The sequence below is a fragment of the Desertimonas flava genome, assembly GCF_003426815.1.
Classification (GTDB): domain Bacteria; phylum Actinomycetota; class Acidimicrobiia; order Acidimicrobiales; family Ilumatobacteraceae; genus Desertimonas; species Desertimonas flava.
The window spans coordinates 56,420-114,090 of the sequence record NZ_QKYK01000017.1; the positions used below are offsets into that span (position 1 = coordinate 56,420).

54 protein-coding genes (1 of these 54 cut by a window edge) are annotated in these 57,671 nt (G+C 70.8%); 37 read left to right on the forward strand and 17 right to left on the reverse strand.

The annotated features are described in order from the left end of the window. Together DN771_RS18295 and DN771_RS18300 are read left to right on the forward strand one after the other, a co-directional pair. Positions 1-376, forward strand: the final stretch of a protein-coding gene (locus DN771_RS18295) for a branched-chain amino acid ABC transporter ATP-binding protein/permease (RefSeq protein ID WP_116998998.1). 1,304 nt of this gene lie to the left of the window's left edge; 376 of the gene's 1,680 nt are visible here — the last part of the coding sequence; its start codon lies off the left edge, out of view; its stop codon occupies positions 374-376. After that, positions 373-1,083 carry an ABC transporter ATP-binding protein gene (locus DN771_RS18300; RefSeq protein ID WP_162942102.1) on the forward strand — a complete coding sequence of 237 codons (711 nt, stop codon included), beginning with the start codon at positions 373-375 and terminating at the stop codon, positions 1,081-1,083. Before DN771_RS18295 ends, DN771_RS18300 begins: the two co-directional genes overlap by 4 nt. A 28-nt stretch (positions 1,084-1,111) precedes the next feature. On the opposite strand, the gene DN771_RS18305 is transcribed toward DN771_RS18300, so the two are convergent. After that, entirely contained in the window at positions 1,112-1,753 is a 642-nt protein-coding gene (locus tag DN771_RS18305) for a TetR/AcrR family transcriptional regulator (protein WP_116998999.1), read from the reverse strand. 89 nt (positions 1,754-1,842) lie between these two features. After that, positions 1,843-2,637, reverse strand: a complete 795-nt coding sequence (locus DN771_RS18310; RefSeq protein ID WP_162942103.1) for an enoyl-CoA hydratase — start codon at positions 2,635-2,637, stop codon at positions 1,843-1,845. A gap of 200 nt (positions 2,638-2,837) precedes the next feature. Between DN771_RS18310 and DN771_RS18315 the strand changes: the two genes are divergently transcribed. From DN771_RS18315 to DN771_RS18345, 7 genes are read left to right on the forward strand one after another with little or no spacing between them, the layout of a single operon-like run. Then, the gene (locus DN771_RS18315; protein WP_162942104.1) at positions 2,838-4,397 is read left to right on the forward strand and encodes an AMP-binding protein; all 1,560 of its coding nucleotides are present in this window, start codon (positions 2,838-2,840) and stop codon (positions 4,395-4,397) included. Between the two features lie 3 nt (positions 4,398-4,400). Continuing rightward, positions 4,401-5,678 carry an acyl-CoA dehydrogenase family protein gene (locus tag DN771_RS18320; protein ID WP_116999002.1) on the forward strand — a complete coding sequence of 426 codons (1,278 nt, stop codon included), beginning with the start codon at positions 4,401-4,403 and terminating at the stop codon, positions 5,676-5,678. Between the two features lies 1 nt (position 5,679). Next, entirely contained in the window at positions 5,680-6,555 is an 876-nt protein-coding gene (locus DN771_RS18325; protein WP_162942105.1) for an SDR family NAD(P)-dependent oxidoreductase, read from the forward strand. Continuing rightward, the gene (locus DN771_RS18330) at positions 6,552-8,138 is read left to right on the forward strand and encodes an AMP-binding protein (protein ID WP_116999004.1); all 1,587 of its coding nucleotides are present in this window, start codon (positions 6,552-6,554) and stop codon (positions 8,136-8,138) included. The genes DN771_RS18325 and DN771_RS18330 overlap by 4 nt, the downstream gene beginning before the upstream one ends. Before the next feature lie 10 nt (positions 8,139-8,148). After that, entirely contained in the window at positions 8,149-9,060 is a 912-nt protein-coding gene (locus tag DN771_RS18335; RefSeq protein WP_162942106.1) for a VOC family protein, read from the forward strand. Position 9,061: 1 nt separating this feature from the next. Further along, positions 9,062-10,612 carry an acyl-CoA carboxylase subunit beta gene (locus DN771_RS18340; protein WP_116999006.1) on the forward strand — a complete coding sequence of 517 codons (1,551 nt, stop codon included), beginning with the start codon at positions 9,062-9,064 and terminating at the stop codon, positions 10,610-10,612. A gap of 13 nt (positions 10,613-10,625) precedes the next feature. Next, the gene (locus DN771_RS18345; RefSeq protein ID WP_162942107.1) at positions 10,626-12,149 is read left to right on the forward strand and encodes a class I adenylate-forming enzyme family protein; all 1,524 of its coding nucleotides are present in this window, start codon (positions 10,626-10,628) and stop codon (positions 12,147-12,149) included. Between the two features lies 1 nt (position 12,150). On the opposite strand, the gene DN771_RS18350 is transcribed toward DN771_RS18345, so the two are convergent. From DN771_RS18350 to DN771_RS18380, 7 genes are all read right to left on the reverse strand, one after another. Beyond that, the gene (locus DN771_RS18350; RefSeq protein ID WP_116999008.1) at positions 12,151-12,945 is read right to left on the reverse strand and encodes an enoyl-CoA hydratase; all 795 of its coding nucleotides are present in this window, start codon (positions 12,943-12,945) and stop codon (positions 12,151-12,153) included. A gap of 10 nt (positions 12,946-12,955) precedes the next feature. After that, entirely contained in the window at positions 12,956-14,233 is a 1,278-nt protein-coding gene (locus tag DN771_RS18355; RefSeq protein ID WP_116999009.1) for an ABC transporter substrate-binding protein, read from the reverse strand. An 84-nt stretch (positions 14,234-14,317) separates the two neighbouring features. Continuing rightward, positions 14,318-15,385 (reverse strand): branched-chain amino acid ABC transporter permease, encoded by a 1,068-nt coding sequence (locus DN771_RS18360; protein ID WP_116999010.1) that lies wholly within the window; start codon positions 15,383-15,385, stop codon positions 14,318-14,320. After that, on the reverse strand, positions 15,385-16,266 hold the full coding sequence (locus DN771_RS18365) for a branched-chain amino acid ABC transporter permease (RefSeq protein ID WP_116999011.1): 882 nt from the start codon (positions 16,264-16,266) through the stop codon (positions 15,385-15,387). The genes DN771_RS18360 and DN771_RS18365 overlap by 1 nt, the downstream gene beginning before the upstream one ends. Before the next feature lies 1 nt (position 16,267). Next, positions 16,268-16,969: an ABC transporter ATP-binding protein gene (locus tag DN771_RS18370; protein ID WP_116999012.1), complete on the reverse strand. Its 702-nt coding sequence runs from the start codon at positions 16,967-16,969 to the stop codon at positions 16,268-16,270. After that, a complete protein-coding gene (locus DN771_RS18375; protein ID WP_116999013.1) occupies positions 16,966-17,724 on the reverse strand; it encodes an ABC transporter ATP-binding protein in 759 nt (252 codons plus the stop codon). The genes DN771_RS18370 and DN771_RS18375 overlap by 4 nt, the downstream gene beginning before the upstream one ends. A gap of 112 nt (positions 17,725-17,836) precedes the next feature. Beyond that, positions 17,837-18,349, reverse strand: a complete 513-nt coding sequence (locus DN771_RS18380) for a VOC family protein (RefSeq protein WP_162942108.1) — start codon at positions 18,347-18,349, stop codon at positions 17,837-17,839. Between the two features lie 107 nt (positions 18,350-18,456). On the opposite strand from DN771_RS18380, the gene DN771_RS18385 reads away from it, so the two are divergent. Continuing rightward, a complete protein-coding gene (locus DN771_RS18385; RefSeq protein WP_116999015.1) occupies positions 18,457-19,266 on the forward strand; it encodes an enoyl-CoA hydratase/isomerase family protein in 810 nt (269 codons plus the stop codon). 17 nt (positions 19,267-19,283) lie between these two features. Next, positions 19,284-20,129, forward strand: a complete 846-nt coding sequence (locus tag DN771_RS18390; protein WP_162942109.1) for an SDR family NAD(P)-dependent oxidoreductase — start codon at positions 19,284-19,286, stop codon at positions 20,127-20,129. A gap of 15 nt (positions 20,130-20,144) precedes the next feature. Here the strand turns inward: DN771_RS18390 and DN771_RS18395 are convergent, their stop codons facing one another. Both DN771_RS18395 and DN771_RS18400 read right to left on the reverse strand, forming a co-directional pair. Then, entirely contained in the window at positions 20,145-21,020 is an 876-nt protein-coding gene (locus tag DN771_RS18395) for a transglutaminase domain-containing protein (protein WP_116999017.1), read from the reverse strand. A gap of 3 nt (positions 21,021-21,023) precedes the next feature. After that, positions 21,024-21,644: an HAD family hydrolase gene (locus DN771_RS18400; protein ID WP_116999018.1), complete on the reverse strand. Its 621-nt coding sequence runs from the start codon at positions 21,642-21,644 to the stop codon at positions 21,024-21,026. A gap of 93 nt (positions 21,645-21,737) precedes the next feature. Between DN771_RS18400 and DN771_RS18405 the strand changes: the two genes are divergently transcribed. Genes DN771_RS18405 through DN771_RS18425 form a run of 5 tightly spaced genes read left to right on the forward strand, consistent with a single transcriptional unit; the run spans position 21,738 to position 28,643 of the window. Beyond that, positions 21,738-23,162 carry a hypothetical protein gene (locus DN771_RS18405; protein ID WP_116999019.1) on the forward strand — a complete coding sequence of 475 codons (1,425 nt, stop codon included), beginning with the start codon at positions 21,738-21,740 and terminating at the stop codon, positions 23,160-23,162. Further along, complete coding sequence (locus DN771_RS18410) at positions 23,159-24,121, forward strand: DUF5691 domain-containing protein (protein WP_116999020.1); 963 nt, start codon at positions 23,159-23,161, stop codon at positions 24,119-24,121. Before DN771_RS18405 ends, DN771_RS18410 begins: the two co-directional genes overlap by 4 nt. Continuing rightward, positions 24,114-25,214 carry an ATP-binding protein gene (locus DN771_RS18415; protein ID WP_116999021.1) on the forward strand — a complete coding sequence of 367 codons (1,101 nt, stop codon included), beginning with the start codon at positions 24,114-24,116 and terminating at the stop codon, positions 25,212-25,214. Before DN771_RS18410 ends, DN771_RS18415 begins: the two co-directional genes overlap by 8 nt. Before the next feature lie 13 nt (positions 25,215-25,227). After that, positions 25,228-27,510, forward strand: coding sequence for a DUF5682 family protein (locus DN771_RS18420; RefSeq protein ID WP_116999022.1), 2,283 nt, complete (start codon positions 25,228-25,230; stop codon positions 27,508-27,510). Continuing rightward, a complete protein-coding gene (locus DN771_RS18425) occupies positions 27,507-28,643 on the forward strand; it encodes a VWA domain-containing protein (RefSeq protein ID WP_116999023.1) in 1,137 nt (378 codons plus the stop codon). Before DN771_RS18420 ends, DN771_RS18425 begins: the two co-directional genes overlap by 4 nt. Positions 28,644-28,649: 6 nt before the next feature. Here the strand turns inward: DN771_RS18425 and DN771_RS18430 are convergent, their stop codons facing one another. Further along, entirely contained in the window at positions 28,650-29,360 is a 711-nt protein-coding gene (locus DN771_RS18430) for a PQQ-binding-like beta-propeller repeat protein (protein ID WP_162942110.1), read from the reverse strand. A gap of 193 nt (positions 29,361-29,553) precedes the next feature. On the opposite strand from DN771_RS18430, the gene DN771_RS18435 reads away from it, so the two are divergent. From DN771_RS18435 to ppc, 3 genes are read left to right on the forward strand one after another with little or no spacing between them, the layout of a single operon-like run. Next, positions 29,554-30,129 carry a hypothetical protein gene (locus DN771_RS18435; protein ID WP_116999025.1) on the forward strand — a complete coding sequence of 192 codons (576 nt, stop codon included), beginning with the start codon at positions 29,554-29,556 and terminating at the stop codon, positions 30,127-30,129. Beyond that, a complete protein-coding gene (locus DN771_RS30480) occupies positions 30,126-30,545 on the forward strand; it encodes a hypothetical protein (protein WP_227462405.1) in 420 nt (139 codons plus the stop codon). Before DN771_RS18435 ends, DN771_RS30480 begins: the two co-directional genes overlap by 4 nt. Then, positions 30,542-33,295 carry a phosphoenolpyruvate carboxylase gene (gene ppc, locus DN771_RS18440; RefSeq protein ID WP_227462406.1) on the forward strand — a complete coding sequence of 918 codons (2,754 nt, stop codon included), beginning with the start codon at positions 30,542-30,544 and terminating at the stop codon, positions 33,293-33,295. Before DN771_RS30480 ends, ppc begins: the two co-directional genes overlap by 4 nt. A 47-nt stretch (positions 33,296-33,342) precedes the next feature. Here ppc and DN771_RS18445 read toward each other — a convergent pair whose 3' ends face one another. After that, positions 33,343-35,067, reverse strand: a complete 1,725-nt coding sequence (locus DN771_RS18445) for an ATP-binding cassette domain-containing protein (RefSeq protein WP_116999027.1) — start codon at positions 35,065-35,067, stop codon at positions 33,343-33,345. 81 nt (positions 35,068-35,148) lie between these two features. Here DN771_RS18445 and DN771_RS18450 point away from each other — a divergent pair, with 81 nt between their 5' ends. From DN771_RS18450 to DN771_RS18465, 4 genes are all read left to right on the forward strand, one after another. Beyond that, positions 35,149-35,781 (forward strand): TetR/AcrR family transcriptional regulator, encoded by a 633-nt coding sequence (locus DN771_RS18450; protein ID WP_116999028.1) that lies wholly within the window; start codon positions 35,149-35,151, stop codon positions 35,779-35,781. 61 nt (positions 35,782-35,842) lie between these two features. Further along, entirely contained in the window at positions 35,843-36,637 is a 795-nt protein-coding gene (locus tag DN771_RS18455) for a thymidylate synthase (RefSeq protein WP_116999053.1), read from the forward strand. Next, positions 36,634-37,506: a dihydrofolate reductase gene (locus DN771_RS18460; RefSeq protein WP_116999029.1), complete on the forward strand. Its 873-nt coding sequence runs from the start codon at positions 36,634-36,636 to the stop codon at positions 37,504-37,506. The genes DN771_RS18455 and DN771_RS18460 overlap by 4 nt, the downstream gene beginning before the upstream one ends. Before the next feature lie 49 nt (positions 37,507-37,555). Next, the gene (locus DN771_RS18465; RefSeq protein ID WP_162942111.1) at positions 37,556-38,026 is read left to right on the forward strand and encodes a NifU N-terminal domain-containing protein; all 471 of its coding nucleotides are present in this window, start codon (positions 37,556-37,558) and stop codon (positions 38,024-38,026) included. 29 nt (positions 38,027-38,055) lie between these two features. On the opposite strand, the gene DN771_RS18470 is transcribed toward DN771_RS18465, so the two are convergent. After that, complete coding sequence (locus DN771_RS18470) at positions 38,056-39,048, reverse strand: isopenicillin N synthase family dioxygenase (RefSeq protein WP_116999031.1); 993 nt, start codon at positions 39,046-39,048, stop codon at positions 38,056-38,058. A gap of 33 nt (positions 39,049-39,081) precedes the next feature. Between DN771_RS18470 and DN771_RS18475 the strand changes: the two genes are divergently transcribed. After that, a complete protein-coding gene (locus DN771_RS18475) occupies positions 39,082-39,630 on the forward strand; it encodes an NUDIX hydrolase (RefSeq protein ID WP_116999032.1) in 549 nt (182 codons plus the stop codon). On the opposite strand, the gene DN771_RS18480 is transcribed toward DN771_RS18475, so the two are convergent. Both DN771_RS18480 and DN771_RS18485 read right to left on the reverse strand, forming a co-directional pair. After that, positions 39,616-40,224: an FMN-binding negative transcriptional regulator gene (locus DN771_RS18480; protein WP_116999033.1), complete on the reverse strand. Its 609-nt coding sequence runs from the start codon at positions 40,222-40,224 to the stop codon at positions 39,616-39,618. The genes DN771_RS18475 and DN771_RS18480 overlap by 15 nt on opposite strands. A 19-nt stretch (positions 40,225-40,243) precedes the next feature. Then, positions 40,244-41,398 (reverse strand): citrate/2-methylcitrate synthase, encoded by a 1,155-nt coding sequence (locus DN771_RS18485; protein ID WP_162942112.1) that lies wholly within the window; start codon positions 41,396-41,398, stop codon positions 40,244-40,246. Between the two features lie 87 nt (positions 41,399-41,485). Here DN771_RS18485 and DN771_RS18490 point away from each other — a divergent pair, with 87 nt between their 5' ends. From DN771_RS18490 to DN771_RS18510, 5 genes are read left to right on the forward strand one after another with little or no spacing between them, the layout of a single operon-like run. After that, entirely contained in the window at positions 41,486-42,616 is a 1,131-nt protein-coding gene (locus DN771_RS18490) for a citrate/2-methylcitrate synthase (protein WP_116999035.1), read from the forward strand. A 43-nt stretch (positions 42,617-42,659) separates the two neighbouring features. After that, on the forward strand, positions 42,660-44,039 hold the full coding sequence (locus DN771_RS18495) for a dihydrolipoyl dehydrogenase family protein (RefSeq protein ID WP_116999036.1): 1,380 nt from the start codon (positions 42,660-42,662) through the stop codon (positions 44,037-44,039). Next, a complete protein-coding gene (gene menC / locus DN771_RS18500) occupies positions 44,039-45,160 on the forward strand; it encodes an o-succinylbenzoate synthase (RefSeq protein WP_116999054.1) in 1,122 nt (373 codons plus the stop codon). The genes DN771_RS18495 and menC overlap by 1 nt, the downstream gene beginning before the upstream one ends. Before the next feature lie 5 nt (positions 45,161-45,165). Then, entirely contained in the window at positions 45,166-45,969 is an 804-nt protein-coding gene (locus tag DN771_RS18505) for a class I SAM-dependent methyltransferase (protein ID WP_162942113.1), read from the forward strand. Beyond that, on the forward strand, positions 45,966-47,045 hold the full coding sequence (locus tag DN771_RS18510) for a hypothetical protein (RefSeq protein WP_116999038.1): 1,080 nt from the start codon (positions 45,966-45,968) through the stop codon (positions 47,043-47,045). The genes DN771_RS18505 and DN771_RS18510 overlap by 4 nt, the downstream gene beginning before the upstream one ends. Positions 47,046-47,085: 40 nt before the next feature. Here DN771_RS18510 and DN771_RS18515 read toward each other — a convergent pair whose 3' ends face one another. Continuing rightward, a complete protein-coding gene (locus DN771_RS18515) occupies positions 47,086-48,876 on the reverse strand; it encodes an acetyl-CoA carboxylase biotin carboxylase subunit (protein ID WP_116999055.1) in 1,791 nt (596 codons plus the stop codon). 112 nt (positions 48,877-48,988) lie between these two features. Between DN771_RS18515 and DN771_RS18520 the strand changes: the two genes are divergently transcribed. The 8 genes from DN771_RS18520 to DN771_RS18555 all read left to right on the forward strand — a co-directional run bounded on the left by DN771_RS18520 (position 48,989) and on the right by DN771_RS18555 (position 57,620). After that, entirely contained in the window at positions 48,989-49,717 is a 729-nt protein-coding gene (locus DN771_RS18520; protein ID WP_162942114.1) for a biotin--[acetyl-CoA-carboxylase] ligase, read from the forward strand. Positions 49,718-49,781: 64 nt separating this feature from the next. After that, positions 49,782-50,819, forward strand: a complete 1,038-nt coding sequence (locus DN771_RS18525; RefSeq protein WP_116999040.1) for an LCP family protein — start codon at positions 49,782-49,784, stop codon at positions 50,817-50,819. A gap of 43 nt (positions 50,820-50,862) precedes the next feature. Beyond that, positions 50,863-51,942 carry a glucose-1-phosphate thymidylyltransferase gene (locus DN771_RS18530; protein WP_116999041.1) on the forward strand — a complete coding sequence of 360 codons (1,080 nt, stop codon included), beginning with the start codon at positions 50,863-50,865 and terminating at the stop codon, positions 51,940-51,942. A 117-nt stretch (positions 51,943-52,059) separates the two neighbouring features. Next, complete coding sequence (locus DN771_RS18535) at positions 52,060-52,614, forward strand: dTDP-4-dehydrorhamnose 3,5-epimerase family protein (protein WP_116999042.1); 555 nt, start codon at positions 52,060-52,062, stop codon at positions 52,612-52,614. Continuing rightward, on the forward strand, positions 52,607-53,605 hold the full coding sequence (rfbB, locus tag DN771_RS18540) for a dTDP-glucose 4,6-dehydratase (protein WP_116999043.1): 999 nt from the start codon (positions 52,607-52,609) through the stop codon (positions 53,603-53,605). Before DN771_RS18535 ends, rfbB begins: the two co-directional genes overlap by 8 nt. Next, complete coding sequence (gene rfbD / locus DN771_RS18545; RefSeq protein WP_162942115.1) at positions 53,602-54,465, forward strand: dTDP-4-dehydrorhamnose reductase; 864 nt, start codon at positions 53,602-53,604, stop codon at positions 54,463-54,465. Before rfbB ends, rfbD begins: the two co-directional genes overlap by 4 nt. Before the next feature lie 40 nt (positions 54,466-54,505). Then, on the forward strand, positions 54,506-57,064 hold the full coding sequence (locus tag DN771_RS18550) for a hypothetical protein (RefSeq protein WP_116999045.1): 2,559 nt from the start codon (positions 54,506-54,508) through the stop codon (positions 57,062-57,064). After that, positions 57,048-57,620, forward strand: coding sequence for a mismatch-specific DNA-glycosylase (locus tag DN771_RS18555; protein WP_116999046.1), 573 nt, complete (start codon positions 57,048-57,050; stop codon positions 57,618-57,620). Before DN771_RS18550 ends, DN771_RS18555 begins: the two co-directional genes overlap by 17 nt. The last annotated feature ends 51 nt before the right edge of the window (positions 57,621-57,671 follow it).

Consider the following 57,671-nt stretch of genomic DNA (forward strand, 5'->3'; position numbering starts at 1 on the left):
GCTGGCAGAGGCCGGCGCGATCCTCGACCGCGTCGGGTTCGTCGCCGATCGATCGTGTCCGGTGGCCGACCTCGGCTACGGCGAGCAGAAGCTCGTCGCGCTGGCGCGGGTGCTCGCTGTGCGCCCGACGATCGTGCTGCTCGACGAGCCGTCGTCAGGAACCGACAGCTCGTGGGTCGCCCTGGTCGTCGAGACGATCAGGGATCTCGCCGCCGCCGGAACGGCGGTGTGCATCGTGGAGCACAACCTCGATCTCATCCGCGAGCTCGACGGCACTGCCTACCTCCTCGACGAAGCCCGGATCGTCGCGCGAGGCTCCGTGGCCGAGTTGATGGGCGACCGCCGGCTGCTCGAGACGTACCTGGGGATCAAGTGACCGGTCTCGGCGCTCGTGGCCTGGTTGCCGGGTACGGGGCGGCCACCGTGCTGCGCGGCGTCGACCTGGCGGTGTCGCCGGGTGAGATCGTCGCCGTGCTGGGCCACAACGGTGCCGGCAAGTCGACACTGCTCAAGGCGATCTTCGGTCTCCTCCCGCTCGACGACGGACGGATCGCCATCGGCGGAGTCGACGTGACGAGCGCGGGGAGCCACGATCGGGTCCGTCACGGCCTCGCCTACAGCCCGCAGCAACAGTTCGTCTTCGCCACGCTCAGCGTCCGCGAGAACTTCGGCCTCGCCCGCTTCGCCGTCGGAGCGTCGGCACCGCCGACCGCCGATCGGTTGGTCGAGGTGTTCGAGCTCTTCCCGATCCTCGCCGAGCGCTTGAACCAGCGGGCCGGGACGCTCAGTGGAGGACAGCAGCGCATGTTGAGCATTGCCATGGCGATGCTCACCGAACCGACGGTGATGCTGCTCGACGAGCCGTCGCTCGGTGTGGCCCCGACCGTGATCCGCGACCTGATGGCCGCGCTTCGAACGCTGGCCGCCGACCGTGGTCTCGCCGTGGTCGTGGTCGAGCAGAACGTTCGGCAGGCGGTGGAGGTCGCCGATCGGGTCTGCGTGCTCAAGCGTGGCGAGGTCGTCCATGAAGGCCCTGCCGACGAGGCCCTCGTCGCCCGCGATGATCTGTGGACGCTGCTGTAGGCCCGGTCGCGCTCGTCCGCCGGGCCGGTCAGCCCGAGTAGAGGCTGCGGTAGACGAGTGCGGAGAGCGTGTGCTGCGCGCTCTTCATGTCGAAGTCCACGTCGTCGAGGTCGCCCTCTCGGGCCAACCACACGTAGCAGAAGCCGTCGAGCATCGCGGCGAGCGCCGAGGCCGCGAGGTTGGCGTCGAGGTCTCGCCCCGAGCCCTTGCGCTGCGCGTTCGTCACCCACGAACGGATCGACGTGACGGCCGCTTGCCGGATCGCCTTCCAGTGCCCGTAGAAGGTCTCGTCGACCATGGACTGCTGGAAGACCGCCGTGAGCACGGGCAGCCACTCCTGATAGATCGTGACGAAGTTGCCGACGAGTTGGTCGATCTGCGCTTCTGGTTCCGCCTTCGGGTCGAACATCTGGTTCGCCCGTTCCATGACCGCGTCGCTGAAGTCGCGGAACAGGGCGATGAGGACGTCTTCCTTGCTCTCGTAGTGGTAGTAGAAGGCGGCGGGCGAACGCTTCGCAGCGGCGGCGATATCGGCGACGGTGGCGTTGAGGAAGCCCTTGTCGGCGAACACGTCGGCGGCGGCACGACGAAAGGCCTCGCTCGATCGGCGACCCTTCGTGGTCGCAGGAGGCGAGGCCACCTTCGGGCGGGGGAGAGGTGTCTGGTCCATACGTGTTCAGGCGGCGCGATGCAGGGCTGGACCATACTGTGTCATCGGCCGTGGGGAATCGCGTGAATCCCCACGGACTCGTGCCCCCGTCACCGACCGCTCCGCTGTTCGAGCGATCGCGCCAACACCGCCTGACGACGTCGCTCTACGTCGTCAGGGGTGAAGTCATCGTTCCACGTGCGCATCTCCTCGGCGACGAGCTCCATCCCGGCCGCCCGGTCGAGCCGGGCGAGCTGTTCGAAGTGGGCGAGCATGCGTCGCGCGAAGCGCCGGTCGTTGTCGGCGATGTCAGCTGCGATGCCGGTCGCTCGCTCGAGAAGTTCCTCGTGGGAGAACACATCCACGACGAGGCCCCACCGGGCCGCGGTGGCGGCGTCGATGAAGTTGCCGGTGAGGCACAGCATGCGGGCGCGTTGGAGGCCCACGGCCTCGACGAGGCGAACCGTGAGTCCCGCCCCGGGGAATTGGCCGACACGTCCGTGCGTGTCGGCGAACAGGGCGCGATCGGAGGCGAGCAGCACGTCGCAGTGCAAGGCCAGCTCGAACCCGCCGGCGACCGCGGGGCCGTTGATGGCCCCGATCACGGGGACCTCGACTCGCCATGGCCAGGGGTACTCGGGCCGGTCGGGCAGGCCCAGGTTGTCGCCGGTCGAGCCGAGCTCGTTGAGGTCGAGGCCGGCACAGAACGCCGGGTCGGCCCCGGTGAGGACGATGGCGTCAACCGACCCGTCGGCCCCGAGCTCGGTGACGAGGCGAGGGAGCTCCTCGATCAGGGTGGAGGAGAGGGCGTTGCGGCGGGCGGGGCGGTTCAGCGTGACGATCCCGACTCGTCCCCGTCGCTCGACCCGCACGGTCGTCGCCTCGCTTGCGTTGGCTTGGATCACGGTCTTATAGTCCAGTTCTTCGAAACTGATGTCAATAACGAAACTTTGCAAGGGGGCGCGGAGTTCCGGACAAGGGGCCCACATATGGGGGAGCGTCCACCGGAACGACGTCACCGAGAGCGCCTCCACTCGTAGGGAGAACCACGTTGCCGACCGAGCAGATCCAGACACGTGACAGCGCGACCGACGAACCACGTCCGGTGACTCGATACCTCGGCGACTGTGCCCGGCTGTGGCCCGACGCCGTCGCCTGCGTGATCGACGACGGGTCGTCCGAGATCACCTACCGTGAGCTCGACGAGCGGTCCAACGCCCTGGCTCACGGTATCGCCGCGCTCGGCTGCGGCCCTGGCGACACGGTGGCGATCATGCTCGAGAACTCGATCGAGTTCGCCGTCGCCTGGTGGGCCGCCACCCGCAGCGGAATGTACGTCACGCCGATCAACTGGCACCTGACGTCCGGCGAGACGCAGTACGTGCTGGAGAACTCTCGGGCCAAGGTCGTGATCACCAGTCCGAGCACGTCGGCCGACGCCGCGGCGGCACTGGCGGCCACGAACGTGATCGAGATCCAGGTCGGCGCGGCGGCCGTCGGCAACGACGACCTGATCGACTTCGCCACGTTCCTCGGCGAGCACCCCGTCCACCCCATCGAACGGGAGCTCGCCGGCGGGCCGATGTTCTATTCGTCGGGTACGACCGGCCGGCCGAAGGGCGTCAAGCCGAAGCTGAGTGGCCAACACCCGTCGGAGTTCACCTCGGTGTCGAACCTGATCATGGCGACGTTCGGCATCGGGCCCGGAGACCGGTACCTGAGCCCCGCGCCGCTCTACCACTCGGCCCCGTCGAGTTGGAGTTTCGGGGCCCACACGGTCGGCGCCACCTCGGTGATCATGACGAAGTTCGACGCGGCGACGGCGCTCGGCCTCCTCGACTCCCAGGGCATCACCGTCTCACAGTGGGTGCCGACCATGTTCCAGCGGATGTTGCGCCTGCCCGACGACGTGCGCTCCGCCTATCGCGGCGTCACCCATCAGAAGGCGTTCCACGCGGCCGCCCCGTGTCCGGCCTCGGTGAAGCGGGCGATGATCGAGTGGTGGGGGCCGATCATCTGTGAGTTCTACGCGGCGACCGAAGGTGGCGCGACGTTCATCGATTCGGCCAGCTGGCTGGAGCATCCCGGATCGGTCGGCCGGCACTGGTCGGGGGGCACGATCCACATCCTCGATCTGATCGACCGCTCGCCGGTGCCCCCCGGCGGCGAGGGCCTGATCTACTTCGAGGCGTTCGCGGCGAACCGCTTCGAGTACCACGACGACCCGCAGAAGACGGCATCGGTCTATCACGGCGACAACCTCGTGACCGCCGGCGACATCGGCCGCATCGACGAGGAGGGCTACCTCTACCTCACCGACCGCCTGAGCAACATGATCATCTCAGGCGGCGTCAACATCTATCCCGCCGAGATCGAGCAGCACCTGGCGGGTCACCCGGACGTGATCGACGTGGCCGTCTTCGGGGTGCCCAACGACGAGTTCGGCGAGGAGGTCAAGGCCGTCGTCCAAGTCGCCCCCGCCGACCTCGACCGGCCCGATCTGATCGACCATCTGAACCGCTTCTGCCGAGAGGGTCTGGCCGGGTTCAAGTGCCCCCGCTCGTTCGACCTGGTCGCCGAGCTGCCCCGTGACGAGAACGGCAAGCTCTATAAGCGACGGCTACGCGACGAGTACTGGCGCAACCGCGAGTCGAAGTTGGTCTGAACGGTGACGCACCTCGACACCGCCCCCACGACGACGGCCTCCGAGAGCGAGCTCGTCGACGAACGCATCGATCAGCTCCTCGCCGAGTGCCCGCCGGCCTCCACCGACCGCCGGACGTTTCTCGGGGCCCAGTTCGACCTCGGGCTCGCCTGGGTGGACCACCCCGTCGGCCTCGGTGGGCTGGGCGTCTCGGCCCGCTTGCAGAACGTGGTGTTGCAGCGCTTGTACGAGGCGGGCGCGCCCAGCGCCCGACTCCGCAATGCGATCGGGATCGGCCACGCCGCCCCGACGATCGTCCATCACGGCACCCCGGCTCAGCAACAGCTGTTGCGCCCGATGTTCACCGGTGAGGAGCTGTGGTGTCAGCTGTTCAGCGAACCCGGTGCCGGCTCCGATCTCGCCAACGTGTCGACGCGGGCCGTGCGTGACGGGTCGCAGTGGATCGTCAACGGTCAGAAGGTGTGGACCAGCCTGGCCCACGTGTCGGACCGGGCGATGTTGCTCACGCGCACCGATCCCGACCAGCCGAAGCATCGCGGCCTGACCTACTTCCTCATCGACATGCACCAGCCGGGCATCGAGGTGCGGCCCCTGCGGCAGCTCACCGGCGACGCCGAGTTCAACGAGGTGTTCCTCAACGACCTCGTCCTGTCCGACGACGATCGCATCGGCGATGTCAACGACGGCTGGCGGGTCGCGACCACCACGCTGACCCACGAGCGCGATGCCAACGCCGCCACGATCGCGCCCCGCGGCTCCGGCGCCATCGGCGAGGCGATGCGGCTGTACGGGCGGCGGGGACGGCCTGGCGGCGAGACCAGGGCTCGGCTCGTCACCTGTTGGATCGACGCGGAGGTCAACCGACTGACGTCGATGCGGGTCGCCGCCAACCGCCAGCGAGGGTCGGTCGGGCCGGAGGGCTCGATCGGCAAGCTGGCCTCGAGCCTCGTCAACCAGCGGATCATGAACCTGTGTGCCGACCTGCTCGGCACCGAGGCCCTGCTGTACGCGTCGTACGAGATGCCGCGCGTCGGGGCCCACGACGCGGGTGCGGTGGCCGCCGCTGGGTGGCTGGCCGACTCGTTCGAGGCGAGCGACGACCCGTCGGTGCTCACCGACGACCAGCTGCGTCACGCGTACCTGCGATCGGTCGCCAACCAGATCGAGGCTGGTTCGTCGCAGATCATGCGCAACATCATCGGTGAGCGCGTGCTCGGTCTCCCGGGTGAACCGAGGGTCGACAAGCACGTCGCCTGGGGCCAGCAACCCGGCAGCTCATGACGTGCTGAGGTTCGACGGACTCACCGCCGTGATCACGGGAGCGGGTCGTGGCCTGGGCGAGGCCCACGCACGCTTGCTCGCCGAGCGGGGCGCGGCCGTCGTCGTCAACGACCTCGATGACACCGACGTCGCGGCGTCGATCGTGGCTGCAGGTGGTCGCGCTGTAGGGGTCGTCGGTTCGGTGACCGACCCCGCGGTGCGGGAGCGACTGGTGTCGACCGCGATCGCCGAGTACGGCGGGCTCGACATCCTCGTCAACAACGCCGGGATGGGGCGTCCCCACCTCGCCGCTGAGCTCGTCGAGGCTCACCTACGGCTCGAGTTCGACGTGCACGTGGTGGCGGCGCTGATGCTCGCGTCGCTCGCCTGGCCACACCTGCGATCGGGCGGTGACGGCGCCGTCGTGTTCACCACCTCGACCGTGGGGCTCGTCGGCCAGGCCGGATCGGTGGGATACGGCGCGGCGAAGGCGGCCCTGCTGGGCGCGACCACGGTGCTGGCAGCCGAGGGCCGCACCGACGGGGTGCGCGTCAACGCCATCGCGCCGATGGCCCGGACACGGATGGCCGGGGAGGTGTTCGGAGCGCTCACACCGCACCTCGCGCCCCGCCACGTGGCCGAGGTCGTCGCCTGGCTCGTCCACCCGTCGTGCCCGGTGAGCGGCCGGGTGCTGTCGGCCGGAGGGGGCCGCGTCGCAGGAATCTCCCTGACCGTCGGGCGAGGGGCTCGCGTCGAAGGCCTCGACGACGTGCCCGCCACGTGGGCCTCCCTCGAGGACGACGAACAGCTGACCCTGGCGACCGCACTCGACGAGATGGCCCTGATCGAGCAGGCACTCGGGCTGTCGGCCGCCACCCCGATCACGGAGGAACCATGACCGACGACTGCGTGTACCTCGGCGACTGGGCCAAGGTCGAGCCCGACCGACAGGCGCTCGTGGTCGGTGACGGCGACGAAGTCCGCACGTACCGGGACCTCGACGAACGATCCGTGCGCGTCGCCAGCGCCTTGCGGGGGCTGGGACTCACCGTCGGCGACGGCGTGGCGATGATGCTCGACAACTCGGCGGCGTTCCTCGAGGTGTGGTGGGCAGGCATGCGCTCGGGTCTCTATCTGACGCCCATCAACTGGCACCTGACGGCACGAGAGGTCCGCTACCTGCTCACCGACAGCGGGGCCAAGGCGGTGGTCGTCCACGCCCGACTCGTGCCGGTCGTGCTCGACGCCCTCGGCGACGAACCCTCGGCCATCACGATCATCGTCGTCGGGCCCGGTGATCGTCCCGCCGCGGCGATCGACTACGAGGAGCTCGTCGCAGGCGCCGACGCGACGACAGCGGCCCCGGAGGTCGCCGGCGGGATCATGTTCTACTCGTCGGGGACCACCGGCCTGCCCAAGGGGATCCGCCCACCGCTGTCGGGCGGACCGCCCACCGACAAGACGTCGCTGATGCACTACGTGGGCCAGCGCTACGGCGTGCCGCACGGGGCTCGCTACCTGTCGACCGGTCCGCTCTACCACTCGGCACCGATCTCGTGGTCGTCGAGCATGCACACGCTCGGCTCGACGGCGGTCGTGATGCACCGCTTCGACGCCGAGGAGTCCCTGCGCCTGATCGAACGTCAACGGGTCACCCACGTGCAGTTCGTCCCGACGATGTTCCAACGCATTCTGAACCTGCCTGACGACGTGCGAACCCGCTACGACCTGTCGAGCCTCCAGGCGGTGTGGCATGCCGCTGCGCCGTGCTCGGTCCGTCTCAAGCGGGCGATGATCGGTCTCTTCGGCCCGATCCTCTGGGAGTACTACGCCGGCAGCGAAGGCGGGGGCACGATCATCAGCTCACCCGAGTGGCTGGAACGACCCGGGTCGGTCGGGAGGCATTGGACGGGCGGGCCGATCATCGTGCTCGATCCGGCGACCCGCGAGCCGGTGCCGGCCGGCGAGCCCGGGCTCGTGTTCTTCGAGGCCCTGGCGTTCCACCGCTTCCAATACCACAACGATCCGGTCAAGACGGCGTCGGCGTACCACGGGGACCTGTTCACGCTCGGCGACATCGGCTACGTCGACGACGCCGGCTACCTGTTCCTCACCGATCGCATGAGCAACACCATCATCTCCGGCGGGGTCAACATCTATCCCCAGGAGATCGAAGACGTCCTCGCCGAGCACCCTGCCGTGCGCGACGTCGCGGTGTTCGGCGTGCCGGACGACGAGTTCGGCGAGCAGGTGATGGCGGTGGTCGAGCTGCACGACTCCGACTCCGAGCGGGCCGACGACGGTGACCGCGGGTCGCTCGTCGCCGAGCTGCAACGCCACGCCCGCGAGCGACTTGCCGGGTTCAAGGTGCCCCGGCGGTTCGGCTTCACCGACGCACTGCCGCGTGACAACAACGGCAAGCTCTACAAACGTCGCCTGCGCGACCAGTACTGGGAGGGTCATGACTCCAAACTCGTCTGACGATCGGAAGGTGACCGGGGTCGGCGATCCAGCCGCACCGCCGTTCCGGCGGCTCGTCGGCCAGGTGGTCGCGGTCGGCGATCTGGACGCCGCCGTTGCCGACTTCCAACGATGCGGCTTCACGCTCTCCGATCGCTCGGCCCGCCCCGAATGGGAGATCGACACCGCGACGTTCGGCTTCCGCGACGGCTGCTACCTCGAACTGGTCACCTCGACGGGTCGGAGCCACGAGATCGGACGTACCGTCGGGTCGTTCCTCGATCGGCGAGGCGAGGGCCTCTACATGACCACCATCGAGGTGCCTGACGTCGCCGACGTGTTCGACGCGCTCGGTGGACTGGACGGCGGCATCGTCGCCGCCGAGCCGGCAGCGGCTCCGCCGGACCGCGGCATCCCGTGCGATCTGCTGTGGATCCGGCCCTCGAGGTTCGCCGGCGCATTCGTCCAGCTGCTCAGCTACCGCGACGGACCGTTCGTGGAGGACGCGGTGACGCCCGGCATGCGTGGGCTCTTCAACCAGGCGATCGCCGTGTCGGACATCGAGCGGGCGGTCGCCGACGTCGAACGGTTGGGGCAACGGGTTTCCGACCGCAGCAGCCGCGCCGACTGGGGCCTCGACACGGCCACGTTCCACCTCGGCCCGGAGAGCAGCATCGAGTTCGTCGCGCCGCGCGACCGGGGCCGGCCGACCGGCGGTGCCGTCGGGGCGTTCCTCGACCGCACCGGCGGTGGCCACTACATGACGGTGTTCGAGGTTGACGACGTCGAGGACCTCTATCGGTCCTACCAGGCGTCGGGGGTACGCACGCTCGGCCCGCCGACGCGCACGCCGCCCGAGTCGCCGTGGCCCCCGGCCGACCAGTTCTGGATCCACCCGGCTGTCACCCACGGCGCCTTCATCGAATTCCTCACCCTCGTCTGACATGGCTCGTGAGGACTGGGACGACGTCCGCGACCCGTTTCTTGCCCGCCGTCAGCGCATACGTACGGAGATGGGCGGGGCGGATCGGGTGAGTGCGCTCCACGCCGCCGGTCAGGCGACGGCCCGCGACTGGATCGCGGCCCTCGTCGACGAGGGCTCGTTCCAGGAGGTCGGAACGTTCGCCTGGGCAGCCGGCCGCGACGAGGAGTGGCTGCCCGGCGATGGCAAGATCGGCGGGTACGCGACGGTCGGCGGCCGACCGGTGGCGGTTGCCGGGGACGACGTCACGGTCAAGCGGGCGACGAGCGCCATGGTGGGCAACGAGAAGTTTCACCGGCTCTTCGAGTCGGCCATGCGCGCCGGGACGCCGTTCGTGTACTTCGGGTCGTGCGGCGGCGGTCGAATCCCCGACATCCTGGGGGCCACCGGATTCACGGCCGTGCGCGGGTATGAGGGCGTCGCCCGTCGTCGCAGGGCGATACCACTCGTTGCTGCCATCGTCGGCGACTCGTTCGGCGCCTCGTCGCTCCTCGCCGGTCACGCCGATCTCACCGTGCAGATGCGGGGCACGTGCCTCGCCGTCACGGCGCCGAGCGTGATCGAGGTGGCCACAGGGGAGGCGATCACCCCTGAGGATCTCGGCGGCGTCGCCGTGCACAGTGAGCGCACCGGCCTCGTCGATGTCGTTGCCGACGACCTAGCTGGGGTGGTGACCACCATCGAACGGTTTCTCTCGTACCTGCCTTCGCACGCCGGTACCGAGCCGCCACGGTCACCGTGCCCCGATGTGGCCAATGATCCCGGACTCCTCGATCTGGTGCCCCGGGCCCGCCGGTCGGCGTACGACATGAGCGCAGTGGTGGACCGGATCGTCGACCCGGGTTCTTACTTCGCCATAGGGGCCCGATTCGGAAGAAGTCTGTTGACCGGTCTCGCTCGGCTCGGCGGCATTCCGATCGGCCTCATCGCCAACCAGCCGAGCTACCAGGCCGGCAGCCTCACCCCGGACGCGTGCGACAAGGCGATCAGATTGATGTGTCTCTGTGACGCGTTCGGTCTGCCGATCGTGATGTTGCAGGACACCCCCGGCTTCCTCGTCGGCAGCGGGCCTGAGCACGACCGGCTCGTGGCGAAGGCCGACGTGATGCAACAGGCCTACGCTCTCGCGGCCGTGCCGAAGGTGACACTTCTGCTCCGCAAGGGCTTCGGTCTCGGCTATTACGCCATGGGCGGCAACGACGTCGGCGGCGACGCCTTATTCGCATGGGCCGGGTCCGAGATCGGGTTCATGGATCCCGTCGCCGGCGCCAACGTGGTGTACGCGGCCGAGATCGCCCGCCTCCCACCCGACCAGCGCGACGAGCATCGCCGCCGGCGCGCGGCCCAGCTGGAGGCATCGACGAAGGCCGACGGTCCGGCAGCGGCGATGCGGGTGGACGAGCTGATCGACCCGATCGAGTCGCGCCCTGTCCTCGTCGCCGCCGTCCGACGATTGTCGAGCCGGGCCGTACCAGCTCCCCGGCCGCTGGCCTCGTGGCCGACCCGTTGGTGAGGAGTTGATGGACGTGACGGCGAACGGACTCGACTACCAGGCTGACCTGTCGGTGGCCGATCTCGCCGGCCGGCACGCCCGGCGCTTTCACCGGCGCGATGCCGAGGCAGTGGTCTGTGGCTCCGACCGGCGCACGTGGCGCGAGCTCGACCGGCGGGTGCGCGGGCTGGCCGATGGACTGATTCGTCGGGGGGTTGAGCCGGACGATGTCATCGCCGTGTTCTCGTCCAACCGGGTCGAGTTCTTCGAGATCGTCCTGGCGACGGCGACGATCGGCGCAGTCGTCGCTCCGCAGAGCTTCCGCAGCTCGCTCGCCGAGCTCGAGCACGGCATCGACGCGACGGGCGCCAAGGTGCTGATCGCCGAGTCGACCGGTGATCTCGCCGGTCGGACGGCGGCGATCGCCGCCAGCCGACCGCAGCTGGACGTCCTCGACCTCGAGGCCTGCGAGCGTCTCATCGCCCGGGGCGATCCCACCGTCGAGCGAACGCCGCCCGCCGAGGGCAACGCATTCTGGCTGGCTCTCACCGGAGGCACCACGGGACCACCGAAGCTGGTGCGAGTGCCACACCGGGTGATCGTGCAGATGTGGCTGTACATGGTGATCGAGTTCGAGATCGGGGCGCGTGACACGATGCTGGTCGCCGGGCCACTGCACCACGGCCTGGGCTTCGGCTTCGCGCTCCAGCAGCTCTACGTCGGTGGCCGCGTCGTCGTGCTCCCGCACTTCGACGCCCGCGGTGTCCTGGCCGCCATCGAATCCTCGCGCGCGACCGTGCTGCCTGCCGCACCGACGATGCTCACCCTCATGCTCGACGCCTGGGACGAGCACCCGACCGACCTCTCGTCGCTGCGGACCGTCATCAGCGCCGGCTCGTCGCTCCCGGTCGCGACGAAACAGCGGCTCGCGACCGTCGCGCCCAAGGTCGCGCTCTATGAGCACTACGGGGCCACGGAGGCCGGGTTCTTCACGGTTCTCGGGCCCGAGGACGCAATGCGCAAGCCACGTTCGTGCGGCGAGGCCTTCTTCGGAACGACGGTAACGGTGCTGCGCGACGACGGGAGTGCTGCCGACGTCGGCGAGGTCGGTCACGTCGCCAAGCGCGGCCTGGTCCAAGGGGGCGGGTACGTGCGCAACGTCGCCGCCACGGCGAAGATGTTCCGCGACGGCTGGGCATCGGTCGGCGACCTCGGATACGTCGACGAGGAGGGGTACGTCTTCCTCGTCGACCGGTCCGACGACATGATCGTCAGTGGCGGCGTCAACGTGTATCCGGCTGAGATCGAGGCGGCCATCGAAGAACTCGCCGGTGTCAGCGCCGTCGCGGTGATCGGCGTTCCCGATGAGCGCTGGGGTGAGCTCGTCAAGGCCTTTGTCGTCGTCCGGCCCGGCCACCAGGTTGACGAGCGGGCGGTTGTCGACGCGTGCACGAGTCGTCTCGCCGCCTACAAGCGTCCTCGCCTCGTCGAGTTCGTCGACGAGCTGCCGATCAGCGCCGCCGGGAAGGTTCTCAAGCGCTTGCTGCGAGAACGTTGAGTCAGTCGACGGCGGTCTGGGCACGGCCGCGGTCGAGGACCGCCTCGCGCCGGCCGGCGATCGTCGCCGGGTCGACGAGCGCGTGCATGCGCCGGGCGACAGCACCCTCGTGAGCGACAGCGTCCGTCGGCGACAGGTCGGCGGCTTCCCGGTAGGTAGCGAGCACGGCGCGGACGATGCGCTGGTCGGCCGATGCGATGTCCGCGGCGAGTCTGCGCGCGGCGGCGGGGAGCTCCTCGTCCGGGACGACGTCGACGACCAGGCCCCATCTCAGGGCCGTCGAGGCGTCGATGAAGTTTCCCGAGAGGCTCATCGCCAACGCCGCCCGTTGACCGATCGCCCGGGGGAGGAGGGCGATCATCCCGCCGCCGGGGAACACCCCGACGCGGGCGTGCGTGTCGCCGAAGCGCGCCGACTCGGCGGCGATGAGGATGTCGCAGTGCAAGGCCAGCTCGAGCCCGCCCGTGACGGCCGGGCCGTTGATCGCGCCGATCACTGGCTTGTCGGTCTCGACCCACATCCCGTTGCCGGGTGTCCACGGTCCGTCCTCGGAGTCCAACGGGCTGAGGTTGTGGGCCGAGGTGCTGAGCTCGACGAGGTCGAGGCCGGCGCAGAACGCCCGCCCCGACCCCGTGAGCACGATCACGTCGACCTCGTCGGACTCGATCGCCTGGTTCATCCGGGCCGTGACCGCTCGAGCGAGCGCGCTGCTGATCGCGTTTCGCCGCTCGGGGCGGTTCAAGGTGACGGTGCCGATGCGCTCGGAGATGTCGAGCCTGACGAGATCTTCGGTCATGACGTGGGGATCACGACAACGGCGTGGGCTGGGTCTGCCCCTCGACGATCACGGGCTCGTCGCCGAGCACCCAGTGCTCGCCGTCGAACGTCATCATGTAGGCACCTTCCATCGGGTAGCGGTCGTCGGGACTCTCGGTGTGCAGGCGGATGCCCGGCAACATCAGCCCGACGCCGTCGGCGTCCCAATCGAGCATGGCCTCCATGAGGCCGTCGCGCGTCGGCGTTTCCATGGTGGCGAACAAAGCGGCGGCCATCTGGCCGACCAACCAGCCCGAGCCGGCGAACGGATCGTTGGGATCGGCGCCGTACTTCTCGGCGTTCTCCCTGAATTCGATGACGGCCGGATCGTCGGCCCAGATCTCATCGGTCACTTCCTTGTACCAACCGAGCGACACGAGCCCTTCTGCGATGTCGAGCCCCACCGGCTCGAGAACCGACGCGATGTTGCTCCCTGACGTCTGCGTGATGCGCAGTGGCTCCCAGCCCAACTCGTGAATCTTCGTCAGGGCCTGCGCCGCGTACTTCGGGGTGGCGATCATGAAGAACGTGTCGGCACCGGTCGCCGCGAGATTGGTGATCTGGGAGTCGACCGTCGCATCGGTCGTTTGAAAGCTCTCGTCGCCGACGATCTCGATCGTGGTGCCTTCGACGGAACGCACGAACGCTTCGTAGGTGCCCTTGCCGAAGTCGTCGTTCTGGTACAGGATCGCGACGGTGGCGTCGGGATTCTCCTCGAGCAGCCAGCCACCGAACACGCTGCCCTCGGTCGAGCCGACGATCGAGAACGGAGTAGCGAGGGGCCAGCGCTCGCCATCGCCCCATTGATCCGAGGACGACGAGACGAAGGGCATCGGCACGCCCTCTTCGTGGGCGTACGGAGCAACCGCGGCTGCGACCGGCGAGCCGAAGACGTTGAAGAGCGCGAAGACTTCATCCTGCTCGACGAGTCGCCTTGCTTCCTCGACTCCACGCTGGGGTTCGTAGGCGGTGTCGTACGTGATGAACTCCACGCGCCGGGTGAGGCCGTCGCCGAACTCGATCCCACCGTTGGTCTCGTTCATGTACTCGAAGAACGCAGCCGCCCCGTGGCCTTGGGCGCCGAATGCGGAGACCGAGCCGCTGAAGGGATAGATGCCCCCGAGCACAATCTCCTCGTCGGAGATGCCGGGATCGGGATAGTCGGAACCGGCGCCGGCAGCGCCGGCGCCGATGATGAGGGTTGCGGGGGCGAGCGCGAGGGCCAGGAGGCCCGCCACCGCTCGCCGGACACGTCGTGGATGATGCATGGGATTCCTTCGGGTGTTGCTGGTGTGCTGGATTCGAGAAGGGGCCGGTCCGTGCGCCGGGCGCTCGAGCGGACCGAGGACTGATCAGGACGACGCGTTCACCGGTTCGGGAAGCTCGGCCGGTGGCGACTCGGTGAAGGGCTCGTCGTCGCCGGCCACTGGCGGGACGGGGGGATCGGTGATGGTGACCACCCGGCCCAGCAACCGCTTCGCCAAGCCGACGATCCCCGTCGGCATCACGATCATCACGACGATGAGCACCACGCCGTAGAGCAGCGTGGCCAATGAGTCGTTGACCGACGAGGCGAACTGAGGGACGAACTGGACGAACGCGGCGCCGACAATGGCGCCGGAGATGGTGCCGAGACCGCCGACGGCGATGGCGGCGAGGAACGTGACGGACAAGAGGAGGGGGAAGGCTTCGGGTGAGACATACCGGATGGCAAGGACGTAGAGCACGCCGGCGACGCCGGCGAACACGCCGCTCATCGCGAACGTGAGTGCCTTGTAGATCCGCGAGTCGATTCCCATGGCCGCGGCGGCGAGGGGGTTGTCCTTGATGGCCACGAGCGCTCGGCCGAACGCGCTGGATGTGAGGTTGCGGGCGATCACGAACATGACGACCGCGACGACCAGGGAGATGAGGTACACGTACTGCTCGTCCTCGATCGGTAGCCACGACGGAGGTCGGAGTCGCGGCACCGAGAGCCCGGCGGCGCCCCCCGTGAGACTGCCGAACCGCTGGAGTACCGCCGTCGTCGCCATCGCCAGGGCCAATGTCACGATGGCGAGGTGCAGGCCTTGCAGCCGCAGCGCGGGAATGCCGACGAGGAGGCCGACCAGACCCGATGTCGTCGCCGCAGCGACGAGGCACAACACGACATTGGTGTCGTAGCGGTGCATGAGGATCGCCGCCGTGTACGCGCCGACCGCGAACAGCGCGTTGTGGCCGATCGAGATCTGTCCGCTGTAGCCGACGAGCAGGTTGAGACCCATCACCGAGACGGCCCAGATCAGCACGAGTGTGAGCTGGAACACCCGGAACGAACCGACCATGAACGGCAGCCAGGCCAAGAACCCGAGTCCGAGCACGAGGGACGCGATCGCGAGACAGCGCGTCGTGGCCGAGCCTCGGACGAGTTGCACGCTCATCACACCCTCCCGACGGCGGTGCGCCCGAACAGGCCGTTGGGCTTCACCAGCAGCACGCCGATGATGAGGACGAATGGCACGAGGATCTTGAGATCCGAGCCGACGAAGTCGATGTAGGTCCCGGCGAGGTTCTCGCTGACGCCGACGATGAGCCCGCCGAGCACGGCGCCGAGCGCACTGTCGAGGCCACCGAGGGCGGCCCCGGCGAATGCGTACAGGAGGACGGCGAACATCATGTTCGGCTCGAGGAACAGCTTGGGGGCGATGAGCGACCCACCAAGCGCACCCAACGCCGCCGACAGGCCCCAGCCGAGCATCATCATGCGTTGCGCGCTGATGCCGACGTTCTCGGCCGCGCCCGGGGCGAGTGCAGCCGCCCGCATTGCCAGGCCGACCTTCGTCCGCTGGAACAACAGGTACAGCAGCACCATCTGGACGGCGACGACGGCGAGGGTGAGCACGCTGCGGACGCTGAGGCGAACATCGCCGAGCGCCCACACCGACGAGGGGAACGCGCTCGGGAAATCCTTGATGTAATACGTCCAGATCCAGCCGGCGGCCGCGTTCAGCACCAGGAAGAGCCCGAGGGTGACGACGACGACGGCGAGGTGGTTGTCGTGGTCGACATGACGCACGATCGCCTGTTGGATCGCCATCCCCCCGATGAACGACAGCACGACCGAGATGAGGATCGCCGGGACGACGGGCACCCCCCACGACGTGAACTGCCACGCGACGTACGTCGAGAACATCGCCATTTCGCCTTGGGCGAAGTTGAGGACGTTGGTCGAGCGGTAGATGAGGACGAGTCCGAGCGCCATGGCCGCGTAGATCGAGCCCGATGCCAGGCCGTCGACGATCTGTTGGAAGAAGCGAGTCATTTCAGGTCCCCAGGTAGGAGCGTTGGACGGACACGTCGCCCGCCACCTCGGCAGCGGGGCCCGACAACACGACGCGCCCGGTTTCGAGAACGAAGGCCTCGTCGGCGAAACGCAGGGCGACCTTGGCGTTCTGCTCGACGACGAGCATCGTCGTGCCGAGCGAGTCCTGGATCGAGCGGAGGATCTCGTAGACGGCCGCGGTGATCGTCGGTGCGAGGCCTTGCGACGGCTCGTCGAGCAGCAGCACCTTGGGCCGGAGCATCAGCGCCCTGGCGATGGCGAGCATCTGTTGCTCCCCGCCGCTCAGGCTCCCGGCCAGCTGGCGGCTGCGCTCGCGGAGCCGGGGGAACCAGGTGAACTGCTGCTCGATGTCCTCGTCGAGGCGGTCGCGGCAGTAACCGCCGAGACGGAGGTTCTCGAGCACCGTGAAGTCGGCGAAGGTGCCCCGACCCTCCGGCACGTGGGCGACGCCCAAGCGGGCCATCGCCGATGGTGAGCGACGCGTCAACACCGACCCGTCGAACTCGACGGTGCCGGAGGTGGAGATCGATCCACACAGGGCGCGCAAGACGGTTGTCTTGCCGGCGCCGTTCGGTCCGAGCAGTGCGGTGACCTTGCCCGCGTCCACCGTGAAGGACACGCCGTGGAGGGCCCGAAGCCTGCCGTAGCTGGCGTGGAGGTCGGAGACCACAAGGCGACTCATGAGTCGGTTCCCAGGTAGGCCTCGATCACCGCTGGATCGTCGCGGACGTCGGACGGCGCGCCATCGGCCACGACCCGCCCGAAGTTGAGCACGACGATGTGCTCGGAGATGTTCATGACGAGCGCCATGTGATGCTCGACGATGAGCACCGAGACGCCGAACTCGTCGCGGATCTGGCGCAACGACTCGCCGAGCTCGAGGGCCTCGGAGTGGGTGAGCCCGGCGGCCGGCTCGTCGACGAGCAGCAGGCGGGGTCCGCTGACGAGGGCGCGAGCCAACTCGACGCGCTTGAGGATGCCGAACGGGAGTTCGCCGACGGACATCGTCGCGTAGTCGCTGAGGCCGAGCCGCTCCAGCGCGGAGAACGCGGCTCGACGCAGTTGACGCTCGGATGCCCTCGTCTTGGGAAGGCGCAGCCCTCCTGCGATCAGCCCACTGCGTGCGAGGTGGTGGGCACCGACGAGCACGTTGGTCAAGACGGTCGACGATCCGAAGAGCCCGAGGTTCTGGAACGTGCGAGCGATGCCGAGCTCGGCGCGCCGGAAGGCGGGCTGGCCGACGAGCTCGACGTCACCGAGGCGGATCGACCCCCCGGTCGGCTGGTAGAGGCCGCTGATGCAGTTGAACAGCGTCGTCTTGCCGGCGCCGTTCGGACCGATCAGTGCGCAGATCTCTCGCTCGGCGACCGCGAAGCTGGCGCCGTCGAGCGCAACGATCCCACCGAACCGGATGGTGACGTCGCTCACCGACAGCAGGGCGGAGACGTTGACGTCGGGCCCGGGCCGCGTGAGGTCCAGCGCTGGTTCAGTAGTGATGTCGGTACCCCCAGGTTCACTCGATGCCGCCCCCGCGGCATCGGTCGGTCAATCAGCCGGCTTCGAGCAGCAGCCGCTTCGCCTCGGCGGGATCCGGAACGAATCCGGGTGTGTCGACGCACAGCTCCAGCAGGTTGCCGTTGGGATCGGTGAAGTACGTCGAGCGTGACCAACCGTGGCGCAGGACCATCGGCTCGGGCTCGCCGGCTGCCGCGAAGCGCTCCCGGACCTCGGCGACGTGCTCGGCCGTGGCTCGGAGCGCCACGTGGTTCACCCACGCCGGGAGCCCGAGTCCGGTCGAGATCGCCGTGTCGAACGAGTCCGGCTCTCCGACGCCGTTCAGCTCGAAGAAGGCGATGCACGATCCGTCGCCGAGGTCGTAGAAGAAGTGGCGCAGATAGCCGTCGCCCAGTTCGGTCCGCTCGGTGTGCACGAGCTGAAGCCCGAGCAGCTCACCGTAGAACCGGTGCGTCGCGGCGACGTCCTTGCAGACGAGAGCGATGTGGTGCAGCGCGGTCTGGGCGGTCGACGAAGCGGTCACATCAGTGGTCACGTCAGTGGTCACATCGTGATGTTGGCACGCTCCAAGGCCAAAAATCAATACTGACGTCGAAACCGAAAAGAAGTATTTTCGTCATTGACGTCGAAATCAGGACTCTGTAGATTGCGGGGATGTCCGACCCAGAATCTCCGGTCGTTCGCGTGTCCGAGCCATCGGTGGGCGTTCGAGTTCTCGAGCTCAATCGACCCGATGCGCTCAACGCACTGAGCCCGACGCTCGTGATGAGTCTCCATGCAGAGCTCGATCGGCTGGCGGTCGACGACGACACCAGGGTGGTGGTGTTGACAGGCGCCGGACGGGGGTTCTGCGCCGGAGTGGACTTGCACGGTGAGCCGTTCCCCGTGCCCGGTGACGTGAGCGAGCAGCGCCGCTGGTTCATCGTGCAGAAGTGGTTCTCCGGACTCGTCCTCAAACTGCGGGCGATCCCGCAGCCGGTGATCGCCGCGGTGAATGGTCCGTGCGCTGGGGGCGGGTTCTCCCTGGCCATGGCGGCCGACATCCGTGTCGCCGACCCGACCGCATTCTTCGTCGCCGCCCAGGTGAACATCGGTCAGGCGGCGTCGGAGATGGGCGCGTCCTACATGCTGCCCCGCATCGTCGGGGCCCGGGCGAGCGAGATCCTCCTGACCGGCCGTCGCGTGGGCTCCGAGGAAGCCGAACGCATCGGGCTCGTCAGCGAGGTGACGGCTCCGGGACAAGCCCGGACCCGCGCCGAGGAGATCGCCGCGCAGGTCGCCGCCAAGGCGCCCCTTGCGCTCAGGCTGACGAAGGAAGCCTTCAACACCAGCGCGGTCGCCACCTCGCTCGAGCAGGCGATCGCCGCCGAGGATCGAAGTCAGGTCCTCTGCGTGCTGACCGACGACTGCGCCGAGGGTCAACGAGCATGGCAGGAGCAGCGGCCGCCGGTCTACCGGGGCTGAGACCAACGAGACGGGGGATGTTCATGACGTCGATCGGTTCCGAGCGATACCTGGAGGGGCGGGTCGCACTCGTCACCGGAGCCGCTCGCCCAGGTGGCATCGGCCGGGCGACCGCGCTGCGGCTCGCCCGGCTCGGCGCGGCCGTCGCGTGCGTCGATCTCGGTCGGCCACCCGACCACGCGCCCGATCACGGCGTCGGTTCGCTGGACGATCTGCACGAGACCGTCGACCTCGTGCAGTCCCTCGGCGCCCGTGCCATCGGCGTCGTCGCCGACGTGTCGGACGTCGCGCAGATCGACGCGGCAGCGGCGCGTGCCCACGCTGACCTCGGGCCGGTCTGGGCGTGCTGCGCGATCGCCGGTGGCGTGGGCTTCGGCAACGGGATCGTCCCTCTGCTCGACCTCCCCGAGCCTGCGTGGGACTGGGCGGTCGACGTCAATCTCAAGGGGGTGTGGGCGACCGCCCGGGCGTGCGTGCCGCAGATGATCGCCGCTGGAGAGGGTGGCCGTCTGATCACCATCACGTCGGCCGCCGGTCTCCGCGGCGCGCGCCACTTCGGCGCCTATGCCGCAGCGAAGGCGGGCGTCATCGCGCTCACGCGGTCGTTTGCGCTCGAGCTCGGGCGGTGGGGGATCACGGCCAACTCGGTCGCGCCAGGAATGATCGACACGCAGGCCTCGCAGCCGGTGAGGGAACGGCTCGCCGCCCGGGATCGCCTGGACGAGTACCGCGACGAGATCCCACTCGGTCGGTTCGGAACCGCCGACGAGATCGCCGGCGCCATCGCCTTTCTCTGCGGCCCCGATGCGGCCTACGTCACCGGCGACGTGCTCAACCTCACCGGTGGTCAGGTGATGAGCTGACGACTCGGCGTCCGGTCATGCCACCGACTCCATGACCCCGCGGGCGGCGTTGAGCACGTGACCGTCCATGCGGAAGGCCGCGTCGCCTTCGTACCGCTGCCGCAGTTCGGCCAGATGGCTGTCGGGGTCCACGGTGAGCGCCGCCGCGGCATCGAAGGTGTGAAGCATCGCCTCGGTCGGCTCGTCGCCGGGCTCCCACCGCGTGCCCCAGACGTCCCACGGCAGCATCTCGACCTTGTTCAACGACGCCAGGTCGAGGCGGAGGTTGCCGGCGATCCAGTGCGCTCCGTGTTCGTCGATGGCCGAGAGTCCGCACCGAGCTGCGTCGAGTTCACCACGCCGCCACGCCTGCCACGCGTGGCCGGCGGTCACGAACTCCGAAGGCATGAGCGCGAAGCGATCCCCGGTGAAGCCGATCCGTCGCCGCCACTCCGAGTCGAGCTGAGCATCCACCATGTCCCATCGCCCGGCCGAGTCGTTCCAGTACTCGGCGATCCAGTGGTCCTCGAGCCACCCAGGGCGGAAGTAGGCGCCGAAGCCACACCGCGCTCTCGCCGGCACGCCGGCCGCGCGCAGGAAGGCGACGGTCAGGCGGCTGAACGCGTGGCAACGGGCGCCCACCCGGTGTTCCGGGGGCCGCGGCTCGGCGAGCGGGCGCGGATCGACGGTCCGGATCACGTCGAGCAGGCGGGCCGTGTCCCGCTCGTGGATCGCGTCGGCCTGCTGCGGTGTCAGCCGGACGCCGTAGAACGGTTCGGCGACGACGTCGTAGATCAGCAGCCCCTGCACCACCTCGACGACCTCGCGCACGTCGGACGACGAGAACTCGTCGCGACCGAGTGTGGTGAAGCGGCCCGGTGCGGCGAAGTGGTCGAGCGTCGTCGGGTCCATCGGTCAGGCCGTCGCGGTCGGACGGACGTCGACCGCCACCATGCCGGCGCGGTGGGCAGCCTCGATGCCGAGGTCGCTGTCCTCGAACACGACGCATCCGGCCGCGGCGACCCCGAGGCGGCTGGCGGCCTCGAGGAACACGTCCGGCTCGGGCTTGTGCCGCTCGGTGTCCTCGGCGGCGACGATGGCGTCGAACCACTGGAGGGCACCGATCGCCGTCAAGGTGTGGCGGACGACGCGGTGCTCGCCGCCGCTCGCCACGGCGATCGGCAGGCGGCCCCGGTACTTCTCGGCGATCGCGGCGACCGGTGCGATCGGCACGATGCCGTCGTCGGACGCCATGAAGCGGTCCTCCTTGGCGACGGCGATGGCGGCCACCGTCGCCTCGTCGAGCACGACCCCTTGCTCCTCGGCGACGATGCGCACGATCCTCGGGGTGGGAACACCGGCGAGCCCGTAGAACCGCTCCTCGGGGAACTCGAGGCCGTGGGCGGCCAGCGTCTCGCGCCATGCGAGGTAGTGCGCGGGCATCGTGTCGGCCAACGTGCCGTCGCAATCGAAGATCAGCGCCGTGGTCCCCTCGGGTGCGAGCCAGTCGTCCAGCCGCGTGTCGAGAACAATCATCGGGCCAGTCAAGCGGTCGGCAGCTCGATCGATGCGCCGAGCGCGACAGCGACCGGCGATCGACTGTGACAGGGGCCGCGTATCGTCGACTCCGTGAGTGACGAGGGCCCGACCGCCGTGTGGTCGATCGAGCAGGTCGTCGCGCTCGCCGCCCGCTCGGTGCGATTCGCCGCCGGCGAGGCGATCGCCGTGCCCGCCCGGTGGTCCAACACCGGCGTCGGGGAGCGAGGCCTCTGGGGTCGCTACGACGGCGGCTCGGCCGAGCCCTACGACGTGGCCGTCGACCATGTCGGTGTCGCCTACCGCTGCACGTGCCCCAGCCGGGTTCATCCCTGCAAACACGTCGTCGGGCTGCTCGTGCTCTGGGTCCGCTGGAACGTGCCGACGAGCCCCGAGCCGGCCGGGGTCGTGTCCTGGCTCGCCCGCGTGAACCCTGGGCGAGCGGCCGGGCCGGGCATAGGCGCCGAGCCGGCGGCCCCGACGCCCGCCGGCCCCGGCCCCGGGGCCGGTGAGTCCGAGCCCACGCCCCCGCCCGCCGACACCAGCAGCGACCCCGCCGATCTCGAACGTCAGCGCGACGAGCGGGTGGCGCGGCTGCGCGCCGGGCTGGTCGAGCTCGATCGGTGGATCGGCGATCGCATGCGCACCGGCCTGGCCGATCCGTCGATCGCCCGCTTCGCCACCTGGGACGAGCTGGCCGCCCGTCTCACCGACGCGCGCGCCGGTTCCCTCGCCAACCGGGTGCGGCGGCTCGCCGGCAAGGTGGGCGCCTCGCCCGACTGGCACGCCGACGTCCTCGCCGAGCTCGGCGTCCTCCATCTCATCGCCGTCGCCGGGCAACGCGTTCCCGAGTTGCCCCCCGAGCTCGCCGACGCCGTCGCCGTGGCCTGTGGGTGGCTCATCCGGTCGGCCGACGTCGAGGCGTCCGTGCCCGAGACCGACACCTGGCTCGTCGCCGGTCGCAGCGACAACCGCGAGGATCTCATCGAGGTGCGGCGGGTCTGGCTCTACGGGGCCAAGTCGGGGGAGTGGGCGCTCTCGCTGTCCTTTGCCGCCTATCGCCAGTCGCTCGACACGACGCTGCTCGCCGGCACGTCGATCGTGGCCGACCTGCATCGGTACCCGGGCCGAGCGCTGCGCGTCATCGTCGGCGAGCGTCACGATGGGCCGGCCAACGGCGTCGACCTTGCCGAGACCGCCGCGCTGACCGTCGCGGCCGCATGCGACGCCGTCGGTCGCCGGCTGGCCCGGGAGCCCTGGCTGGAGCGCGCACCGGTCATCGTGCGGGCCGCACCAACCATTGGCGACGGCGGCTGGGTGCTCACCGACGCCACCGGTTCGCTGCCCCTCGTGGTCAACGAGTCGCTGCCCGTGCTGCTGGCCGCCTCGGCCGGCGCTCCGGTCGTGGCGGCGGCCGAGTGGACGGCGGCCGGCCTGGTCCCGCTCACGGTGTTCGCCGACGGGCGCGCGCTCGACATCGGCCCCCGCGCCGACACGTCGTTCGTGAGTGCGGCGTGAGCGCAGCGAGCGCCGGCCGCCCGAGCGAGCGCCAGCGAGCCGGCGCGACGATGGGGCGCGAGCGCAGCGAGCGGGGGCGCAGCCCCCGGGATGACGGCGTGAGCGACACCTGGGAGGCTCTCGTCACGACGGGGCTCCTCGGCACCGACCGCCGCGACCCCCCGCCTGTGCCGCCCGGCCCGGTCGCCGACGTCGTCGACGACACGCTCGATGCCTCGCCGGCCGGCCGGCTGCTCACCGCTGTGGCCGCCACCGTCGTCGCCCGCCGCTGCGGCATGGTGCCGCGGCCGCCGCAACCGCTGCTGCAATCGCCCCCACCCGACGACCGGCCGTTGCTGCCGGTCGCCGCGGCGAGGCGTTGGCATGGCATCGCCGCGTACTGGCCGGTCCTGGAGCCGGAATGGGTCGCCGCCGCCACGGCGGTCGGGTGGCGCCCGTCGGCCGACGTGCTCGTCGCCATGCTCGAGCGATCCCGGCGTTCTCCCGACCGCTTCGCCGCCGTGATCGAGTTCGGTGGGCCGCTCGCCCGCTGGCTGATCGATTACCTGCCCGACCACCTCCCGGTCCCGTCGGGACGGGCGCGGTCGGGTGAGGCGACCGCCACGCTGGCGGTTCCCGCCGAGCTCCAGGCGGGGTTCGAGTTGACCCCGGCCGAGTTCGCCGCCGTCGTGGTCACCGGCATCACCGACGGGATGTTCCGCTGGGCGCACCGCACGGTCCTGCTCAATGCCATCGCTGCGATGCCTGCGGCCTTCCTCGACGACATGATCTCGGCGCTCGCCGCCGGTCGCGCCGCCCACGAGGAACGCGCCCGCGCCGGCGAGGCCCCCCTCTCCGGCGCCCCCACGCCGCTCGGCCTGTGGGAATCGCTGATCGAACTGGCCACCGTCCGCCGCGACATGCTCGCCGAGCTCACCCCGCAGCTCTCTTCACATCACGACGACGAGGAACATGACTGATCACCCGATTCTGAGACCTCACGCCGAGGACGCGTCGGCCGTCGAGCTGGCCGCCCTCGCCGCCGTCGACGATCGTCCGCGGCCACCGAACTGGAAGCTGTCGCCCTGGGCGGTGGTGTCCTATCTCATGGGCGGGCAACTCGCCGACGGGACGGTGATCGCTCCCAAGTACGTCGGGCAACGTCGCCTCGTCGAGATCGCCGTGGCCACGCTGGCCACCGACCGGGCACTGCTGCTGCTCGGCGTGCCGGGCACGGCCAAGACCTGGGTCAGCGAACACCTCGCCGCCGCCATCAGCGGATCGTCCACCCTGCTGGTGCAGGGGACCGCCGGCACCACCGAGGAGTCGCTCCGCTACGGATGGAACTACGCCCGGCTGCTCGCCGAGGGGCCGACCGAGGCGGCGCTCGTGCCCAGCCCGGTGTACCGGGCGATGCGTGCCGGTCGCCTGGTGCGCGTCGAGGAGCTCACCCGGATGCCGTCGGAGGTCCAAGACGCCCTCGTCACGGTGCTGTCCGAGAAGGTGCTCCCCGTGCCCGAGCTCGACACCCCCACTCGATCTGCAGAGGTCGCCGCCGTCCCCGGGTTCAACCTCATCGCCACCGCCAACGTTCGCGACCGTGGCGTGAACGAGATGTCGAGCGCGCTCCGGCGGCGGTTCAACACCGTGGTGTTGCCACTCCCGGCGACGGCGGAGGAGGAGATGGCCATCGTGTCGCAACGGGTCGGCGAGCTCGGGCGAGCCCTGTCGCTGCCCGAGGTCCCCGACGCCGCCACCGAGATCGCCCGGGTGGTCACGGTCTTCCGCGAGCTGCGCAGTGGGCAGACCACCGACGGGCGCACCAGCCTCAAGACCCCGAGCGGCACGCTGTCGACGGCCGAGGCGATCTCGGTGATCACCAACGGCATCGCCCTCGCCGCCCACTTCGGCGACGGCCACCTCCGGGCCGACGACGTGGCCGGCGGCATCGTCGGGGCCGTGGTGCGCGACCCGGGCACCGACACGGTCGCCTGGCGCGAGTACCTCGAGGGGGTGGTGCGCGATCGCGATGGCTGGGACGACTTCTACGCAGCCTGCCGGCAGCTCGACTGACCCTGCCGACGACGTGACCCGGACCGCCGGTGGCGCCGGGTCGGGCGGCCGGCGGCTGCACGTCTTCGGCGTGCGTCACCACGGACCCGGCAGCGCCCGCTCGGTGTTGCGCGCTCTCGACGAGGTGCGCCCGGCGGTGGTGCTCGTCGAGTTGCCGGTCGACTGTGAGAGCGTGCTGAGGTGGATCGCCGATCCCGAGCTCGTCGGACCGGTCGCCCTGCTCGCCACGCTGGTCGCCGATCCGGGCCGTGCCGCGTTCTGGCCACTCGCCGAGTTCAGCCCGGAGTGGCAGGCCGTTCGTTGGGCGCTGGAGCACGAGGTTCCCGTGCGACCCATCGACGTGCCCGCCGGGTGGGTGCTCTCCGGGCAACTCCCGGGCGACTGGGGCGATGACACGCTCGACGTCGCCGAACGCCGCGTGTCCGACCCGCTGGCCGCCCTGGCCGCCGCGGCCGGAGACTCCGACGCCGAGCGTTGGTGGGAGGACGTGGTCGAGCATCGGGGCGACGGCACACCGGCGTTCGAGGCAGTCGGCGAGGCGATGACCGCCGTCCGGGACGGCACGTTCACGTCGCCCCGCGACGCCACCCGCGAAGCCCACATGCGCCGGGCGATCCGCCTCGCCGTCGCCGAGCACGATCCGGCGCCGGTGGCGGTGATCTGCGGAGCGTGGCACGTGCCGGCCCTCGATCCCACGGCCACCACGGCGGCCGCCGACGCCAAGGTGCTCAAGGGACTCGGCCGCCCCGCCGCCGCGTCGCGCGCGGCGATCACGTGGGTCCCGTGGAGCGATCGCCGCCTCCAGCGGGCGTCGGGCTACGGCGCCGGCGTCGCCTACCCGGGCTGGTACCGGCACGTGTTCGCCCACCCGGGACCCGAGGGCGTCAGCCGCTTCTTCGTCGACGCCGCCACCGCCCTCCGGCGCCACGGCCTGGCGGCCTCACCCGACCATCTCATCGGTGCGTCGCGGTTGGCCGACGCGCTCGCCGCGCTTCGCGGCCGCCCGCGTGCCGGCCTCGCCGAGGTGCTCGACTCGGCGGGGGCCGTCCTCGCCGATGGCGCCCACGTCGCCGGCCGCCAGTCGTCGCTGGCCGATCTGCTCGACGAGCTGACGATCGGCGACGGCGTGGGCTCGGTGCCTCCGTCCGCGCCCCAAGTGCCCTTGGTGAAGGACGTGGCCGCGGCGCAGCGGGCCGCCCGCCTCAAGCCGGAGAGCGCCGAGGTGACGATCGAACTCGACCTGCGCACGCCCAACGGCCTGCGACGATCCCACCTGCTGCATCGACTCGCGGTGCTCGGCGTCGACTGGGGGATGCCCGACGAGGACCGTGGCACGCGTGGCACGTTCCGCGAGACCTGGACATTGCGGTGGGACGCGGCGATGGCCATCCGCCTCGTCGAGTGCTCGCCCTACGGCACGACGCTGGTGGACGCCGCCTCGGCGATGCTGGTCGAGCGGGCCCGCAACGCCGACCGGCTCCCCGTCGCCGCCGGGCTCGTGCAGGCCGCCTTGCTCGCCGATCTGCCCGCTGCGGTCGGCGACGCCGCCGCCGCCCTCGGCACGCTGGCAGCCAACGCCCCCGACGTCGCCGACCTCGTCGACGCCCTGCCGCCCCTCGCCAACGCCCTCCGCTACGGCGACGTCCGCGGATCGGACTCGGCCGCCCTCGCCACCGTCGTCGACGAGTTGGTCGTGCGGGTCATCGCCGGCCTCGACCTGGCGTGCCGGTCGCTCGACGATGACGCGGCGACGGCGATGACCGAGCGGCTCAGCTCGCTGCAGGGAGCGCTCGCCGTGCTCGACCACCAGGCGCGCCGCCGCGACCTGCCCGAGGTGCTGGCCGTGGTCGCCGACTCGCGGACGGTGCACGGCTTGGTGCGGGGCCGGGCGACCCGCCTGCTCCACGACGCCGGCTGGTGGACGCCGTCCGACGTGTCGGCACGGGTCGGGCGTGCCCTCACCGCGGGCACGCCGGCCGCCGACGGCGCCCGCTTCGTCGAGGGATTCCTCGCCGGGTCGGGCACGGTGCTCGTCCACGACGCCGAGCTGCGGGGGGTCGTCGACGCCTGGATCTCGTCGATGAGCCACGACGGCTTCGCCGATGCCGTCGCCCTCCTGCGGCGCACGTTCGGCGCGTTCGAACCGGCCGAACGGCGCCAGATCGGCGCCCTGATCCGGGACGCCGGTGGTCAGCACACCGCAGCGGCAGGAACCGACCTCGATCACGAGCGGGTGCTGCTCGGCATGACCACGGTGCGCCACCTTCTCGGCCTCCCCGTGGACGGTGGCCCATGAGTGCCGAGCCGCGGGTGTCGGAACAGGAGCGTCTGCGGCGCTGGCGGCTCGTGCTGGGCGGCGGCGACGCCGACGGCACCGACGCCCAGCTCGACCGCGACGACACACGTGTCGACGTCGCGCTCGGCGCCGTCTACGACGCCGGCACGAAACGCACGCGTGGCACGGGCGCCCGTCGCACGGGTGGGCTCGCCCGGTCGGCGCCGGCGGTCGCCCGGTGGCTGGGCGACATCCGCCGCTACTTCCCGACACCCGTGGTGCAGGTCCTGCAGCGCGACGCGCTCACCCGGTTCGACCTCACGCAGCTCCTGCTCGAGCCCGAGCTGCTCAACGAGATCGAGCCCGACGTCCACCTCGTGGCCGTCCTGCTCGAACTCAACCGTCTGCTCCCCGACGAGACCAAGGCGACAGCCCGCCAGGTGATCGCCACCGTGATCGACCGGCTCGAACGACAGCTCGGCGATCGCACCCGCGCCGCCGTCACGGGTGCGCTCGCCCGCAGTACACGCACCACGCGTCCGCGCCCGGCCGACATCGACTGGCCGCGCACGATCCAGGCGAACCTGCGCCACTGGATTCCCGAGCGCCGCACGGTGGTGCCCGAGCGACTCGTCGGTCACGCCCGGCGCGGTCCGGCCCTGGCGCGGGACGTCATCGTCGCCGTGGACCAGAGCGGCTCGATGTCCGACAGCATCGTGCACGCCTCGCTGTTCGCGTGCGTCCTGGCCCGGATGCCGGCGCTCCGCACCTCGCTCGTCGCGTTCGACACGTCGGTCGTCGACCTGTCCGACCAACTCGACGACCCGGTCGACGTCCTGTTCGGCGTCCAGCTGGGCGGTGGTACCGACATCGCCAACGCCATCGGCTACTGCCAGCAGCTCGTCGAGCGGCCGGCGCAGACCTTGCTGCTCCTCATCAGCGACCTGTTCGAGGGCGGTGACCCGTCGCTGTTGCACCGCCGGATCGAAACCCTCGTCCGGTCGGGCGTCAACGTCGTCGTGCTGCTCGCCCTGTCGGACGAAGGCACCCCGATGACCAACCACCACGAGGCCGCCACGCTCACCGAGCTCGGCGCGACGGTGACGACGTGCACGCCCACCGAGTTCCCCGACCTCCTCGGCTCGCTGATCTGACCGGCGTTAGCCGATCGAGACCCGGACGAGGCCGTTGCCCTCGCGGCCCCACACGTGGGAGCTGTCGCCGCTGCGCGCCAGGCACTGGCCGCCGGGCATCGCCGTCTCGCCGGTGACACGTCCGTTGCCGTCGATGCTGAACACCGCGCTCCGGCCGGCGGCCGAGCCGCGGACGAGCGCGCCGTCCTCACCGGCACCGATCACCGCCAGGGCGTTGCCGAGGTCGAGATACTCGACGAGGTCCAACGACTCCAGGTCGTACAGGGCGGGGGCCCTGCTGGCGGCCACCCACACGCCGGTGGCGCCGGCGGCGAGTCCGCACTCGTCGACGGCGCCGAAGGGCACGTCCCGATCGTCAAGGACACCGGCGTCGGCCGGGTCGAGCCGGTAGAGCTGACCGTTGGAGGTGACGGCGTACGCCCACGACGCTCCGATCGTCACCGCGGTCACCGGCCCGGCGAGGTCGTCGGTCCGCCCGAGCTGGTCCAACGTCGCTGGATCGAGGACGATCACGTTGTCGAAGTCGCCGATCACGACGGCTCGGTCCGATGCCGCGATCGGGCCGACGGCGACCGACTTGCCGCCCACGGATGCGATCTCGATGCGGGTGACCTCGGCGAGCGTCTCGGCGTCGAGCGCCACGACGGTGTCGGTGGACTCGATCGTGGCATAGAGCGTCGTCGAGTTCGCCGCCAGACCGGTGATCTCGTCGTCCAACTCGGCGCGCGCCTCGACGCCGCCGCTCGAGCCGTCTCGCCGCTCGATCGCCCCGCCGAAGTAGCCGATGTAGAACCCGTTCGTGCCACTGGCGAGCGTGGAGGTCGCCCCGTCGGTGTCGATGCGTCGCGGTCGTCCTCGACCCCCGATATCGCCGGTGTCGGCGAGCCGGAGTTCGCTACGTTTCCCCGCCGTGCCTGGACGACGACACCGATTCCGCGCTGCCCTGACCGCGTTCGTCGCCGCCACCACGCTGGCCGGATGTGTCGGCGCGATCGACCGCAGCGACTTCGACGACGAGATCAAGCGGCGCGGTGGCGGGCTGACCTCCGACCTGACCGTCGACGCGTTCGCCGCCCTGGGCGAGCGAACGGGCGCGACCGACCCGGAGCTGTTGCACCTGACGATCTCACTGCCGTCGCGGGTCGTGTCCTTCGAGGCGCGCGACCCGCAGCGTCGCGATCAGGTCGACGGCTACACGTTCCGCGGCGGCGACCTCTCCGACGGCGACCCCGTCCAGGTGACCGGCTCGGAGCCGCTCGAGGCCCGGACGTTCCGGGCCAGCGAACTCCCGGCGCTGACCGACCTCGAGTCGCTGGCCGACGAGGCCCTCGCCGCGCTCGGTTTTGCCGACTCCTACGTCTCGAGCGTCGGTGTCTGGGGCACGACGAACCCGCCGGAGATCACGCTGTCGGTCGAATCCCCTCGATCGCGTGGATCGGTGCGGTTCACCGGCGACGGCACTCTCATCGAGGCGGTGCGGCAGTGAGGCCGAAGTCCCCGATCCGCACATTCCTCCTCCGTACGGTCATCGTCGGCTTCATCGCCCTGTTCGTCGGGTTCGTCGGCGAATGCATCATGATGGCCATCTGGCCGGGCGAGGCGAAGCTGCTTGCACCCGTGTTCTGCGACGCGGGGCAGTCCGAGGCCATCGTGGTCAGCGACACCCACCGGGACGCCCGCGGTGCCAGTACGAACTTCACGATGTACTGCGTGGGCGATCGCGGCGACTACACGAACGTCGGCTGGATGCGGCCGATGCTGCTGCTGGCGTTGATCCACACCGCGATCGTGCTGCTCCTGTACCACGGCATCCGTGCCTACGGGCGGCTCCGCCGGTACCGCGACCGGCGCGACGTGAACGGCGGCCGTTCTGGCGCCGCGGCCCCTACGTTGGGAGGGTGACGTCTCCGACCCCGGCCGCTGGGCCTGACGCTCGTGGCCGCGACGATGCCGGCCGCGATTCCGGCAAGGACGAGCTGCTCAGCGCCGACATCCGGCTGCTCGGGCGGCTGCTCGGCGACGTGGTCCGCGAACAGGCGGGGGACGAGGTGTTCGCCCTCGTCGAGGACGTTCGCCAACGCGCCGTGGCCGACCGGCGCGACGGCCGCAGCCCACTCGGCGGGTTGGCCGAGTCGCTCCCGAGTCGGGCGATCACCGACCAGCTCCATCTGATCCGGGCGTTCGGCTGGCTCTCGCTGCTGGTCAACACGGCCGAAGACGTCCATCAGGAGCGGCGCCGGCGGTTCCACCGCGCACGCGGCAGCGGGCCTCAGCCGGGCAGCATCGAGGCCGCTGCCGATCGCTTGATCACCGCCGGTGTCGACGCCGCGACCGCCGCCGATCTGCTGACCAACCTGCGCGTCACCCCGGTCATCACCGCCCACCCCACCGAAGTGCGGCGGCAGACCGTGCTCGAGATCGTCGGCGACCTCTCCCGGCTGTTGCAGCAACGGCCCGACGATCTGAACACGCAGCTCCAGCTCAAGATCCTCACGCTGTGGGACACCGCCTCGCTGCGGCTGTCCAAGCTGCGCGTCGGCGACGAGATCAACGAGGCGCTGCGCTACTACCGGGCCAGCATCTTCGCCGTCGTGCCCGAATTGGTCGCCGACCTCACCGATCTCGCCCGCCGGCGATGGGGCGTCGACGTCGACGTCACGAGGGCCGTGACGATGGGATCGTGGATCGGCGGCGATCGCGACGGCAATCCGTACGTCGACGCCGAGGTGCTGCGGACGGCGATCGACCGCCAGGCGGCGACGGCGATCGAGCACCACCTCGAGGCGCTGCGTCACCTCGAACGGTCGCTGCCGATGTCGGCCCGCCTCGTCACTCCCAGCGCCGAGCTGATCGCGCTCGCCGACGCGTCGGGAGACCGATCGCCGTTCCGGGCCGACGAACCGTATCGGCGGGCCCTGCGTGGCATGTACGGACGGCTCTTCGGTCTCGGCGATCGCGTGCTCGGTGGCCACCCGGCGGCGCCGCTCCCAAGCGTGGAGACCGCCCCCTACGACACGATCTACGAGCTCGGCCGCGACCTGGGCACGATCGCCGCGTCACTTCGCTCGCACGGCGCAGGGGTGCTCGCCGACCGGCTCGTCGTCCCCGTCGCCCGGGCGGTCGCCGAGTTCGGCGTCCATCTGTGCGCCCTCGACCTGCGCCAGAACGCCTCCGTCCATCAGCAGGTCGTCGCCGAGCTGCTCGCCGTGGCCGGCGTCGACACCGATTATCTCGGCCGGAGCGAGGCCGAGCGCACGCAGCTGCTCGTCGCCGAACTGGCGTCGCCGCGCCCGCTCCGAAGCCCGTACGCCGACTACGGCGAGTTGGTCGTCAAGGAGCTCGCCACCCTGGCCGCCGCCGCCGAGGCCGTGCGGCGGGTCGGGTCCGAGGCCATCGCCCACTACGTGATCTCCGGCGCCGAGTCGGCGAGCGACGTGCTCGAGGTCGCCGTGCTCCTGCGCGAGGTGGGGCTCGTCCGCGGCGCACACTCCGACGTCGACATCGTGCCGTTGTTCGAGACGATCGGCGATCTCGAGCGGGCCGACGCGGTCCTGACCGAACTGCTCGACGAGCCTGCCTACCGGCGCCTCGTCGACGGGCGGGGCGGGCGCCAGGAGGTGATGGTCGGCTACTCCGACTCCAACAAGGACGGCGGTTATCTCACGTCGTCGTGGGCCCTGTCGCAGGCTCAGGAACGTCTCGTCGCCGTCGCCGCGGCGCACGATGTGCGTCTCCGCCTCTTCCACGGCCGGGGCGGGACCGTGGGTCGCGGCGGGGGCCCGGCCCACGACGCCATCCTGGCTCAGCCGCCGGGATCGGTCGACGGGCAGATCCGCATCACCGAACAGGGCGAGATGGTCGCCGCCAAGTACGCCCAGCCGGCGTCGGCGCGTCGCAATCTCGAGACCCTCGTCGCGGCCACGCTGGAGGCGTCGGCCGGGCTCGACGACGGGCTCGGCGACGACCGCCAGCGCTTCGCCGAGGCGATGGACCGGCTGTCGTCCGACTCCCATCGGGCGTATCGCGACCTCGTCTATGGCGACGACGACTTCGCCGGCTTCTTCGCCGCGATCACGCCCATCCGGGAGATCTCCACGCTCAACATCGGAAGCCGGCCGGCCTCGCGCACCGGCTCGGGTCGCATCGAGGACCTTCGGGCGATCCCCTGGGTCTTCGGTTGGTCGCAATGCCGGCTGATGTTGCCCGGCTGGTTCGGGAGCGGTTCGGCGTTCGCCGCGTGCGGCGACGAGGGCCTGCTCTCCGGCATGTACGGGCGCTGGCCGTTCTTCCGGTCGGTCGTCGACAACCTCGGGATGGTGCTCGCCAAGGCCGACCTCGACATCGGTCGTCGTTACGCTGCGGCGCTCGTCGGCGACGCCCACGTGCGCAAGCGGATCGTCGACCGGATCGCCGTCGAGTTCGAGCTCATCACCGAGTGGCACGCCCGCATCACCGGCTCACCGGACCCGCTCGCCGCCAACCCCACCCTCGCCCGCAGCATCCGCAACCGCTATCCGTACCTCGACCCGTTGCACGTGATGCAGATCGAGCTGTTGCGCAGGCACCGCGCCGGCGACCACGGCGAACTCGTCGAGCGGGGCATCCAGCTGACGATCAACGCCATCGCCACCGGCCTGCGCAACAGCGGCTGACGCGGGGTGATCCGCGACCGGACTCGGTCCCGGGTTGGTGGTGGGGGTCAACGGCTGGGGCGGGGGCGCCGGAGGACGATCCAGGTGGCGCCGAGGAAGGTGATGGCGAACAGGGAGAGCACGAGCCAGTAGGTGCCGGTGGACAACGTGCCGGCGTCGCCGTAGGAGTCGAGCAGGGGCCGGCCGAGTGGTGAGCCGCCGCCGGACAGGATCCGGCGGGCGCCGAGATCGTGACCGATCGCCTCGAACGCCCAGCGCGAGGGAATCGCCAGGCTGAGTCCGGCACCGGCCGACGCCATGAGGTGCACCGGCAAGATGGCGCCGGAGAACAGCACGGCCGGGAAGCACAGTATCGGCAGAGCCAGCGTCGCCTGGGCCGCCGTGGACACGATCGCCGACGTCAACAGCCCGAGGGCGAGGGCGGCGATGGCGCAGAGCACCAGGCCGGTGCCGATCGACGCGTACGTGCCGAGTGGCCGCGCGGGGAGACGGTCGAACAGGCGCAGGACGGCGAGCATGGCCGCGACGACCACCAGCAGGAACGGCCCGAGGATCGTCACCTTCGACGCCAGGTAGGCGCCGGGTCGGAGTCCCACGAATCGCTCACGGCGCAGGATCGACTGTTCGGTGACGATCTGCAGCAGCCCGTAGGTGAGCCCGAAGAAGAAGGCAGCGAAGACGACCCAGAAGCCGATCATCACCATCGAGCTCGGCGTGGGGTCATCGGCGTCGAACGCGCCGGGCCGGAAGAGGACGGCGAACATGGCGACCACCAGGGCCGGCGAGCCGAGGAGGATGACGAGGGTCAGGCGGTTGCGCACGAGGATCTCGAGCGTGCGCCGCGTCAGCACGGCCCACTGCGTGAGCGGCCCCGCCACCGGACGCACGGCGACGTCGCCGCTCGGTCGGTCGGCGGACGCGCTCGGTGGCGCCGCAGTCCGTTCCCGGGCCGCGTCGACGATCCGGTCGGGATCGGCGAGGAGGGCGTAGAGAGCGGGGATCGAGCCGACCTCGAACCATCCGAGCGCCTCCTCGACGGTTCCGATGAAGCCGACCCGTCCGCCGCGCGTCGTGAACACGATGCGGTCACAGATCGCCAGGTCGTCGACGGAGTGCGTGGTGAAGACCACCGTCGCCGATCGGTCGGCGAGCTGGCGCAGGCGGATGAGCAGCTCGGCGCTGGTGAGTGGGTCGAGGCCCGACGTCGGCTCGTCGAGGAAGAAGACGTGGGGATCGGTGAGCAGCTCGACGGCGATGCTGGCCCGCTTGCGTTGCCCGCCGCTGAGCGCGCCGACACGGACATCGGCCTGGTGGATGAGACCGACGGCTGCGAGGGCATCGGCCGCCGCGGCGTCGACGTCGGCGGCGGTCGTCGACGAGGGCAGGCGCAGACGTGCCGCGTAACGCAGCGTCCGCCCGAGCGGCAGGTCGGCGTGGATGATGTCGTCCTGGGGGACGTAGCCGAGCACGCTACGGAACGCCTCGGCGTTGCCGTGCACGTCGACGCCGTCGAAGCGCACGGCGCCTTGCGTCGCCGCTACGAGCCCGGCGATCGTCTCCAGCAGTGTCGTCTTGCCGGCTCCGCTCGGTCCGACGATCGCCACCAGCTCACCGGGGGAGACGGTGAACGAGACGTCGTCGAGCAGGGTCACCTCCTCGCCGCGGCTGCTCCGGACGCGCCGCGTGAGGTGGTCGACGACGATCCGAACACCGGTGCGTCCGGGGGCCGCGAGCTCGACGGCGGGTGCCGGGGAGGACGTGTCGATGGTCATGGTCAGCTTCCTTCGTGAGTTAGCACGATCGGTCGTGCTAACTCTGGCGACAGTACGACCGATCGTGCTAACTTGTCAACCGTGAAATCTCCCCGACGGACGCGAGCCGATGGTGAACGCACCCGCGAAGCGATCCTCCGGGCCGCCGTCTCCCTGGCCACCGTCGACGGTCTCGAGGGCCTGTCGATCGGCAACCTCGCCGCCGCGTTGGAGATGAGCAAGAGCGGTGTGTACGCCCACTTCGACTCCAAGCAGGACCTCCAGCTGGCCACGGTCGACGAGGCCGAGCGGGTCTTCGACGCCGAGGTCACCGATGCGGCGCTCGCCGCCGCCCCCGGCCTCGCCCGGCTCGTCGCCCTGTGCGACGCGTACTTCGATCATCTCCTGCGCCGGACGTTTCCCGGCGGGTGCTTCTTCGCCGGGGCGATCCTCGAGATGGGCACCAGACCGGGGCCGGTCAAGGAGCGGGTCGCCGCCTTCCAGGGTCGCCTCACCGGCCTCGTCCGCGACTCGGCGGCGGCCGCGATCGAGCGGGGCGAGCTGGCGCCGGATGAAGACCCCGACGCGCTCACGCTCGAGCTCAACGGGCTCATCCTCGCCGCCAACGCCGCGTTCGTGCTCGATGGTGACGAGCGCGCCGTCGCCCTCGCCCGCCGCGTCTCCCACCGGCGGCTCGGAGCGGGTGAGAACGACGCGGTGACCGCGACCGGCTGAGGCCTCGTCGGCCACCCGCAGCGGCCGTGCCGCGAGTCGGCGGCGCTACGTTGTGGTGCCGATGCGCCAATACCTCGACCTCGTCGAGCGCATCCTCGACGAGGGCGTCGACAAGTCCGACCGCACCGGCACCGGCACCCGCAGTGTGTTCGGCCACCAGATGCGCTTCCGGCTCGACGACGGCTTCCCGGTGGTCACCACGAAGAAGGTGCACCTGCGATCGGTCATCGTCGAGCTGCTGTGGTTCCTGCGCGGCGAGACCAACGTCCGCTGGCTGCAGGAGCGTGGCGTGAGCATCTGGGACGAATGGGCCGATGCCGAAGGCGAGCTCGGCCCCGTGTACGGGCACCAGTGGCGCTCGTGGCCGGCGCCCGACGGGACCACGATCGACCAGATCGCCCGGGTTGTGGACTCGATCCGGCGGACGCCCGATTCCCGGCGCCACATCGTGTCGGCGTGGAACGTCGCCGAGATCGACGAGATGGCGCTGCCGCCGTGCCACACGCTCTTCCAGTTCTACGTCGCCGACGGGACGCTGTCGTGCCAGTTGTACCAGCGATCGGCCGACGTGTTCCTCGGCGTGCCGTTCAACATCGCGTCGTATGCCCTGCTCACCCATCTCGTCGCCCAGGTGACCGGTCTCCGCGCCGGCGACTTCGTGCACACCTTCGGCGACGCCCACCTCTACCTCAACCACCTCGACCAGGCGCGCCTGCAGCTCAGCCGCGAGCCCCGGCCGTTGCCGACCCTGCATCTGGCCGACGGCATCGCCGAGCTCGACAGCGTCGAGCTGGACCACGTCGTCGTCGACGGCTACGACCCGCACCCGGCGATCCCTGCACCCATCGCCGTATGACGATCACGCTGATCGCCGCGGTGGCGGCGAACGGGACGATCGGCGCCGCGGGCGGCATGCCGTGGCACCTCCCCGAGGACCTCGAGCGGTTCAAGGCGATGACGACCGGCCACACCTTGGTGATGGGGCGCAAGACGTACGAGTCGATCGGTCGTCCGCTGCCGGGACGGCGCACGCTGGTCATCACGCGCGACCCTCGATGGTCGGCCGACGGCGTGGCCGTCACGTCGTCGCTGGACGCCGCCCTCGAGCACGCGCCGGGCGAGACGGTGTTCGTGGCCGGCGGCGGCGAGATCTACGCCCAGACGATCGACCGCGCCGACCGGTTGGAGATCACCCACGTCCACCGTGCCGTCGAGGGGGACACGGCGTTCCCCACCATCGACCCCGACCGCTGGCAGGTCGAGGCCACCGACGAACGCGACGGGTTCGCGTTCGTCACCTACGGGCCCCGCGCGGCCCCCGTGCGTCGGCTCGACGACCTGCTCGCCGGGCTGCAACCCGTGCTCCACCCCGGCGAGTACGTGTACGTCCTCGCCGGCGCCGACGACCGCCACATCCGTACGAAGCCGGTCGTCGTGGTGCACGAGGCCGAGGGCAAGACCTTGGTGATCGACGCCGGCGCCGCCGGCGAGGCCGGATTCCCGACCTCGCCCCGCTTCGCCTGGATCACCCTCGAGGTGCACTCCGACCTCGAGGCGGTCGGACTCACGGCCGCGGTCGCTACGGCGCTGACCGACGAGGGGATCGCGTGCAACGTGGTGGCGGGCTTCCATCACGACCATCTCTTCGTCCCCATCGGCCGTGCGGGCGATGCGATCGACGCCCTCACCCGGCTGTCGGCGGCGCCGCCGGGCCCCAGGCCCTAGTGCCGCGGCGCTAGGTGCCGTTGGCGCTCGGCCTATATCGTGGCCGGCCATGGGTCAGATGGTCGCCGTCACCGAGAAGCCGTCGTCGTCGCCGGGCATCGTCCGCTTCGAGCTGAACCGGGCGCTGACGGGAATGGGCCACGAGCACTACTCGTCGCTGAGCGATGCCACCGGTGATCGGCCCGCCGACGAACTGGCCCGGCGACTGTTCGCCACCGAGCAGATCGATGCCGTGCACGTCTTCTCCAACATGGTGACCGTCGAGCTGGCCCGCGGCGGTGACTCGGCGCCGCTCGCCGATGTCGTGCGCACCCTGTACCAGTACTGGCAGCCGGGCATGAAGCCGCCGTCGTTCGAGGACCTCCAGCCCGCCGACGAGCCCGGCGCGGCACCCGCCGCCACGGGCGACTCCGACGGTGCCGACCCGGCCCTCGCCGCGGCGATGGCCCGCGTGCCGGCCAACCTCCTCGAGCGCAGCCGCGCCGGCCGCGAACGCTGGAAGGCGAAGACCGGCGGCTGACCGACCCGTCGCCGCGATCGCGGCGGCGCTCAGGTCCCGGGTCGGGACATGAGCTGAGGGAACACCTTGGACACCTTGGCCGTCAGGTAGTCGCCGTAGCGGCCCTGCCACGCGTGCACGTCGCCGCCGTCCCATCGCGGCGGACCGGCCGACGCGTCGCCCGGTTGCAGCGACTCGATCGGGACCGGCTCGGCGTCCCAGGACGGGTCGAGGAAGAACGGGAACGACAGCCGTCCGACGCCCGACGTGTTGCGCACCCGGTGGGGCGTGGACCGGTAGAGCCCGCGGGTCATCCGTTCGATCATGTCGCCGAGGTTGACCACGAGGACGTCGGGGTCGGCGGGCACGTCGACCCAGCCCGATGGTCCCCGGACCTCCAACCCTCCGGTCCCGTCCTGAGCGAGGATCGTGAGCAGGCCGTAGTCGGTGTGCTCGCGGACACCCCACTCGTCCGCCTCGGTCGCCTGCTCGCCGGCCGGCGGGTAATGGAAGATGCGGAACAGCACGGTCGGGTCGGCGGTGACGTTGCGGGCGAACCACGCGTCGTCGAGACCGAGGGCGGTGGCCAGCGCGGCGAGCAGGCGCTGACCCAGCGACGTCATCGCTTCCATCCACTCCAGCACGGCGGCGCGCAGGCCGGCGGGGACGGTGGGGAAGAGGTTGGCCCCGTGGAGCGGCGCTCCGGCCCGCACCGCCAGATGATCGTCGGCCAGCTCGGCGCCGAAGTAGATCCCCTCCTTGCCGTCGGGCCGTCCCGACGTCAGCTCGGCACCGACGGGAAACCAGCCCCGCCACGCCCGCCCGGCGCGCTCCATGGCGATCTCCGCCTTCGTCGCTGTCGGGAGGGCGAAGAACTCGGCGGCGTCGTCCGTGAGGCGGTGGCGGAGCCCGGGGTCGACGCCGTGGCCGACGATGCGGACGAAGCCGAAGCGACGGCATGCCTGGTCGAGCGCCGCAGCGACCCCCGAGCGCGCCGCGGCGTCGCCGTCGGTCAGCGCGGCGACGTCGACGAGCGGGAGCACGGCGCCGAGGCTACGCCCGCTACGGTCCGGGTCGTGCGAAGCGCCTGGACCACCGACGAGCTGAAGTGGCTCGTCATCGACGACGTCAAGCGGCGGACGCCCGTCGATGACGCCGAGCGGGCCGACATCGACCGGTTCGTCGCCGACATCGCCGAGCTGGACGATCCCTTCTCGCGGGACGAGGGACCGCGCCACGTCACCGGGTCGGGGTTCGTGGTCGGCCCGCGGGGCATCGTCTTGCTGCACCACCTACGGTTCGATCTCTGGGTGCAGCCCGGCGGCCACGTCGATCCGGGCGAGACACCGTGGGACGCCGCGCGGCGCGAGGTGCTCGAGGAGACCGGGCTCCACGTCACGTTCGCCGGGGGCGAGCCGCACCTGGCCCACGTGAGCGTCCACGACGTGCCGGGCGGACACACGCACTACGACCTGCGCTACCTCTTCGACGGCGGCGACGCCGACCCGGCGCCGCCGGTCGGTGAGAGCCAGGACGTGCACTGGTTCGACTGGCCCGACGCCATCGCCATCGCCGATCCCGCGCTCGGCGGCATCCTCGCCGCCCTGCAGTCAGCCGCCTCGTAGCGCCGCCTCCATCGCGTCGGCCATCGACCGCAGGCCGTCGACGACGCCCGTGCGGTCGGCCTCGCTGCGGGCCCCGCTGACCTTCGACTTGGCCTCGACCGAGTCGACGAGGAACTCGATCCCCACGATCGCCCGCAGCATCCCGTCGACGTAGTCGTCGGGGGCGTCGGAGACCGCCCAGGGCTCCGCTCGGACCGCCTCGTGATGGTCGGTGAGCGCGGTGACGACGCCTCGCACCCAGCCGGCGTCGTCGTGGACGGTGACGCGGCCGGTGAGATGGATCGACACGTAGTTCCACGTGGGCACGACGCGTCCGTGCTCGGCCTTGGCCGGGTACCACGACGGTGACACGTAGGCCTGCGGCCCGCCGACGATCAGCAACGCCGGAGAACCCGGCTCGATCTCTCGCCACTGCTGGTTGGCCCTGGCCATGTGGGCGACGAGCCGTTCTCCTCCGTCCCACAGGATCGGCAGGCGCGTGGCGACCGGCGTGCCGTCGGCGGCGACGGTGACGAGGTCGCCGGCGCCGGCTGCGGTGACGACCGCGAGCACCTCGTCGGGATCGTCGATGCTGTCGGAGCGCGGGACGTACATGTCGCACGACGGTACGTGGTCAGGCGTGGTGGGCGAGGCCGCGATACCGCACGGGCCGGGCGGCTTCCTCTTCGCCGATGTGGGCCGCGAACCCGGCGATCCGGGCGACGGCGAAGATCGGTGTGTCACGGGGGATGTCGGCGACGAACAACAGGGCGCCGAGGGCGAGGTCGATGTTGGGCCGCTGGACGATGCGGCTGCCGGCGACGGCGAGGACCGCCTCGACCACCGACCGACGGTCGCGGGGGTCGTGCAGCGTCGCGATGGCATCCAGCAACGGACCGAGCCGGGGATCGACACCGGCGTAGATCTTGTGCCCGAAGCCGGGCAGACGCTGGTGGGAGGCCAGGCGGGCGCCGACGGCGGACGCCACGCCGTCGCGTTCGCAGTCGGTGAGCAGGTCGACGACCGCGGCGCTGGAGGCGCCGTGCAGCGGTCCCGTGAGCACGGCCAGCCCGGCGGCGAACGCGTGGTACGGGTCGGCGCGCACGGACGTGGCCAGCCGGACGGCCAGCGTGCTCGTGGCCAGCTCGTGGTCGGCGAGCAGGATCAGGGCCCGCTCGACGGCGGCGGCGAACGGGGTGTCGCCGGGGCGCCAGTGTTCGGCGAGGCGGCGGGCGACGCTCCCGGTCGGGGACGAGTCGCGGGCTCCGAGGGCATCGGCGGCGACCGTGAGGAGGCGACGGGCGGCCACGGGTGCCGTATCGCCGCCGTGGCGCGCCGACAGGGCGGCGGCGGCGGTGAGCAGCGCGGTCACGCCGTCGCCGCCGACGGCCGCCGTTGCGTCGCGAACGGCGATCCGGTCGAGATCGTCGGGTTCGGGCCACGCCACGTCGGCGGCGGGAAGGCTCCCGGTCCACAGCAGCTCGGCGACGCGCTCGAACGTGGCGGTGGTGGCCAGCGTGGCGACGTCGTGGCCGCGGTACCTGACGGCGTCCTCGTCGAGCACGGTGACGTCGGTGACGACCTGCACGTCGAGCGAGGGTCGGGGGAGCGCGTCGCGCCGCCGGCTGCGGCCGGCGAGCCGCTCGATGTCGTCGAGCGAGTACAGCGACGTGCGCCCGTCGACGGCGACCCGCCGGTCGATCAGCCCGCGACTGACGTAGGCATACAGCGTCGCTCGTTGCACGCCGAGCTGGCGGGCGGCCTCGGCGGCGGCGACGTAGCGCGGCATGGCGTCACCATACGGCCGGAGCGTGGACTGATCAATGTTGATCGAATCAACGTTGATCAAGCACCTGGACGGTTCCACGATGGAGCCATGCTCATCGACGTACCCCGCGGTCTCAACGGCGTTGCCGTCACCGACACCATGATCGGCGACGTGCTCGGCGACGAGGGCCGCTTCCACTACCGCGGCCACGACGCCGCCGACCTCGCCCGCACCCGCTCGTTCGAGGAGGTGTGGCACCTCGTGGCCGTCGGGCATCTCCCCGACGCCGCGGAGCTCGCTGCGTTCACGGCTCGCGTCTCGGCGGCCCGGACGGTGCCGCCCACGCTCGTCGGCCTGCTCGAGCCGTTGGCCCGGGCGTCGGGGCCGACCCTCGGCCGCATCCGTGCCGCGGTGTCGATCGCCGCTGACGATCTCGGACTGCGCCCGCTGCTCGATCTCACGCCGGGGGAGCGGGCCGACCAAGCCCTCGACCTCGCCGCGGCGATGCCGGCGATCGTCGCGGCGCTGCACCGCGCCAGCCTCGGCGAGGCCCCGGTGGTCCCCGACGCCGACCTCGGCACCGCCGGGGCGTACCTGCAGATGGTCAACGGGAAGCGACCGACCGCGGACGAGGCGCGGGCCCTCGAGCAGTACCTGTCACTGACGATCGACCACGGGTTCAACGCGTCGACATTCACCGCGCGCGTGGTGGCCTCCACCGGAGCCGACCTCGCCGACGTGGTGGGTGCGGCGCTGGGTGCGCTGAACGGGCCGCTGCACGGCGGGGCGCCGAGCCGGGCCCTCGACGCCCTCGACGCGATCGGCGATCCCGGCCGGGCTCCGGGAGTGGTGGAGACGTGGGTGGAGGCCGAGATGGCCGCCGGGCGCCGCATCATGGGCTTCGGTCACCCGGTGTACCGGGCGCCCGATCCCCGTTCGGGCGTGTTGCGCGAGGTCGCCGAATCGATCGGCGGCGACCTCGTCGAGCGCGCAGTCGAGATCGAGCGGCACATCCTCGAGGCCCTCGTCCGGGCGAAGCCGGATCGTCCGCTGCCGAGCAACGTCGAGTTCTACGCCGGCGTGGTGATGGCCGGCGCCGGGTTGTCCCGCTCGATGTTCACGCCCACCTTCGCCGTCAGCCGCACGATCGGGTGGTGCACCCACGCCGTCGAGCAGGCCGCCGACGGCAAGCTGATCCGCCCCAGCGCGAGATACGTCGGGCCCGACCTCGCTCGGTAGGCGTCTTCGGGCCGGCCGGGACCGGCGGCCCTAACCTGGAAGCGTGGCAACGCGATTCCTCATCATCGGCGGCGGACCGGCAGGCAACACCGCGGCGACGTATGCGGCCAGGCTCGGCGCCGACGTGACCGTCGTCGAGCGCGACATCGTGGGCGGAGCGGCCCACCTGCTCGACTGCATCCCGTCGAAGACGATGATCGCCACCGGGGGAGCGATGAGCTTCCTCCGCCGGTCGACCGGGATGGGGCTCGAGCAGGCCGTGGCCGGCGTCGACACCGAGGCGCTCACCAGCCGCATCGAGGGAATCAAGTCCCACCTGCAGCGAGGTACCACCGAGCTGCTCGAGAGCCAGGGCGTGCGCATGATCCGCGGCACCGCCCGGTTCACGTCGCCGCACACGGCCGCGGTCGTCACGCTCGAGGGCACCGAGACGCTCGAGTTCGACCACGCCCTGGTGGCCACGGGGTCCCGCCCGCGCATCCCCGAATGGTGCTCGCCCGACGGCGACCGCATCCTCACCACCCGTGACTGCTACCCCCCGAAGGAGTTCCCGAAGAGCGTGACGGTCGTCGGCTCGGGGGTGACGGGCGTGGAGTTCGTGCACATGTTCTCGTCGTTCGGCGCCGATGTCACCCTCGTGGTGTCGCGCCAGCAGGTCCTGCCGTCGAAGGATCCCGAGGTCGCCGCGGTCCTCGAGGAGGACTTCCTCCGCCGCGGTGTGAAGCTGCTGAAAGGCGCCAGGGCGACGGCGATCGAACGGGACTTCGACGGCGAGGCCACGGGCGACACGGTGGTGGTGCGCTGCGACGACGGCCGCGTGGTGCGGTCCACCCACGCCGTGCTCGCCATCGGGTCGATCCCCAACACGTCCGAGCTCGGCCTCGACGCCGCCGGGGTCGAGGTGGACGCCGGGGGATACGTCCCGATCGATCACAACTGCGTGACCAACCAGCCCCACATCTACGCCGCCGGCGATGTGAGCGGCAAGCTGCCGCTCTCGTCGGTGGCCTCGATGCAGGGCCGCAAGGTGGCCGAGCGGATGATGGGCCTGCACGCGGGCCCGCACCGCCACCTCGACTACGACAAGGCGGCGTCGGCCATCTTCACCGAACCGGAGATCGCCGACGTCGGGCTGGCCGAGGCCGAGGCGTTCGCATCCGGTCGCAAGATCCGCGTCACCAAGGTGCCGTTCTCGGGGAACCCCAAGGCGTTGATCAACAGCTACCCGCAGGGGTTCGTGAAGATCGTGTCCGATCCGGCGACCGGCGTCGTGCTCGGCGGCTCGATCGTCGGCCGGCACGCCGCCGAGCTGATCTCGGTGATCGCCCTCGCCGTCACCGCCAACCTCAAGGTCACCGACATCGTCGAGAGCCTCCTCGTCCACCCCGCACTCTCCGAGGCCCTCGCCGAGGCCGCGGAATGATGCAACTCAGGGGGGTTCGCCTCCACTGGCTGAAGCTGCCGCTGGTTCGGCCGTTCACCACGTCGTTCAAGGTGCAGACCGAGCGCGAGGCGCTGCTCGTCGAGGTGGCGGCGGAGTTCGACGACGGGCGGACGGTCACCGGGTGGGGTGAGTGCGTGGCGCTCCCCGACCCGTCGTACTCGCCCGAGTACGCCGACAGTTGCGCCGTCGTGATCGAGCGGTTCCTCCTGCCCCGCCTCCGTGGCGACGACGTGATCGCCGAGACGGTGGGCCATCGCCTGCATCGCGTGAAGGGCAACCGCATGGCCAAGGCGGCGCTCGAGATGGCGGTGTTGGACGCCCAACTCCGTCACGCCGGCCGGTCGTTCGCGTCGTACGCCGGTGCCGTCGTCGACCGCGTCCCGTCGGGCGTGTCGGTCGGCATCCACGACTCCGTCGGTGAGCTGCTCGACGCCGTGAGCGGCTACCTGGCCGAGGGCTACGTGCGCATCAAGCTGAAGATCCAGCCCGGCTTCGACATCGAACCGGTGCGCGCCGTCCGCAAGCTCATCGGCGACGACGTGCCCCTGCAGGTCGACGCCAACGCCGCCTACACCCTGGTCGACGCGCCGCACCTGCGCCGCCTCGACGAGTTCGGCCTGCTGCTCATCGAGCAGCCGCTCGGCGACGAGGACATGCGCCAGCACGCCGCCCTGGCCCGCCAGATGGCGACGCCGATGTGCCTCGACGAGTCGATCGACTCCGCCGAGGCGGCAGCCGACGCCATTGCCCTCGGGGCGGCGGCGGTGATCAACATCAAGGCCGGACGCGTCGGCGGTTACCTGGAGGCGATCCGCATTCACGACATCGCCCGCGCCAACGGCATCGCCGTGTGGTGCGGCGGCATGCTCGAGACGGGCGTGGGCCGGGCGGCCAACGCCGCCCTCGCCGCCCTGCCCGGCTTCACGCTGCCCGGCGACATCTCGGCCTCCGATCGCTTCTACCGTGAGGACATCACCGAGCCCTTCGTCATCGACGACGGGCACATCGCCGTCCCCCAGACGCCGGGCATCAGCGCCGCCCCCGACCCCGACCGTCTCGCCGCGTGCCGCGTCGCGGTCCGCGACCTGCCCCTGGGCTGAACGGCGTGGCCGCGGCAGGTGCTGGCGACGCGGCGACGGGCGGCGCGCCCGACGTCGTCCTCCCGCCGTCGCACGACCATCCGGCGATGTTCTCGCGTGAGCTCATCGGCCCGCTCGCCACGACCATCAGCGGGCGTTCGTGGGTGCTCGACCCCTTCGCCGGGACCGGTCGGATCCACGCCATCGCCGAGGCCGCCGGCGTTCCGCGGTCGACAGGGATCGAGCTCGAACCGGAGTGGGCGAACACCGACACGTTCCCCGGGCCCGACCGGACGCAGGTCGTCGGCGACGCGCTGGTCGTCGTCCCCACGTTCACGCCGGGGACGTTCGACGCCGTGCTGACGTCGCCCGCCTACGGCAACCGGATGGCCGACAAGCACGAGGCGAAGGACCCCTGCAAGTCGTGTGGCGGCTCGGGCGTGGCGGGCGCCTCGGACTGCCGGGTCTGCAAGGGCCGGGGTGTCTCGCGGCGCAACACGTACCGCCACCGTCTCGGCCGGGTGCTGTCGGCGAACAACGGTGGCGGCATGCAGTGGGGCCCCGAGTACCGGGACCTCCACCGGGCCATCTGGGCCGTGTGCGTGTCCGTGCTCGCGCCGGGCGGCGTGTTCGTCGTGAACTGCTCGAACCACATCCGCCTCGGTGCGGTGGTCGACGTGTGCGACTGGCATCGGCGGTGCCTGGAGGAGCTCGGTCTCGGCATCGACGACGTCGTCAACGTCGAGACGCGCCGCCAGCGCCACGGCGCCAACGGCCATCTGCGCGTCGCAGGCGAACAGATCATCGTGGCCACCAAGCCGGCGCCGTGAGCGAGGACCGGGAGCTGGTCCTCTTCGGGCCGGACGACGATCCGGTGGCCCCGGACCGGGCGCGCGTGAAGTACTCGAGCAAGGACACGACGCTGATCTCCGAGCTGGCCACCGCGCTCGGCATGATCCGCCGCACGTTGCCCGAGGCGATCGCCCACCTGCCGTCCGAACTGGTCGGGGTGTCGCCAGCCGACTGGGATGCGCTGACCGCGCTGCACGCCGGCGGACGCCACGCCGAACTGTTCGAACACTCCTTCGCCAACGGTCGGGCCTTCGCCACGTCCGAGGCCGCCTTGCGTCATCGCCAGCCGGGACAGGTCGAGTGGTCCGGGCCCCGCAAGATCCGCGGTGAGGGCGCCATCCCCGCCGATCTCCGGGTCGACGACGTCTACCTGGTGAGCTGCAAGTACGGCTCGAAGAACCTCCTCAACAGCGGCCTCGCCAAGCTGTTCGACAACCGGCTGCGTGACGGCGTCCGGGCGGCGACGTCGTGGTACGAGGACGTGGCCGGCGAGGCCTACCAGCGGTACTACGCCGCCGTGCGCGCGCATTTCGCCTTCGACGACCTGGCGAGCGACGTGACGACGCTGACCGACGGCGACCGGATGGTCCTCGCCGGCCGCCTCGAGCGAGAGCTGCCGGCGGCGCTCGTCGACGAGCAGGCGGCGTTCTGCCGGGCGGTGTCGGAGGCGTCCGCCGCTCGGTGGCGGCGCTCGATCGGCTCGACCCAACAGCAGCGCGGCGACTTCGCCATGAGCCTGCTGCGCATCCCGCAGGCGGTGTACTTCCTGCTCGGCCGGGCCGGCCGCATCCCGTTGCGGTTCAAGGTGCTGTCGCGCTGGGACTGGGCCACGCGCTACGAGATGCGCAACTTCGCCATCGCCGCCACCACCGCGCTGCAGCCCACCGTCGACTGGGAGCTGACGGTGCTCGACCGCCTCACGCGCACCGAGTCGTCAGCGCGCGGACACGTCGAGATCCGCTGGAGCCACGGCCGCTTCAACAAGGCGCCGGAGGCCAAGGTGTACCTCGACTCCCCACTCCACGCCACCCCCGGCTACGTCTCGTTGGACTGACGCGGGTATCTCACCTGGTTGCGGCGCGGAGCTCGGCCGGTCAGTCGTCGCCGATGACGACGACGACGTCGCCGCCGCCCACGGTGTCGCCGGGGGCGACCTTGATCTCCTTCACCGTGCCGGAGCGCTCGGCGGTGATCTGGTTCTCCATCTTCATCGCTTCGAGCACGACGACGGGCTGGCCGGACTCGACGGCGACGCCGACTTCCACCAGGACCTTGACGATGGTGCCCTGCATCGGCACCGCGACATGCCCACTCCCGGCGCCCCCACCGGCGCCGCCGGCGCCGGCCGCCCGGCGCGGCTTGCGGGCCACCGACTTGGCGCTGCCGGCAGGAGCGACACCAGCCGATTCGGGCACCCAGAGCTTGACGTCGAAGCGCTTGCCGTTCACCTCCACGGTGGTGGATCGCTGCACGAGCGGCTCGGGTTCTTCGCCTTCCTCGGCGCTGGCGACCGGGAGCGCCGGAGCCGCTGCGTCCGAGAGGTCGAGGCGTTCCTCCACCCACTTGGTGGAGTGCTCGACGGCGACGAAGTCGGGATGACGGAGGATCGCCAGGTCGGCGGGGATCGTGGTCGCCACGCCCTCGACGGTGGTTTCCTCGAGGGCCCGGATCGTGCGGGCGATCGCCGTGTCGCGGTCCTTGCCCCACACGATGAGCTTGCCGACGAGGTTGTCGTAGTACTGCGACACCTCGTCGCCAGCGGCGTAGCCGGCGTCGAAGCGGATGCCGAAACCGTCGGGAGCATCGAGCTTGGTGATGCGACCCGGCGAGGGGAGGAACTTGCCGCCGGCCGGATCCTCGGCGTTGATGCGCACCTCGATGCCGTGGCCGCGGCGCTGGGCGAGGACCTCGTCCTGGGTCATCGGCAGCCGCTCGCCCGAGGCGACGCGGATCTGCCACTCGACGAGGTCGATGCCGGTGATCACCTCGGTGACCGGATGCTCCACCTGGAGGCGGGTGTTCATCTCGAGGAAGAAGAACTCGCCGTCCTGGTAGATGAACTCGACGGTGCCGGCGTTGTAGTAACCGACCGCCTTGGCCGCCTTCACCGCAGCGGCGCCCATCGCCGCTTCGACGCCGTCGGGCAGGCCGGGCGCCGGAGCCTCCTCGATGAGCTTCTGGTGGCGACGCTGCGCGGAGCAGTCACGGGTCGACACCCAGACGACGTCGCCGTGCTGGTCGCCGACGATCTGCACCTCGACGTGGCGGGGCCAGGTGAGGTAGCGCTCGACGTACACCTCGTCGCGCCCGAAGAAGGACTTCGCCTCGCGCTGGGCGCTGGCCATCGCCTCGTCCACCTCGGCGGCCGACTGCACGACCTTCATGCCGCGGCCGCCGCCGCCGAACGCCGCCTTGATGGCGACCGGCCAGCCGTGCTCCTCGCCGAACGCGCGGATCTCCTCGGGGCCCTGGGCGAACTCGGTCGTGCCGGGCACGATCGGCGCACCGCCGCGGACCGCGGCCTTGCGGCTCGACACCTTGTCGCCCATCTCCTCGATGGCGGCAGGCGGCGGGCCGATGAAGGCCACGCCCATGTCGGTGATGCGGCGGGCGAACTCGGCGTTCTCCGAGAAGAACCCGTAGCCGGGGTGCACACCGTCGGCGCCGCTCCGCTGGACGACGTCCAGGATCGCGTCGGTGTTCAGGTAGCTCTCCGCTGCCGTCTGGCCCCCGAGGGCGAAAGCCTCGTCGGCCAAGCGCACGTGCAGGGCGTTGCGGTCGAGTTCGGAGTACACGGCGACGGTGGCGATGCCCAGCTCGCGGGCGGCGCGGATGACGCGCACCGCGATCTCGCCGCGGTTGGCAATCAGGATCTTCTGCAGCACGGTGCCAATGTAGGTGGTGAGGGTCTCTCCGGCCGCAAGCCGGCAGGCGTGACAGCCGTCGTGTCCCGCGGCGGATTCGGCCGCCGTGCCGGCGCTTGGCATGCTCGCGGGCGTGAACGAGTCGTGGGATCGAGACTGGCCGGCCGGCTGGACGGTGGAGCATGTCGCCGAGACGGGCAGCACGAACGCCGATCTTCTCGAGGATGTCACGCGGCGCCCCCACCGGAGCGTCCTGGCCACCGACCATCAGACGGCGGGACGAGGGCGCCTCGAAAGGAAGTGGGACGCCCCGCCGGGATCCAACCTGCTCGTGTCGCTGCTGTTCCGAGCCGACGCCGTCGGGGCCGATCCAGGTGAGCTCGTGCGTCGGGTGAGCCTCGCCGCCCTCGATGCCGGCCGCGCCGTCGCCCCCGCCGCCGTGGGCGATCGCCTGCGGCTGAAGTGGCCCAACGACCTGCTCCTCGGTGACGACAAGCTGGCCGGCGTGCTCGCGCAACGGGACGGGACCGGTTCCGTCGTCGTCGGGATCGGCATCAACGTCGGCTGGGCGCCACCGGGCGCCGCCCGGCTCGGCGACGGGGTCGACCGGGCCGACCTGCTCGCCGAGCTCCTGTCGTCGTATGACCGCCTGCCGGCGACGACTGATCAACTGCACGCCCGGTACCGCGCCGAGCTCGGCACGCTCGGCCAGCGCGTGCGCATCATCGGGACGAGCGGCGACATCGTCGGGCGGGCGGTCGACGTCGAGCCCGACGGTCGGTTGATCGTCCTCGACGACTGCGCGATGACGCATCGCGTCGACGTCGGCGACGTCACGCACCTGCGGCCGGCCGGCGAGTGACCCCCGCCGACATCATGGCCCAGGTGCCCGGAGCCGGCGAGCGACGGCCGTTAGCCTCGACCTCGTGAGTTCCGGACGCATCCATCGCGCCCCACTGCTGCTCGCCGGCTTGTTCACGGTGGTCGTGGGCGTGGGCGGCGGAGCGGGCGTGTACTACGCGTCCGAGCGGCGACAGGCCGGCGTGGGCCAGGACGACGCCGCCCAGCAGGCGATCGACGCCGGGATCGAGCTCGATGACTCCGCCAACGACGGCCCGGCCGAGAACTACCTGCTCGTCGGCACCGACACGCGGGAGAATCTCAACCCCGAAGGCGGCACCGACGACCCGGGCTGCAACTGCACCGACACGATCATGATCCTGCGCCGCGACCCCGACAACGGCGCCGCCCTGGTCAGCCTGCCCCGCGACCTCTGGGTCGACATCCCGGGCTACGGCAGCGACCGCATCAACTCGGCCTACGCCCACGAGAACGGGTCGGGCGTGCTGATCGACACGATCCACAACGAGCTGGGCATCCGGATCGACCACTACGCCGAGATCGACTTCGCCGGATTCGTCGACATCGTCGACGCCATCGGCGGCGTCGAGGTGTGCGTCGAGCACCTCATCGAGGACCCTGAGTACACGGCGATGCGGCTCGATCCCGGCTGCCACATCCTCAGCGGACTCGATGCCCTGGCCTTCGCCCGGGCCCGGCACGTGAGCGAGTTCATCGACGGGGAGTGGGTCGAGGACCAGCGCGCCGACATCGGTCGCATCGAACGTCAGCAGTCGTTCGTCACCTCGGCCGTGAACGGCCTGCTGGCCGAGCTGAAGAACGACCCCGAGCGCGCGGGTGAACTGATCGAGGTCGCCGCCAATGCGCTCACGATCAGCGGCGGCGACGACCTCACCGAGATCGCCCTGGCGCTGCGGGCCGCCGCCGGCGAAGGTCTGCGTACGTTCTCGCTGCCGGTCGATCTCCGCCGCGACGGCGCCACGGTCGACCTGGGCGACGGCGCCGACGAGATCCTCGACTACTTCCGTGGCGCCGGTCCCTTGCCGCCCGAGCCGGCCGACACGCCGCCCGCCGACTCGGCGCCCGGCGAAGCGGACGGCTGATCAGGCCCGTTCGCGACGGATTCCGCCTACGCTGCGGGCCCGTATGAAGGCGCTCATCCTCGCCGGAGGTGAGGGGACCCGGCTGCGGCCGATCACCCACACCAGGGCCAAGCAGCTCGTCCCGGTCGCCAACAAGCCGATCCTGTTCTACGGCATCGAGTCAATGGTGGCCGCCGGCATCACGGAGATCGGTGTGATCACCGGCTCGACGGGGCCCGAGGTTCGCGCCGCCCTCGGCGACGGCAGCGACTTCGGGGCATCGATCACGTACATCCCCCAGGACGCCCCGCTGGGCCTCGCCCATTGCGTGCTGATCGCCCGCGACTTCCTCGGCGACGACGACTTCGTGATGTACCTCGGTGACAACCTCCTCGAGCAGGATCTGGCGGCGTTCGTGTCGGCCTTCGAGGAGGCCAGGGCGTTGCCCGATCCGCCGTCGGCCCAGATCCTCCTGAAGCGGGTGCCCGACCCCCATCGGTTCGGCATCGCCACGCTCGACGCCGCGGGTCACGTCGTGGGGCTCGTCGAGAAGCCCGCCGATCCACCGTCCGACCTGGCGCTCGTCGGCGTGTACCTGTTCGACGCGGCCATCCACGAGGCGGTGCGGGCCATCCAGCCCTCCGCCCGTGGGGAGCTCGAGATCACCGACGCCATCCAGTGGCTCATCACCAACGGTCGGCGGGTCCGCACCGAGTTGCTCACCGGCTGGTGGATCGACACCGGCAAGCTGACGCCGCTGCTCGAGGCCAACCGGCTGCTGCTCGAGAAGATCGAGACCGACGTGTCGGGAACCGTCGACGAGACGTCGTCCCTCGACGGCCGCGTGGTCATCGCAACCGGCGCCGAGATCGTCAACTCGACGATCCGGGGGCCGGTGGCGATCGGCGCCGGCACGCGGGTGGTCGACAGCTTCATCGGGCCGTTCAGCGCGATCGGCGACCGCTGCGAGGTCCTCAACAGCGAGATCGAGCACTCCGTCGTGATGAACGACTCGCGGATCCTGCAGATCCCCCGACTCGAGGACAGCCTCATCGGCCGCGAGGCGGTCGTCGAGCGCACCACGCGGCGCCCACGCGCCCTGCGCCTCATGGTCGGCGACCATTGCCAAGTCGATGTCGAGTGATGTTTCGTCCTCGGCGGCATCGTCGCTTCGCTCCTCGCCGCCCCCTTCGGCATCGGAGCGTTGGTCATCTCGCGACCGGTGTCGCGTCGGCGCGCTGGACATGGGGAAGGGCCCGACATGATTGACTTTGCGGTCCAACCATCGGCGATCGACGGGCTGGTGATCGTGACGATGAAGCAGATCTCCGACGAGCGGGGCACGGTACGGGAGTTCTTCCGCCGCTCGGCGTTCGAGTCCGCCGGCGTGGTCGATCTCGGACCGATCGAGCAGGTGAACGTCACCGAGACCCGCCGCGGGGCGGTGCGCGGCATCCACGCCGAGCACATGACGAAGCTCGTCGCCGTGGTCTTCGGCGAGGCCTTCGGCGTGTACGTCGACATGCGGCGAGAGTCATCGACGTTCGGCGCGGTGGAAACCGTGACGCTCGTACCGGGCACGCAGGTCCTCGTGCCCCGCGGCGTCGGCAACAGCTTCCAGGCAATCGCCGACGGCACGCAGTTCGCCTACTGCTTCGACCAGGAGTGGCGGCCGGGAATGGCCGGCACGGCCTGCACGCCGCTCGATCCGGCGCTGGGAATCGAGTGGCCGTTGCCGATCGATGTCGACGATCGGGCGCAGATCTCCGAGAAGGACCTGGCCGCCCCCACGTTCCAGGAGGCGACACGTGCCTGACTTCTTGGTCACGGGGGGAGCGGGCTTCATCGGCTCGAACTTCGTCCGTCACGTCCTCGACCACACCGACGCCTCCGTCACGGTGCTCGACAAGCTCACCTACGCCGGGAATCTGGCGTCGCTGGAGGGGCTGCCCGAGGACCGCTTCCGATTCGTCCAGGGCGACATCTGCGACGCCGATCTCGTCGACTACCTGGTGGCCGATCACGACCTCGTCGTGCACTTCGCCGCCGAATCCCACAACGACAACTCGTTGCGGGACCCGTCGCCGTTCCTGCACACCAACCTGATCGGCACGTACACGTTGCTCGAAGCGGCTCGCCACCACGACACCCGCTTCCACCACATCTCCACCGACGAGGTGTACGGGGACCTCGAGCTCGACGACCCGGCACGATTCACCGAGGCGACGCCGTACAACCCGTCGAGCCCGTACTCGGCCACCAAGGCCGGCTCCGACCTCCTCGTGCGGGCGTGGGTGCGGTCGTTCGGTGTCCGCGCCACGATCAGCAACTGCTCGAACAACTACGGGCCCTACCAGCACATCGAGAAGTTCATCCCCCGGCAGATCACCAACGTGCTCGACGGCCGCCGGCCGAAGTTGTACGGCGCCGGGCTCAACGTGCGGGACTGGATCCACGCCGACGACCACAGCTCGGCGGTCCTGCTGATCGCCCAACGTGGCGAGATCGGCGAGACCTATCTCATCGGGGCGGACGGCGAGCACAACAACCTCGACGTCGTGCAGTCGATCCTCACCATGCTCGGTCAGCCGGCCGACGCGTTCGACCTTGTTGCTGATCGGATTGGGCATGACCTGCGCTACGCCATCGACTCGACCAAGCTCCGCACCGAGCTGGGCTGGGCGCCGCGCTTCGCCGACTTCACGGCCGGGCTCGCCGAGACGATCTCGTGGTACCGGGAGCACGAGGCCTGGTGGCGCCCCCAGAAGGATGCCGTCGAGGCCAAGTACGCCGAGTCCGGCCAGTGAGGCTGCTGATCACGGGAGCCGCGGGCCAGCTCGGCACGGATGTCCGTCTCGCCGCCGAGGCGGCGGGCGATGACGTGCTCGCCGTGGCCCGCGGTGACCTCGACGTCACCGATCGCGGCGCGGTGCTCGGGACGATCACCTCGTGGCGGCCAGACGCCGTCGTCAACGCCGCGGCGTGGACGGCGGTCGACGCCTGTGAGACCGACCCCGACCGCGCCTTCGCCGCCAACGCCCTCGCCGTGCGCTGGGTCGCCGAGGCGTGCGATCGCGTCGGCGCCCACCTCGTGCACGTCTCCACGGACTACGTGTTCGACGGCTCGCTCGACCGCCCCTACCACGAATGGGACGCGCCCGCGCCGGCGTCGGTGTACGGGGCCTCGAAGCGCGCCGGCGAGTTGGAGGCGCTGGCCCTCGGAACCGGCGCCGCCGTCGTGCGGACGTCGTGGGTTTGCGGTGAGCACGGCAGCAACATGGTCCGGACGATCATCCGCGTCGCCGACGGCGGCGACGACACGCCGGGGCGCATGGCGTTCGTCGACGACCAGCGTGGTCACCCGACGTTCACCGCCGACCTCGCCCCACTCCTGCGTCGCCTGGTCGTCGATCGCCGCTCGGGCGTCGTCCACGCGACGAACCAGGGCGCCGTGTCGTGGTTCGAGTTCGCCCAGGCCGTCGTCGCCGGCATCGGCCGTCCGCCCGAGATCGTCCGGCCGATCACGACGGCCGAGCTCGACCCGCCCCGGCCGGCCCCGCGGCCGGCCAACAGCGTCCTCGACAACCGGGTGCTGCGCTCCGCCGGCATCCCCCTCCTGCGCGACTTTCGCCAGCCCCTCGCCGAACTCATCGCCGCCCTGCGCTGAATTCGGAGACTCCGTGACACCGTGATGTCAGCATCGCGGGATGGATCCGCGTCAGCCGCCGCTCGCCGCCCGGCCCCGGCGCGGGCTCGGATCGATCCCGCTCCTCGTCATCGGCGTCGCCACCGCCGTCACCGGTGCCGTCCTCGCCCTGCGGCTCGCCCCGTGCGGTGACTTCTTCGTCGGCACCGAGTTCTCCGGATCCAATCGCCGCCTCGGCGCATGGATCGGAAGCTGCCCGGCCGATCTCGGCGCCGCCCGCAGCTCGCTGGCCGCCGACGGGCTGTTCATCGTCGGGTACGTGCTCACCCTGGCGGGCATCCTGCGGCGATGGTGGCCGCTCTATCAGGCCCCTCGCCTGAAGCAGCGCGAGCGTCTCGTCGTCGCCCTGCCGTTCGTCGTCGGCGCCCTCGACGTGGTGGAGAACATCGCCACCCTGATCGCCCTCGGTGTTGCCCGCACCGGCGGCGGACAGCGTTTCACCTTTCCCGACAACCCGTGGCTGCCCACGTTCGTGTCGACCACGGCCTGGCTGAAGTGGGCCGGCGCCGGAGTTGCCGTTGTGCTCGCCGTGATGGCGATCGGGGTCGCCATCGCGTCGAGGCACGAGCCCGACGCGCCCAGGGTGTCGCGCGAGCCGGAACCGGTCCCCGTGATGACCGGGCCGCCATCCGGTCTCGGCGTCTGTTGCTCAGGCGGCGGGATCCGGGCGACCGCCTACGCGATCGGAGCGCTCGACGAGCTCGAGCGGGGCGGTGTGATGCGGCGGGCGCGCTGGCTGACCGCGGTGTCGGGCGGCAACTACGCCGCCACCGCATGGACGCTGGCGCGCACGGACGACCCGTCGCAGCGGGCCGCCGACGACGTCATCCGGTGGCTCACGGCGCCGATCCCGGGGAGCACGTCGGGCCGGCACCGGTTCTTGCGCAACGGTCCGGGCGGGCTCGGCCGGTCGGTCATCGCCGCCGCGTCGTACATCGCTCTCAACCTCGTCGTGCTCGGATCGCTCGTCGCCGTCCTGTCGTGGCCGATCGGCCGCGTCATCGGCAGCCGGGCCGTGCAGCCGGTCTTCCGCACGTTCCATCGCGTCCCGCGCCAGCTCGACGTGCCGCCCGAGCTGTGGTGGCCCGGCCTGGCCCTGGGCGGCGTGGCCGCCGTCGTCCTGCTCATCTCCGCCCTGCCGTCGTGGAGCACGTCGTGGCTGTGGCGCGTCGCCGCCGGGCTGGCGATCGCCGCGGCGGCACTGACCGCCGTCCTCGTCGGGATCCCGGCGGCGACGGTCGCCGTCGGCAACTTCCTCCACCCGGCGGAGCGCACCGGTCGCCCGGTCGCCGTCGGCCTGCTGTCGCTCACCGGCGCCCTCGGGGTCGTCTGGCGACTCGCCCGCAAGCCCCTGACCGGGCAGCTGGCCCGGCGACTGCCCCAACTCGGCGGCGTGCTCCTCGCCCTCGCCGCTTTGATGTGGGGCGGCAAGGTGGCCACCGACGCGGCCACGGCCGCCGGCCTGTTCGGCTCGGCCGAGCGGTGGGCCGCCGCCGGGGTGCTGTTCGTGGTCATCTACGGCCTCGTCGGGGCCACGCAGCCGAGCATCCACCGCATCTATCGGCGACGTCTCCTGCGCACGTTCGGGCTCCGGCGGGCGGGCGACGGCCGGCTCGACTCACCGGGGGTCCGCGGTCAGGTCACGTGGGACGAACTGTCCGCCGGCGAACCCGAGCTCGTGGTGTGCTGCGCCCAGCAGCGCAACGGGATCGCGCCGGGTGGGCTCCCGGCCGACACGTTCACCATCTCCCGCCGAGAGGTGCGCATCGGCGAGTTCGTCACCCCGACCGACCGCTACCTCGCGCGCCTGCCCAAGGACCTCACCGGTGAGCGAGACGTCGCGGCGTGGGCCGCCACGAGTGGAGCGGCGTTCGCCTCGGCGATGGGCCGCCTGTCCAAGGGATCGACGAACGCCCTCCTCGCCGCCCTCAACATCGATCTCGGGATCTGGCTGCCCAACCCACGGCTCACCGACGATCCGGCCGTGCGGTTCCCGAAGGTCCGCTTCGGGTACCTGTTCAAGGAGATCCTCGGCTGGTACGACGCCGCCGACCGCTACGTGTTCGTCGCCGACGGCGGCCACTGGGAGAATCTCGGTCTCGTCGAGCTGCTGCGCCGCCGGTGCGCCGTGATCGTCTGCATCGACGCGAGCGGCGACGACGCCAGCGGCTTCGGCACCGATGCTGCTCGGCGTGCCTTCGGCACGCTGCGCCAGGCGGTCGAACTGGCGAGTCTCGAACTTCCCGGCATCGTGGCGGCGATCGACCTGAGCGGGCTCGAGCGGCTCGTCGGCAACGGCAGCGTCCTGCCGCCCACCACCGTCACCACGCTGAGCGTCGACTACGTCGGTGGCTTCTCGGGAACCATCGTCTACGCCAAGGCGCAGCTGGCCGCCGACCTCGACATCGGCCTGCGCCGCTACGCCAAGGCCGATCGCGGTTTCCCGAACTACTCCACGGCGAACCAGTTCCTCAGCAACGACCAGTTCGCCCAGCTCGTCGACCTGGGGCGGGCCTCGGGGCGCCGTGTGGTTGACTCGCTCGATGGGCTTCAGCCGTGAGGAACTCCAGCAGTACTACGGAGTGACCGTCCCCGACCTCGTCGGCTCGGAGGTTCGACTGTTGTTCGTCGGCATCAACCCCGGACTGTGGACGGCGGCCACGCAGACCCACTTCGCCCATCCCGGCAACCGCTTCTATCCGGCGCTCTACGAGGCGGGGATCATCGAGCAGCCGATCGACCGCGGCCGCGGCATGACCGACGAGGAGCGGCGGGCGTTCACCGATCGTGGCCTCGGCATCAGCAATCTCGTCGCCCGGGCGACCGCCAAGGCGTCCGAGCTGACGAAGGCGGAGCTGCGCGCCGGCGGCGAACGCTTGCATCGATTCGTCGCCGAGCACCGGCCACGCGTCGTGGCCGTCGCCGGCATCACCGCGTACCGCGACGCGTTCGGACGACCGGCGGCCACGGGCGGCCGGCAGGGCGAGACGCTCGCCGGGAGCGAGCTCTGGGTCGTGCCCAACCCGAGCGGGCTCAATGCCCACGAGACGACCTCCTCGCTGGCCGCGGCCTACCGCGAGGTCGCCGTGGCCGCCGGCATCGATCTCGTCCGGTAACAGATGGTGCCAGCCTGCCCGCCAGCGGTGAGTGCAACACCTTGAGCCTTG

Coding starts and splice junctions, on each gene's coding strand:
- DN771_RS18305 (WP_116998999.1), bottom strand. CDS start 1,753: ATGGACCAGACACCTCTCCCCCGCCCGAAGGTGGCCTCGCCTCCTGCG.
- DN771_RS18330 (WP_116999004.1), top strand. CDS start 6,552: ATGACCGACGACTGCGTGTACCTCGGCGACTGGGCCAAGGTCGAGCCC.
- DN771_RS18340 (WP_116999006.1), top strand. CDS start 9,062: ATGGCTCGTGAGGACTGGGACGACGTCCGCGACCCGTTTCTTGCCCGC.
- DN771_RS18350 (WP_116999008.1), bottom strand. CDS start 12,945: ATGACCGAAGATCTCGTCAGGCTCGACATCTCCGAGCGCATCGGCACC.
- DN771_RS18355 (WP_116999009.1), bottom strand. CDS start 14,233: ATGCATCATCCACGACGTGTCCGGCGAGCGGTGGCGGGCCTCCTGGCC.
- DN771_RS18360 (WP_116999010.1), bottom strand. CDS start 15,385: ATGAGCGTGCAACTCGTCCGAGGCTCGGCCACGACGCGCTGTCTCGCG.
- DN771_RS18365 (WP_116999011.1), bottom strand. CDS start 16,266: ATGACTCGCTTCTTCCAACAGATCGTCGACGGCCTGGCATCGGGCTCG.
- DN771_RS18370 (WP_116999012.1), bottom strand. CDS start 16,969: ATGAGTCGCCTTGTGGTCTCCGACCTCCACGCCAGCTACGGCAGGCTT.
- DN771_RS18385 (WP_116999015.1), top strand. CDS start 18,457: ATGTCCGACCCAGAATCTCCGGTCGTTCGCGTGTCCGAGCCATCGGTG.
- DN771_RS18390 (WP_162942109.1), top strand. CDS start 19,284: ATGTTCATGACGTCGATCGGTTCCGAGCGATACCTGGAGGGGCGGGTC.
- DN771_RS18395 (WP_116999017.1), bottom strand. CDS start 21,020: ATGGACCCGACGACGCTCGACCACTTCGCCGCACCGGGCCGCTTCACC.
- DN771_RS18400 (WP_116999018.1), bottom strand. CDS start 21,644: ATGATTGTTCTCGACACGCGGCTGGACGACTGGCTCGCACCCGAGGGG.
- DN771_RS18415 (WP_116999021.1), top strand. CDS start 24,114: ATGACTGATCACCCGATTCTGAGACCTCACGCCGAGGACGCGTCGGCC.
- DN771_RS18425 (WP_116999023.1), top strand. CDS start 27,507: ATGAGTGCCGAGCCGCGGGTGTCGGAACAGGAGCGTCTGCGGCGCTGG.
- DN771_RS18445 (WP_116999027.1), bottom strand. CDS start 35,067: ATGACCATCGACACGTCCTCCCCGGCACCCGCCGTCGAGCTCGCGGCC.
- DN771_RS18455 (WP_116999053.1), top strand. CDS start 35,843: ATGCGCCAATACCTCGACCTCGTCGAGCGCATCCTCGACGAGGGCGTC.
- DN771_RS18460 (WP_116999029.1), top strand. CDS start 36,634: ATGACGATCACGCTGATCGCCGCGGTGGCGGCGAACGGGACGATCGGC.
- DN771_RS18465 (WP_162942111.1), top strand. CDS start 37,556: ATGGGTCAGATGGTCGCCGTCACCGAGAAGCCGTCGTCGTCGCCGGGC.
- DN771_RS18480 (WP_116999033.1), bottom strand. CDS start 40,224: ATGTACGTCCCGCGCTCCGACAGCATCGACGATCCCGACGAGGTGCTC.
- DN771_RS18485 (WP_162942112.1), bottom strand. CDS start 41,398: ATGCCGCGCTACGTCGCCGCCGCCGAGGCCGCCCGCCAGCTCGGCGTG.
- DN771_RS18490 (WP_116999035.1), top strand. CDS start 41,486: ATGCTCATCGACGTACCCCGCGGTCTCAACGGCGTTGCCGTCACCGAC.
- menC (WP_116999054.1), top strand. CDS start 44,039: ATGCAACTCAGGGGGGTTCGCCTCCACTGGCTGAAGCTGCCGCTGGTT.
- DN771_RS18530 (WP_116999041.1), top strand. CDS start 50,863: ATGAAGGCGCTCATCCTCGCCGGAGGTGAGGGGACCCGGCTGCGGCCG.
- DN771_RS18535 (WP_116999042.1), top strand. CDS start 52,060: ATGATTGACTTTGCGGTCCAACCATCGGCGATCGACGGGCTGGTGATC.
- DN771_RS18550 (WP_116999045.1), top strand. CDS start 54,506: ATGGATCCGCGTCAGCCGCCGCTCGCCGCCCGGCCCCGGCGCGGGCTC.
- DN771_RS18555 (WP_116999046.1), top strand. CDS start 57,048: ATGGGCTTCAGCCGTGAGGAACTCCAGCAGTACTACGGAGTGACCGTC.